This is a genomic window from Geodermatophilus sp. SYSU D00867, from assembly GCF_054050315.1.
In genome coordinates, this window is the sequence record NZ_JBJGZC010000023.1 from 1 (window position 1) to 57,671 (window position 57,671).

At 76.5% G+C, this 57,671-nt stretch carries 51 protein-coding genes (1 of these 51 running past the window's edge); 25 read left to right on the forward strand and 26 right to left on the reverse strand.

Going from position 1 to position 57,671, the window contains the following annotated elements:
* Positions 1–134 precede the first annotated feature (134 nt).
* The 5 genes from ACI8AK_RS19225 to ACI8AK_RS19245 all read right to left on the reverse strand — a co-directional run bounded on the left by ACI8AK_RS19225 (position 135) and on the right by ACI8AK_RS19245 (position 4,098).
* Complete coding sequence (locus ACI8AK_RS19225; RefSeq protein ID WP_387994234.1) at positions 135–422, reverse strand: hypothetical protein; 288 nt, start codon at positions 420–422, stop codon at positions 135–137.
* A 152-nt stretch (positions 423–574) separates the two neighbouring features.
* Positions 575–1,555, reverse strand: a complete 981-nt coding sequence (locus ACI8AK_RS19230; RefSeq protein WP_456957569.1) for a universal stress protein — start codon at positions 1,553–1,555, stop codon at positions 575–577.
* A gap of 351 nt (positions 1,556–1,906) precedes the next feature.
* Positions 1,907–2,725: a DUF6544 family protein gene (locus ACI8AK_RS19235; protein ID WP_456957571.1), complete on the reverse strand. Its 819-nt coding sequence runs from the start codon at positions 2,723–2,725 to the stop codon at positions 1,907–1,909.
* A gap of 222 nt (positions 2,726–2,947) precedes the next feature.
* Complete coding sequence (locus ACI8AK_RS19240; protein ID WP_387994226.1) at positions 2,948–3,424, reverse strand: hypothetical protein; 477 nt, start codon at positions 3,422–3,424, stop codon at positions 2,948–2,950.
* A 245-nt stretch (positions 3,425–3,669) separates the two neighbouring features.
* Positions 3,670–4,098, reverse strand: coding sequence for a hypothetical protein (locus tag ACI8AK_RS19245; protein WP_387994224.1), 429 nt, complete (start codon positions 4,096–4,098; stop codon positions 3,670–3,672).
* Between the two features lie 191 nt (positions 4,099–4,289).
* Between ACI8AK_RS19245 and ACI8AK_RS19250 the strand changes: the two genes are divergently transcribed.
* The 4 genes from ACI8AK_RS19250 to ACI8AK_RS19265 all read left to right on the forward strand — a co-directional run bounded on the left by ACI8AK_RS19250 (position 4,290) and on the right by ACI8AK_RS19265 (position 6,948).
* Complete coding sequence (locus ACI8AK_RS19250; protein WP_387994222.1) at positions 4,290–4,559, forward strand: DUF1876 domain-containing protein; 270 nt, start codon at positions 4,290–4,292, stop codon at positions 4,557–4,559.
* 128 nt (positions 4,560–4,687) lie between these two features.
* Entirely contained in the window at positions 4,688–4,882 is a 195-nt protein-coding gene (locus ACI8AK_RS19255; protein WP_387994219.1) for a hypothetical protein, read from the forward strand.
* Between the two features lie 120 nt (positions 4,883–5,002).
* A complete protein-coding gene (locus ACI8AK_RS19260; protein ID WP_456957573.1) occupies positions 5,003–5,926 on the forward strand; it encodes an alpha/beta hydrolase in 924 nt (307 codons plus the stop codon).
* A 47-nt stretch (positions 5,927–5,973) separates the two neighbouring features.
* Positions 5,974–6,948, forward strand: a complete 975-nt coding sequence (locus tag ACI8AK_RS19265) for a zinc-binding dehydrogenase (protein ID WP_456957575.1) — start codon at positions 5,974–5,976, stop codon at positions 6,946–6,948.
* Between the two features lie 2,543 nt (positions 6,949–9,491).
* Here ACI8AK_RS19265 and ACI8AK_RS19270 read toward each other — a convergent pair.
* Positions 9,492–9,731, reverse strand: a complete 240-nt coding sequence (locus ACI8AK_RS19270) for a hypothetical protein (protein WP_456903714.1) — start codon at positions 9,729–9,731, stop codon at positions 9,492–9,494.
* A 222-nt stretch (positions 9,732–9,953) separates the two neighbouring features.
* Here ACI8AK_RS19270 and ACI8AK_RS19275 point away from each other — a divergent pair, with 222 nt between their 5' ends.
* The 6 genes from ACI8AK_RS19275 to ACI8AK_RS19300 all read left to right on the forward strand — a co-directional run bounded on the left by ACI8AK_RS19275 (position 9,954) and on the right by ACI8AK_RS19300 (position 15,580).
* Complete coding sequence (locus ACI8AK_RS19275; RefSeq protein ID WP_456957577.1) at positions 9,954–10,898, forward strand: hypothetical protein; 945 nt, start codon at positions 9,954–9,956, stop codon at positions 10,896–10,898.
* 97 nt (positions 10,899–10,995) lie between these two features.
* Positions 10,996–11,247 carry a hypothetical protein gene (locus ACI8AK_RS19280; RefSeq protein ID WP_387994204.1) on the forward strand — a complete coding sequence of 84 codons (252 nt, stop codon included), beginning with the start codon at positions 10,996–10,998 and terminating at the stop codon, positions 11,245–11,247.
* Positions 11,244–12,074 carry a hypothetical protein gene (locus tag ACI8AK_RS19285; RefSeq protein WP_387994201.1) on the forward strand — a complete coding sequence of 277 codons (831 nt, stop codon included), beginning with the start codon at positions 11,244–11,246 and terminating at the stop codon, positions 12,072–12,074. The genes ACI8AK_RS19280 and ACI8AK_RS19285 overlap by 4 nt, the downstream gene beginning before the upstream one ends.
* A complete protein-coding gene (locus ACI8AK_RS19290; RefSeq protein ID WP_387994198.1) occupies positions 12,074–13,870 on the forward strand; it encodes a fumarate reductase/succinate dehydrogenase flavoprotein subunit in 1,797 nt (598 codons plus the stop codon). The genes ACI8AK_RS19285 and ACI8AK_RS19290 overlap by 1 nt, the downstream gene beginning before the upstream one ends.
* A gap of 150 nt (positions 13,871–14,020) precedes the next feature.
* Positions 14,021–14,851 carry a succinate dehydrogenase/fumarate reductase iron-sulfur subunit gene (locus ACI8AK_RS19295; RefSeq protein ID WP_387994196.1) on the forward strand — a complete coding sequence of 277 codons (831 nt, stop codon included), beginning with the start codon at positions 14,021–14,023 and terminating at the stop codon, positions 14,849–14,851.
* A gap of 108 nt (positions 14,852–14,959) precedes the next feature.
* A complete protein-coding gene (locus ACI8AK_RS19300; RefSeq protein ID WP_387994193.1) occupies positions 14,960–15,580 on the forward strand; it encodes a hypothetical protein in 621 nt (206 codons plus the stop codon).
* Between the two features lie 35 nt (positions 15,581–15,615).
* Here ACI8AK_RS19300 and ACI8AK_RS19305 read toward each other — a convergent pair whose 3' ends face one another.
* The 5 genes from ACI8AK_RS19305 to ACI8AK_RS19325 all read right to left on the reverse strand — a co-directional run bounded on the left by ACI8AK_RS19305 (position 15,616) and on the right by ACI8AK_RS19325 (position 20,284).
* Positions 15,616–17,085, reverse strand: coding sequence for a peptide ligase PGM1-related protein (locus ACI8AK_RS19305; protein WP_387994190.1), 1,470 nt, complete (start codon positions 17,083–17,085; stop codon positions 15,616–15,618).
* An 85-nt stretch (positions 17,086–17,170) separates the two neighbouring features.
* Positions 17,171–17,638, reverse strand: a complete 468-nt coding sequence (locus tag ACI8AK_RS19310) for a hypothetical protein (RefSeq protein WP_387994188.1) — start codon at positions 17,636–17,638, stop codon at positions 17,171–17,173.
* On the reverse strand, positions 17,635–18,894 hold the full coding sequence (locus ACI8AK_RS19315; protein WP_456957579.1) for an epoxide hydrolase family protein: 1,260 nt from the start codon (positions 18,892–18,894) through the stop codon (positions 17,635–17,637). Before ACI8AK_RS19315 ends, ACI8AK_RS19310 begins: the two co-directional genes overlap by 4 nt.
* Before the next feature lie 29 nt (positions 18,895–18,923).
* Positions 18,924–19,910, reverse strand: a complete 987-nt coding sequence (locus ACI8AK_RS19320) for a thioredoxin family protein (protein ID WP_387994183.1) — start codon at positions 19,908–19,910, stop codon at positions 18,924–18,926.
* 26 nt (positions 19,911–19,936) lie between these two features.
* Positions 19,937–20,284 carry a DUF6510 family protein gene (locus ACI8AK_RS19325; protein WP_456957581.1) on the reverse strand — a complete coding sequence of 116 codons (348 nt, stop codon included), beginning with the start codon at positions 20,282–20,284 and terminating at the stop codon, positions 19,937–19,939.
* A gap of 206 nt (positions 20,285–20,490) precedes the next feature.
* Between ACI8AK_RS19325 and ACI8AK_RS19330 the strand changes: the two genes are divergently transcribed.
* From ACI8AK_RS19330 to ACI8AK_RS19340, 3 genes are all read left to right on the forward strand, one after another.
* A complete protein-coding gene (locus ACI8AK_RS19330) occupies positions 20,491–23,265 on the forward strand; it encodes an AAA family ATPase (protein ID WP_456957582.1) in 2,775 nt (924 codons plus the stop codon).
* Between the two features lie 71 nt (positions 23,266–23,336).
* Positions 23,337–23,945: a molybdopterin-dependent oxidoreductase gene (locus ACI8AK_RS19335; protein WP_387989008.1), complete on the forward strand. Its 609-nt coding sequence runs from the start codon at positions 23,337–23,339 to the stop codon at positions 23,943–23,945.
* Complete coding sequence (locus tag ACI8AK_RS19340) at positions 23,915–24,652, forward strand: ferredoxin reductase (protein ID WP_387989006.1); 738 nt, start codon at positions 23,915–23,917, stop codon at positions 24,650–24,652. The genes ACI8AK_RS19335 and ACI8AK_RS19340 overlap by 31 nt, the downstream gene beginning before the upstream one ends.
* Positions 24,653–24,675: 23 nt before the next feature.
* On the opposite strand, the gene ACI8AK_RS19345 is transcribed toward ACI8AK_RS19340, so the two are convergent.
* The 4 genes from ACI8AK_RS19345 to ACI8AK_RS19360 form a co-directional block, all read right to left on the reverse strand.
* Positions 24,676–25,431, reverse strand: a complete 756-nt coding sequence (locus ACI8AK_RS19345) for an alpha/beta fold hydrolase (RefSeq protein WP_387989004.1) — start codon at positions 25,429–25,431, stop codon at positions 24,676–24,678.
* Between the two features lie 67 nt (positions 25,432–25,498).
* Positions 25,499–26,527 carry a lysophospholipid acyltransferase family protein gene (locus ACI8AK_RS19350; protein ID WP_456957584.1) on the reverse strand — a complete coding sequence of 343 codons (1,029 nt, stop codon included), beginning with the start codon at positions 26,525–26,527 and terminating at the stop codon, positions 25,499–25,501.
* 1 nt (position 26,528) lies between these two features.
* Positions 26,529–27,380 carry a patatin-like phospholipase family protein gene (locus ACI8AK_RS19355; protein WP_387989000.1) on the reverse strand — a complete coding sequence of 284 codons (852 nt, stop codon included), beginning with the start codon at positions 27,378–27,380 and terminating at the stop codon, positions 26,529–26,531.
* Positions 27,381–27,431: 51 nt separating this feature from the next.
* A complete protein-coding gene (locus ACI8AK_RS19360; protein WP_456957586.1) occupies positions 27,432–28,454 on the reverse strand; it encodes an LLM class F420-dependent oxidoreductase in 1,023 nt (340 codons plus the stop codon).
* Positions 28,455–28,572: 118 nt separating this feature from the next.
* Here ACI8AK_RS19360 and ACI8AK_RS19365 point away from each other — a divergent pair, with 118 nt between their 5' ends.
* From ACI8AK_RS19365 to ACI8AK_RS19395, 7 genes are read left to right on the forward strand one after another with little or no spacing between them, the layout of a single operon-like run.
* Positions 28,573–29,718: an acyl-CoA dehydrogenase family protein gene (locus ACI8AK_RS19365; protein ID WP_387988996.1), complete on the forward strand. Its 1,146-nt coding sequence runs from the start codon at positions 28,573–28,575 to the stop codon at positions 29,716–29,718.
* Entirely contained in the window at positions 29,715–30,509 is a 795-nt protein-coding gene (locus ACI8AK_RS19370; RefSeq protein WP_456957588.1) for a TIGR03084 family metal-binding protein, read from the forward strand. Before ACI8AK_RS19365 ends, ACI8AK_RS19370 begins: the two co-directional genes overlap by 4 nt.
* On the forward strand, positions 30,506–32,275 hold the full coding sequence (locus ACI8AK_RS19375) for an acyclic terpene utilization AtuA family protein (RefSeq protein WP_456957590.1): 1,770 nt from the start codon (positions 30,506–30,508) through the stop codon (positions 32,273–32,275). Before ACI8AK_RS19370 ends, ACI8AK_RS19375 begins: the two co-directional genes overlap by 4 nt.
* Positions 32,272–33,852 (forward strand): acyl-CoA carboxylase subunit beta, encoded by a 1,581-nt coding sequence (locus tag ACI8AK_RS19380; protein WP_456957592.1) that lies wholly within the window; start codon positions 32,272–32,274, stop codon positions 33,850–33,852. Before ACI8AK_RS19375 ends, ACI8AK_RS19380 begins: the two co-directional genes overlap by 4 nt.
* Positions 33,849–35,888 carry an ATP-binding protein gene (locus tag ACI8AK_RS19385; RefSeq protein WP_456957594.1) on the forward strand — a complete coding sequence of 680 codons (2,040 nt, stop codon included), beginning with the start codon at positions 33,849–33,851 and terminating at the stop codon, positions 35,886–35,888. Before ACI8AK_RS19380 ends, ACI8AK_RS19385 begins: the two co-directional genes overlap by 4 nt.
* Entirely contained in the window at positions 35,878–37,479 is a 1,602-nt protein-coding gene (locus ACI8AK_RS19390; RefSeq protein ID WP_456957596.1) for a class I adenylate-forming enzyme family protein, read from the forward strand. The genes ACI8AK_RS19385 and ACI8AK_RS19390 overlap by 11 nt, the downstream gene beginning before the upstream one ends.
* Positions 37,472–38,236, forward strand: a complete 765-nt coding sequence (locus tag ACI8AK_RS19395) for an enoyl-CoA hydratase-related protein (RefSeq protein ID WP_456957597.1) — start codon at positions 37,472–37,474, stop codon at positions 38,234–38,236. Before ACI8AK_RS19390 ends, ACI8AK_RS19395 begins: the two co-directional genes overlap by 8 nt.
* A 2-nt stretch (positions 38,237–38,238) precedes the next feature.
* On the opposite strand, the gene ACI8AK_RS19400 is transcribed toward ACI8AK_RS19395, so the two are convergent.
* Entirely contained in the window at positions 38,239–38,907 is a 669-nt protein-coding gene (locus ACI8AK_RS19400; protein ID WP_456957599.1) for a TetR/AcrR family transcriptional regulator, read from the reverse strand.
* A 121-nt stretch (positions 38,908–39,028) separates the two neighbouring features.
* On the opposite strand from ACI8AK_RS19400, the gene ACI8AK_RS19405 reads away from it, so the two are divergent.
* Positions 39,029–40,576 carry an acyl-CoA synthetase gene (locus ACI8AK_RS19405; RefSeq protein ID WP_456949878.1) on the forward strand — a complete coding sequence of 516 codons (1,548 nt, stop codon included), beginning with the start codon at positions 39,029–39,031 and terminating at the stop codon, positions 40,574–40,576.
* The gene (locus ACI8AK_RS19410; protein ID WP_456957601.1) at positions 40,573–41,730 is read left to right on the forward strand and encodes an acyl-CoA dehydrogenase family protein; all 1,158 of its coding nucleotides are present in this window, start codon (positions 40,573–40,575) and stop codon (positions 41,728–41,730) included. The genes ACI8AK_RS19405 and ACI8AK_RS19410 overlap by 4 nt, the downstream gene beginning before the upstream one ends.
* A 45-nt stretch (positions 41,731–41,775) precedes the next feature.
* Here ACI8AK_RS19410 and ACI8AK_RS19415 read toward each other — a convergent pair whose 3' ends face one another.
* From ACI8AK_RS19415 to ACI8AK_RS19440, 6 genes are all read right to left on the reverse strand, one after another.
* Positions 41,776–43,005, reverse strand: a complete 1,230-nt coding sequence (locus tag ACI8AK_RS19415) for an ABC transporter substrate-binding protein (RefSeq protein ID WP_456957603.1) — start codon at positions 43,003–43,005, stop codon at positions 41,776–41,778.
* Positions 43,006–43,013: 8 nt separating this feature from the next.
* Complete coding sequence (locus ACI8AK_RS19420) at positions 43,014–44,252, reverse strand: branched-chain amino acid ABC transporter permease (protein WP_387988974.1); 1,239 nt, start codon at positions 44,250–44,252, stop codon at positions 43,014–43,016.
* Positions 44,245–45,135 (reverse strand): branched-chain amino acid ABC transporter permease, encoded by an 891-nt coding sequence (locus ACI8AK_RS19425; RefSeq protein ID WP_456902236.1) that lies wholly within the window; start codon positions 45,133–45,135, stop codon positions 44,245–44,247. Before ACI8AK_RS19425 ends, ACI8AK_RS19420 begins: the two co-directional genes overlap by 8 nt.
* Positions 45,132–46,070 carry an ABC transporter ATP-binding protein gene (locus ACI8AK_RS19430; RefSeq protein ID WP_456957605.1) on the reverse strand — a complete coding sequence of 313 codons (939 nt, stop codon included), beginning with the start codon at positions 46,068–46,070 and terminating at the stop codon, positions 45,132–45,134. Before ACI8AK_RS19430 ends, ACI8AK_RS19425 begins: the two co-directional genes overlap by 4 nt.
* Complete coding sequence (locus tag ACI8AK_RS19435; RefSeq protein WP_456902234.1) at positions 46,058–46,849, reverse strand: ABC transporter ATP-binding protein; 792 nt, start codon at positions 46,847–46,849, stop codon at positions 46,058–46,060. Before ACI8AK_RS19435 ends, ACI8AK_RS19430 begins: the two co-directional genes overlap by 13 nt.
* Before the next feature lie 160 nt (positions 46,850–47,009).
* Positions 47,010–48,197, reverse strand: coding sequence for a YVTN family beta-propeller repeat protein (locus ACI8AK_RS19440; protein ID WP_456957607.1), 1,188 nt, complete (start codon positions 48,195–48,197; stop codon positions 47,010–47,012).
* 148 nt (positions 48,198–48,345) lie between these two features.
* Between ACI8AK_RS19440 and ACI8AK_RS19445 the strand changes: the two genes are divergently transcribed.
* Entirely contained in the window at positions 48,346–49,764 is a 1,419-nt protein-coding gene (locus ACI8AK_RS19445) for an MFS transporter (protein ID WP_456957609.1), read from the forward strand.
* On the opposite strand, the gene ACI8AK_RS19450 is transcribed toward ACI8AK_RS19445, so the two are convergent.
* A complete protein-coding gene (locus ACI8AK_RS19450) occupies positions 49,745–50,659 on the reverse strand; it encodes a sugar phosphate isomerase/epimerase family protein (protein WP_456957611.1) in 915 nt (304 codons plus the stop codon). The two genes, ACI8AK_RS19445 and ACI8AK_RS19450, sit on opposite strands and share 20 nt — an antisense overlap.
* A gap of 385 nt (positions 50,660–51,044) precedes the next feature.
* Between ACI8AK_RS19450 and ACI8AK_RS19455 the strand changes: the two genes are divergently transcribed.
* Complete coding sequence (locus ACI8AK_RS19455; RefSeq protein ID WP_456957613.1) at positions 51,045–53,321, forward strand: immune inhibitor A domain-containing protein; 2,277 nt, start codon at positions 51,045–51,047, stop codon at positions 53,319–53,321.
* A 60-nt stretch (positions 53,322–53,381) separates the two neighbouring features.
* Here ACI8AK_RS19455 and serA read toward each other — a convergent pair whose 3' ends face one another.
* Positions 53,382–54,590 (reverse strand): phosphoglycerate dehydrogenase, encoded by a 1,209-nt coding sequence (gene serA / locus ACI8AK_RS19460; protein ID WP_456949867.1) that lies wholly within the window; start codon positions 54,588–54,590, stop codon positions 53,382–53,384.
* A gap of 78 nt (positions 54,591–54,668) precedes the next feature.
* Positions 54,669–55,409 (reverse strand): HpcH/HpaI aldolase family protein, encoded by a 741-nt coding sequence (locus tag ACI8AK_RS19465; RefSeq protein ID WP_456957615.1) that lies wholly within the window; start codon positions 55,407–55,409, stop codon positions 54,669–54,671.
* Positions 55,410–55,674: 265 nt separating this feature from the next.
* Here ACI8AK_RS19465 and ACI8AK_RS19470 point away from each other — a divergent pair, with 265 nt between their 5' ends.
* Entirely contained in the window at positions 55,675–57,054 is a 1,380-nt protein-coding gene (locus ACI8AK_RS19470) for a diacylglycerol/lipid kinase family protein (protein ID WP_456949865.1), read from the forward strand.
* On the opposite strand, the gene ACI8AK_RS19475 is transcribed toward ACI8AK_RS19470, so the two are convergent.
* On the reverse strand, positions 57,030–57,671 hold the end of the coding sequence (locus tag ACI8AK_RS19475; protein ID WP_456957617.1) for a SulP family inorganic anion transporter. 1,221 nt of this gene lie beyond the right edge of the window; the window shows 642 of its 1,863 coding nt (coding positions 1,222–1,863); its start codon lies off the right edge, out of view — the gene reads right to left on this strand; it ends in the stop codon at positions 57,030–57,032. The genes ACI8AK_RS19470 and ACI8AK_RS19475 overlap by 25 nt on opposite strands.

Here is a 57,671-nt window from a genome sequence, read left to right on the forward strand (position 1 = left end):
CCCCCCCCCCCCCCCCCCCCCCCCCCCCCCCCCCCCACCACCCCCCGCCCCCCCCCCCCCCCCCCCCCCCCCCCCCCCCCCCCCCCCCCCCCCCCCCCCCCCCCGGAACGGTCGTGCCCTGCACGGCTGAGGAGTCAGGTCCCGAGCCGTCCGCCGCCGTTCCCGGCCGCGGCCGGGTCGACCGCGTCTGCCTCGACCGCGCCCGGCGTCGTCGGGAGGCCCGACACGCGGCCGACGACGAGCTCGTCGACCTCCAGCCGCGCCACCCGCACGGTGCGCAGGTCCGCGCGTCCCACGGCCACGCGGCCTACGGCCAGCCGTCCCACCGCGAGCCGTCCCACGGCGAGCGAGCCGACCGCCAGACCGCCCACTGCCGCCGAGCCGAGCGCCACCGCGCCGACCGCCAGCGCCCGGACCGCCACGGGGCCGACCGCGCGGCCGCCGGCCGTGCGCCTGCCGGCCGTGCGTCGGCCGGCCGTGCGTCGGCCGGCCACGTGCCCACGGCGGGCCCGTGCCACCTCTCGTCTCCGCATCGCTGCTCCCTCTCTCGGACCGGTTCCGGACGCGGCGACCGTCAGACCGAGGGCTCCGGCACCGCGCTCGTGACGGCGGGCTCCGCGGGGGCCGCCTGCTGCGCGACCCGCCCGGGGTGCACCACCATGACCGGGCAGGGCGCGTGCACCGCGCAGTGCAGGGCCACGGAGCCGAGGACCATCCCGCCCAGGCGGCTGCGGCTGCGGCTCCCGACGACGAGCAGCGCGGCGCCGTCCGCGTGCTGCACCAGCGCCTCCCCCGGGGACCCCTGCACCACCCGGAGGTCGGTCCCCGCCACCGACCCGAGCACGTCGGCGACGAACGCCGTCACGCGGGCGCGGGCGTGCTCCTCGGTCTCGGAGGCCGGCGGTGCGGTGATCGCGTACAGGTCGCTCCAGTAGGACGCCGGCTGGTAGGCGGCGACCACCTCGAGCCGCGCGCCGAGGCGCTCGGCCTCGCGGGCGGCGCGGGCGAGGACGGCACGGGACGTCGCCGAGTCGTCCACGCCGACGACGACCCGCGGCGGGGGCTCGACCGCTCCCGGGTGCACGACGACGACCGGGCACGGCGCGTGGGCCACGCAGTGCAGGGCCACCGAGCCCAGCAGCGCGCTGCGGACGCGGCCCCGGCCGCGGCTGCCGAGCACCAGGAGGTCCGCGCCCTCCGCCAGGGCGACCAGGTGCTCGGCCGGCGCACCCGCCGCCACCACGACGTCGGCCTGCACCTCGGCGGTGCCGGGGACGGCGGCCACGGCCGGGTCGCGGCGGACCTCCTCGACCAGCGCGCGGACCCGCTCCTCGGTGTCCGTGCGGATGGCGTCGAGCCGCTGGGTGTCGAGCAGGAACGGGTCGGTCCAGTGGAAGCCCACCGGGTAGGCGCTGGCCACCTCGAGGCGCGCTCCCGTGCGGGCGGCCGCGGCGAGGCCCCAGCCGAGCGCGGTGCGCGCCCCCGGCGACCCGTCCACACCGACGACCACGCGGCCGGGCCCCGTCGCGTCGCTGGTCCCCTGCTCCGTCGTCACCGTCCGCCTCCGTTCCCTGCCCGGTCACCCGCCGGGCCCGTTCCGACCCTGCGCCGTCCGCCCGCGTGGGTCCGCGGGCCGACGTCCCCGCGTCCGGGGACCTTCGTCCCCGGCCGCTGTACGTGCCGCCGCGGCCCCGCCCCACCTGGACCAGCCACGCCCAGACCTCCTCGGCGGGCGCGGCGACGGACACCCCCAGGGTGGTCTGCTCGGCCGGCCCGGGGACGAGCTCGTCGCCCGGGAGGGCGCGGGCCACCTCGCCGGGCGTCGCACCCCAGTCGCGGTGCCGGTGCAGGTGCTCGAGGCCGGCGGCCCCGGCGCCGGCCAGCAGGAGGGTGCGCAGCACGGGCCTCACCGCCCCGGCGGGACGTCGAGGTCGAGGCCGACCGGTGTCATCTCGCCGTAGACGTACTCCCCCTCGGGCAGGTGCCACACCGCGGAGCCGCCGGTCATGCGGGGACGGCCGCCGACGACCGTCCAGCCGCGCACCGGCGTGCTCCACGGCGTCCGCACCGGACCGCCGGGCAGGTCGGCCCAGCGGTCACCGGTCCGGAAGTCCAGCGGCCGGCCGGACCCGTCGAGGGCCACCACGGCGCTCACGGTGCGGCCGGCGTCGGTCACCGAGACGGCGAACCGGTCCTCGCCGCGGTCCTCCCACCGGGTCCGGGGGTGCAGCAGCACCGCCGGGGCCAGCAGGACGGCGTCGTTGAGCCAGGTGACCAGCTCCCCGCGGTCGAACTCCGGTCCCGAGCCGTCGGCCACGGTGACCAGGCCGAGGGCCTTGCCGAGCATCCGCCCGGTGCCGTGGCGGTAGGTGTCCCAGCCCCACATCGGCACGACGCCGCCGACCAGCAGCCGCATCCGGTAGAGCCGCGCGACCTCCTCGGCGGCGTTGTACTGCCAGGCGTCGCACGGCATCCACGGGCGGTCGGGGCCGAGGCGGAAGCGGCCGGTCCAGTGCGCCCGCAGCGACCAGGTGCGCGGCCGGCCGACCACGCCCATCGCCTCCAGGTACCGGACGGCGGCGGACGGCAGGCCGGCGAGGTCGTCCTCGGTGACCGACGCGGGGATCGCCGGTCCGGCCGGCAGGCCCGCGGCGGCGACGCGGCGGCTGAAGGCGACCGGCGGCCGGGCCGCCGTGTGCGGCCGGTCAGACGTGGACGTGCTCATGCGGGACCTCGCCCGGGCGGACGGGACGGGCGGCGGGCACGGCGCGCACCGGACGGGTGAGCAGCCACGCCCGAGGCTCCCGGGGTCCGGTCACGGACCGGAGGGCCTGACGGCCCGGCCGGAGCCCGGGAGGTCACGGCCGGCTCCAGCAGCACCACCCGGTCCGCGGCGCACGCGCGTGCACGGCCGGGTCCACGACCCGGTTGCGGACCTCCACGGCGATCAGCCGACCAGCCGCTCGAGCGCGGTGGCGGCCAGCAGCCGGGCCCACCACGGCCGCCGGACACCCACCGTGGGGTGGGTGCGCCGCCACAGGCGGCGGGCCGGGCGGACGGCCATCGCGCCGCCCTTCATGCTCACCCAGCCGCCGGGGCCCATCGTCACCTTCGCGACGGCCGGGCTCGGCCGCCCCGCGAGGCGGGACGCCACGGCCACCGCGCCGAGCACGACCTCGGCGGTGGTGACCACGCGGGTGACGTCGACCACGGGGTGCCAGCGCACCCGGCCGTCGCGCACCTCGAACGCGCCCAGCGGCCGCGCCCCGGCCATCTCGGCGGCGGGTCGTCGCCCGGTGCGGCCGTCGCCGGCGCTCGCGGTGTGGCTGGTCGACCGCGTCGCGGTGATCACCGTGGCGCCGTCGCGTTCCACGGGCGGGCCGAACGCCGTCCCGTCGCCGTCCCGGGTGGTGCTGTCGGTCATCGGTCCTCCCTGGTCGCCACGTCGGGGTCGACCGTCACACCTGCGGCACGGTCACCCCCGGGCCGGAGGTCCCGGCTGCGGCGTCCTTCGGTCCCTGCCGGGCTCCCCGGCCCGCGTGCGACCGCGCCGGCCGCACCCCGTCCCGGGCGGCGGCCACGGCGGCGACCGCGCGGCCGGCGTCGGCCGCCGTCGCCGCACGGGACACCGAGACCCGCATCGGCCGCCGGACGGGCCCGGGCGGCGGACTACCGCCGCGCCCCGCGCAGGCGGAGCAGCGCGAGCAGGGCGACCAGCGCCCCGACGACGCCACCGGCGATGCCGAGCCACAGCACGACGCGCACGACGACCTCCCAGCCCGGGCCGACGTCGAACGGGAAGACCTGCAGCCCGCGCACCGTGGCGGCCAGGCCGAACGCCGTCGTCACCAGCGTCCCCGCCGGCACCGATGCGCCCCCGGGACGCACCAGCTGCAGCAGGGCGACCGCGATCCCGGCGACGAGCGCGGCGTCGACGAAGGGCAGCACCCGCGTCGTCTCGCCGGTGAGGAAGGGGACGACCTCCCACCCCGGCCAGACGTGGACCACCAGCAGGAGGACGCCGTCGGCCACCACGGCGGCGACGGCGTTCGCCCGCCGCCCGGCCGTCGACGGCGGGCGGGTCCGGACCACGGTCACACCCCCGAGGCTGGGGACGTCGGGGCCGCCTCCCCAGGGCCGGAGGTCGGCACGGGGCGGGACGTACGGACGACGCCGCGCCGGGCGGCGGGACCCGGGGCCACAGGTCCCGGGCACTCCGGCCTTCCGGCCGCGTCGGCCGCCCGCCCGGAGGAGGACCCTCGGAGCCCCGCCACCGAGAGGAGGCCGACGTGGACGCGGTGAAGACCTGGACGGTGCGCATCGACATCGGCGAGCACGACGGCCGCACCCGCGCCGTCGCCCACCTGCAGCCCGGCGAGACCGCGGCACTGACCGGCATCGGGTTCGCCCGGCTGGACCCGGCCGACCGGGACGTCCCCGTGATCGGCGACGAGATCGCGGTCGCCCGCGCGCTGTCCGACCTGGCGCACCGGCTGCTGCGGACAGCGACGGACGACGTCGAGCAGTCCACCGGCGAGGCCGCGCACCTGGTGATGTGAGGGCGGTGAGTCCCGGCGTCGCCGGGAGTCCCACTGGTGACCGGCCGCTGCCGGAGACGCGCGGTCGGTCGACGACGAGGGCTCGACGCGGACCACCGGTCCGGTCCGGACACGCAGGGGAGGTCGTCGTGGACGTCCTGCACACCGGCCCCGAGGAGGACCTGCGGCTCCAGCTCCACCTGGCGCGGCTGGAGTTCGGCGCCGCACGGCGCGCGCGGCAGGTCAAGGACACGCCCGCGGCCCGGCAGCGCGTCGCGGACGCGGTCGGCCACCTCGACCGGCTGCTCGACCGGTGGAACGACCTCGCCCGGACCCCCGCCTGACCGGTGGGTCCCGGCGCGTCGGCGTCGCGGCCTGGTCGTCCCGGTCCGGCACCGGCATCGTGGGCGGGACCGCACCCGGCCCGGCCCGGCCGCGTGCGACCGCGTCCGGGAGGAGCACCCGTGCCCACGCCGTCCTTCCACCGCGACCTGCGGGCCGCACCGCTGGTCCCGCGCACCGTGGTCGGCCCGCGCAGCCTGCGCGCCGTCCGGCTGCTGACGAGGGCGCTCGCCACCACCCGGCGACGGTGGGGCGCGGTCGAGGCGCCGGTCGCGCCGGGGGTGTCGGTGCGCCTGTTCCGGCCGTCGTCGGGTCCGCCGCGCACCCCCGCGCTCCTGTGGATGCACAGCGGCGGGCTGGTCATCGGCGCCGCGCGCCAGGACGACCGCGCCTGCCGCCGCTTCGCCGACCGGCTGGGCATCGCCGTCGCGTCGGTCGAGTACCGGCTCGCTCCCGAGCACCCGTTCCCCACGGCGCTGCACGACTGCCTCGCGGCCCTCCGCTGGCTCGCCGGCCGCCCGTTCGTCGACCCCGAGCGGATCGCCGTCGGCGGGGCGAGCGCCGGCGGCGGACTGGCGGCCGCGCTCGCGCTGCTCGCGCGGGAACGGGACGAGGTCCGCCCGGTCCTGCAGCTGCTCTCCTACCCGATGCTCGACGACCGGACCGCGGCGCGCACGGACGTCGACCAGCGCTGCGTGCGCCTCTGGAACGCGAACAGCAACCGGTTCGGCTGGCGGTCGTACCTCGGCCCGGCCTGGCGGACGGACGACGTCCCCCCGCTCGCGGCGCCGGCGCGCCACCCGGACCTCTCCGGCCTGCCGCCGGCGTGGATCGGCGTCGGCACGTGCGACCTGTTCCACGACGAGGACGTCGCCTACGCGCAGCGGCTCCGGCAGTCCGGGACCGGGTGCACCCTGCACGTGGTCCCCGGGGCCTACCACCTGTTCGACGGCGTCGAGCCGTGGGCGCCCGTCTCACGCGAGTTCCTCCGGGCGCGGACCGCCGCGCTGGCCGAGGCGCTGGGCCGCGGCGATCCTGCAGGCTGAGGGGCGCCGCCCCGGCGCCGGGGCACCCGGCAGGACGGAGGACACCCATGTGGGCACAGACGCTGCGCGGTCCGTTCCGGTTCGAGGAGGTGGAGGTCCCGGCCCCGCACGCCGGCGCGCTGGCACCCGGGCACGTGCTGCTGGCCACCCGCGCCGGCGCCATCTGCGGCAGCGACCTGCCCAACTTCCGCGGCGGCGTGTGGCCGCACCCGGCCGCCGAGGACGGCTGGGGCGCCACCCGGGCGCCGGGCTTCCCGATGCACGAGATCGTCGGGGAGGTCGTCGCCAGCCGGCACCCCGACCACTCCCCCGGCGACCTCGTCGTCGGCTGGGCCTCGATGTTCGACGGCATCGCGGAGCTCGTCGTCACCGACGGCGAGGGCCTGGCCGGCTACGACACCGCCCTGCCGCCCACGACCGCGGTCATGCTGCAGCCGCTGGCCTGCGTGCTGTACGCCGCCGAACAGCTCGGCGACGTGTCCGGGCAGTCGGTGGCGGTGATCGGCCAGGGCCCGATCGGCCTGCTGTTCAGCCACGTGCTCAAGGCGCGCGGCGCGGCGCGCGTGACCGGCGTCGACCCGGTGGACCGCAGCGACGCCGCGTCCGCCTTCGGCGTCGACGAGACGGTGACGGCACGCGCCGAGCGGTGGGCGGGCACGCTGTCCGACGCCGACCGTCCCGCCGTCGTCGTCGAGGCCGTGGGCCACCAGGTGACGACGCTCAAGCCGGCGCTGGACGCCGTCGCGCCCGGCGGCCAGGTCTTCTACTTCGGCGTCCCGGACGACCCGGTCTACCCGTTCGACATGATGACCTTCCTGCGGAAGAACCTGACCCTCCGCTCGGGCGTCACCCTGGAGCGCCGCCGGGTGCTGACCGACGCCGGCGCGTACCTGGCCGCGCACCCGGCGCTGCGCGACGGCTACGTCACGCACGTCCACCCGGTCGCCGACGTGGAGGCGGCCTTCGGGGCCGCGATCGCCCCCCGGCCGGGGCAGCTCAAGATCGCGGTCGACATGGCCTGACGGGCGCCGTCCCGACCCCCGTCGGAGGTCGGAGACGTGTTGCGCCCGTCGTGAGCGCCCCACCATGCTGGCGCGGCACGGGTTCCGGACGACCAGGCACCGCACCACCTGGAGGCTCCATGCGTGCACGACGACGGCGTCCCGCCGGCGCCCGAGGCGGCGGCGCGCGGCCTGTCCTCGTCCGCCCTCGCCGGCCCCGGCGCCGCCCCGTCGTCAGCCACGACCGCGACGCGTCCCGGGTGGCGTCCCGCCGCCTCCCCCGCCGCACCGAGGACGCCGTCACCGTCGCTGGAGCGCTGCTGTTCTCGGCGATCGTGGCCGGCACCGCCGACGTCGTGACGAACTCGGTCACCACCTCGGACACCGCCGCGGACCCCGCCTCCTCCGCGACGGTGTGGCTGGTCCTCGGCATCGCCCTGCTGCTCCTGGGCGGGGTGCTCTCGGCGCTGGTCGCGCGGTGGGTCAGCGGCCGGCGCCCGGCCGCGCCCCGGCGGGCCGGGGTGCGGTCCCCGGAGCGGACGGTGTGGTGGGCCCGGCTCCCCGGCCGTGCCGCGCGCACCGCGACGGGAGCCGCGGTCCTGCTCGTCACGACGGGTGTCGCCTCGCTGGCGCAGGCCCTGCAGGGCACCCCCGCCACGGGCGGGATCGTGCGCGCCTTCAGCCAGATCTGGGAGAGCCCCTCCGCCCCGTCGAGCCCACCCCCGCCCGCCGCGGCCCCGTCGAGCGAGGCGGCGCCCGCGCCGGAGGAGGCGGATGCCGGACCCCCGCGGGCTCTGGACGTCCCGGCCGCCACCGGTGAGGCGCCGCCGCCCGCGGCGGGTGGCGCCGAGGCCCCGCCGCCGGTCTCGGCGGCTCCCACCACCGAGGTCGCGCCCCCGCCGCCGCCCGCTCCGCTGCCCGAGGCGGACGCGCCCGACACCGGAGTCGCGCCGGCGCCGGCTCCCGTCGACGAGACCGCACCCCCGGCCGCACCGGAGCCGGACGTCGAGGATGGGTCCGGGTCCGGGTCCGGGTCCGGGTCCGGGTCCGGGTCCGGGGGCGAGGACGACGCCGAGCTCCCGACCGGGTCCGACGAGCTCCCCGAGCCGGAGACCGAGCCGGCTCCCGGGTCCGTCCCGTCGCCGCCGGAGCCCGAGGCGGAGTCCGGGCCCTCGACCGACAGCGGGTCGTCGACCGACGGCGAGCCGGCGCCCGAGCCGGGGACGCCGTCCGGCCCCGAGACGCCGTCCGAGCCCGACCCCGCGACCGGACCCGAGCCCGGGACCCCGTCCGAGCCGGAGACGCCGACCCAGGGCGAGCCCGCCCCGGAGCCGGAGACGCCGACCCAGGACGAGGCGGCGCCCGACGTGGCGACCGAAACGGATCCGGGAGCGGACCAGGCGGGTGAGCCGGAGTCGCCGCCCGTCGAGGCCCCTGCGCCGGCTCCCGAGCCGGAGCCGCAGTCCGCACCGGGGACGCAGCCCGAGCCGGAGGCCACACCCGAGACCCCAGCCGCCCCGGAGCCGGAGCCTGAGCCGACGCCCGAGCCGCAGCCGGCTCCTGGTCCCGAGGCCGCACCCCAGCCGGATGCCGCGCCTGTGCCTGCGCCGGAACCCGCACCCGAGCCGGCGCCCCAGCCGGAGCCCGCGCCCCAGCCGGAGCCCGCGCCTGGACCGGCGCCCGCACCCTCACCGGAGCAGGCACCCGCGCCCCAACCCGCGCCCGCACCTCCACCCGGGGCGGAACCGGCACCCGAGTCCGAGACGGCGCCTGCGCCGGCCCCTGTCCCGGAGCCGGCACCTGTCCCGGAGCCGGCACCTGTCCCGGAGGCGGCACCGCAGCCGGAGGCGGCACCGCCAGCCGCGCCGGAAGCCCCGTCAGGGCCGGCGCCCCAGCCCGAGCCGCAGCCGGCGCCCGGTCCCGCGCCGGAGCCGCTACCCGAGGCCGACGAGTCGCCGGCACCGGCAGACGACCAGCCACCGGTGCCGCAGCCCGAGGTCCCGCCCCCGCCGGCGCCCCAGCCGGAACAGGCACCTGGCCCGGAAGCGCCTCCGGTTCCCGAGCCGGCGCCCGCACCCGAGCCGGCGCCCGCACCCGCACCGGTGCCACAGCCCGCGCCCGCGCCGGGACCCGAGGCGGCACCCCAGCCGGAACCAGTGCCGGCGCCCGAGCCGCCACCGGCACCTGAGACCCAGCCGGCGCCAGCGCCCGAGCCCGCACCGGAACCGGTACCGGCGCCCGAGCCGCCACCGGCTCCCGCACCCCAGCCCGAGCCTGAGCCGGAGCCGGAACCCGAGGCGGCACCCCAACCGGAGCCGGCACCGGCGCCTGAGCCGGCACCCGCACCCGAACCGGCGCCCGAGCCCGAACCGGCACCCGAGCCGGCACCCGAGCCGGCGCCCGCCGACGAACCTCCGCCGGCGCCCGAACCGGCGCCCACGGAAGAACCGGCCCCCGCGGAAGAACCGGCCCCCGCAGAAGAACCGGCCCCCGCGGAGGAGCCGGCGCCCGCACCCGAGCCCGCGGAGGAGGCGCCCCCGGCGCCGTGAGCGGCCCCGGCGCGGTCAGCCGCGCCGGGGTACCCCCGGGGTGCCGTCGTGCGGGCCGGCGGACCGCGCGGACCGGGCGTCCAGCCACGACTGGAAATCCGCCCGGCCGCCGGCGCCCGACCGCGCCGCGCCGACCACGGCCAGGACCACGACGACGGCCACGAGCAGCAGCAGGCCGACGACGATGGACTCCCAGCCGAACAGCGGCGGGACGGTCATGCTCCCCGGGTCCGGCGGGGTCGGGACGTCTGCCATGGGCCGAGCGTGCCCGACCGCGCGCCCCGGCGACGCCCGTCCGCGGTCTTCCACCCGGGAGGGCGACGTCACGCTGAGACACCCCCGGAGCCGGCGGCACCCGATCAGGCGCGCCGGGGTCGCCTCCCGGGTGATCCCACCTCGGACGTACGGACGACGCCGCGGCCGGCCGCTCTACCGTCCCGGGAACCGGAACGGACCCGGACGGAGGGAGGCAGCGGGATGACCGCCGAGCTGCAGGTCGACGAGGAGCTCCGCTCGACGGGTCTGGAGCGGCGCCGGCCCAACGTCTCCGGGGACCTGTCCACCGTCCTCAAGGCCGGCCCGATGTTCGGCCGCGCCGTGGCCGGCTACGACCGCTTCCAGGTCGACACCTACGTGCAGTGGGCCGAGGACCAGCTCGCCACCGCCGACCGCGAGCGCGAGCACCTCGTCACCCGCCTGCTGAGCACCCGCGCCGCGCTCGACGAGGCCCGGGCGCTGCTCGGCCACTCGTCCGGCGGTGGGGAGTTCCTCCAGGTGTCCCGGCGGATCGGGTCGGTGCTCGCCGCCGCGGCCGACGAGGCCGAGGGCATGCGCGCCGAGGCGGAGGCCGCCTGGGCCGCCGCCTCCGAGCAGGCGGAGCGGGTCGTCGCCCGCGCCCAGCGGACCCTCGCGGACGCCGAGGCCGAGGCCGACCGGACGGCGGCCGCGGCGGCCGCGTACGAGGCGGAGTGCGCCGCGCGGGCCGCCCAGCTCCTCGACGAGGCCGAGCGGTCGGCCGCCGCTACCCGGGCCGAGGCCGCGGCGCGGCTGGACGACGTCCGGGCGGCCGAGCGCCGCGCCGCCGCGGACGCCGACCGGGTGCGGCAGCGTGCCGAGGAGGACGCGGCCGCCGCCGCGGTCCGGGCGCGGGCCGGCATCGTGGCGATGCTGGCCACCGGGCGCGAGGAGCGGCGGCGCGCCGACGCCGAGGCGGCCGCCACCCGGGAGCGCCTCGACCGGGAGGCCGTCGCGCGCCGTGCCGCCCTCCTGGCCGAGCTGGCGGAGCTCGGGCGGCAGCGGTCCGCGCTCCGGGCGGAGCTCGACCTGCTCGCCCGCCCCGCGCCCGTGCCGCCGCCCGACCGGTGGGACGTCCTCCGGCAGTGGGCGGGCCTCCTGCGCGGGGTGCGCGACCGCGCGTCCTGACCCCGGACGGCGCAGCGCCCCCTTTCCCCGGCCCGGCGTCGGTGGTGCACTTCCCCCCTCGGCTTCCCGGCGACGCCAGCAGGGTCTGGAGGCGGCGATGTCCCTGGAGCAGGACGTGGCGGCGGCCCGCCGCGCGGTGGACGCGCTGGAGGAGGCGTGCGCACCGCTGACGGGGCACTTCGGTGACACCGTGGACGCCCGCCGGCTCAGGGTCGACGTCGCCCGGCTGCGCGACGACCTGGCCCTCCTGTGCGGCGCCCGGGTCGCCACGCCCCGGGAGCCGTTCGCGGTCGTCTACGGCGACGGCGACGACGAGGGCCTGGGCGGGTCCGGCCGCACCCGCCGGTGACCACCACCTCGCCGCGCGGGACGGGGGCGACCTCGGCCGGACGCGGCGACGGCGGGCCGGCCCCGCGCCGCGCGACGATCGCGGCGCGCACGCTGCGCACCGACCGCTGGTGGCTGCAGCCGGCGATCACGGTGGCGGCGCTGCTCGCGTTCGTCGTCTACGCGACCGTCCGGGCGTTCCAGAACGCCCACTACTTCTCCGAGCCCTACATCTCGCCGTTCTACTCGCCGTGCCTGTCGACCCGGTGCGAGGGCGACACCTTCCCGGAGCTGTTCACCGGCCCGACGTGGATCTCCCCGGCGATCTACATCCTGGTCTTCCCGCTGGGCATCCGGCTGACCTGCTACTACTACCGGAAGGCCTACTACCGGTCGTTCTGGCTGTCGCCGCCGGCCTGCGCGGTGGCCGAGCCGCACCGGCGCTACACGGGTGAGACGCGGTTCCCGCTGGTCGGGCAGAACGTGCACCGCTACTTCCTCTACGCGGCGCTGCTCATCAACGTCGTCCTCTTCTACGACGCCGTCCTCGCCTTCCGCGACGAGACCGGCGAGTGGGGCCACATGGGCCTGGGCACGCTCGTGCTGCTGGTCAACGCGACGCTGCTGGCCCTCTACTCGCTGTCCTGCCACTCGTGCCGGCACGTCGTCGGCGGGCGGCTGAACAACTTCTCCCGGCACCCGCTGCGCTACCGCGCCTGGACGCTGGTCTCCCGGCTCAACGCCCGCCACATGCAGTGGGCGTGGGCGTCGATGGCCAGCGTCGCGCTGGCCGACCTCTACGTCCTCCTGCTCGCCACCGACACGATCCGGGACGTGAGGTTCTTCTGATGGAGCTCGAGCGGCACGCCTACGACGTCGTGGTGGTGGGGGCCGGCGGCGCCGGACTGCGCGCGGCGATCGCGGCGCACGAGGCCGGGGCGCGCACCGCCGTCGTCTGCAAGTCCCTGCTCGGCAAGGCGCACACGGTCATGGCCGAGGGCGGCATCGCCGCGGCGATGGGCAACGCCTGGCCGGAGGACGGCTGGCGGGTGCACTTCCGGGACACCATGCGCGGCGGGAAGATGCTCAACCACTGGCGGATGGCCCAGATCCACGCGCAGGAGGCGCCCGACCGGGTGCGGGAGCTCGAGGACTGGGGCGCGCTGTTCGACCGCACCCCCGACGGGCTGATCAGCCAGCGCGACTTCGGCGGCCACCGCTACGCCCGGCTCGCGCACGTCGGCGACCGCACCGGCCTGGAGCTCATCCGCACCCTGCAGCAGCGCACCGTCGCCCTCGGCGTCGACGTGTTCATGGAGTGCACGGTCACCCGGCTGCTCACCGACGACGAGGGCGTCACCGGGGCGTTCGGCTACTGGCGCGAGTCGGGCCGGTTCGTGGCCTGGGAGGCGCCGTCGGTGGTCCTGGCCACCGGCGGCATCGGCAAGGCCTACAAGGTCACCTCGAACTCGTGGGAGTACACCGGCGACGGGCACTCGCTGGCGCTGCAGGCCGGTGCCGGGCTGGTGAACATGGAGTTCGTCCAGTTCCACCCGACCGGGATGGTCTGGCCGCCGTCGGTGCGCGGGATCCTGGTCACCGAGAGCGTCCGCGGCGACGGCGGGGTGCTGCGCAACTCGGCCGGCAACCGGTTCATGTTCGACTACATCCCGGACTACTTCCGCAAGGAGACGGCGGAGACCGAGGACGAGGCCGACCGCTGGTACGACGACAAGAAGAACAACCGGCGCCCGCCCGAGCTGCTGCCCCGCGACGAGGTCGCCCGCGCCATCAACAGCGAGGTCAAGGCCGGCCGCGGCTCCCCGCACGGCGGCGTCTTCCTCGACATCGCCACCCGCCGCCCGGCCGAGTACGTCCGCCGCCGGCTGCCGTCGATGTACCACCAGTTCAAGGAGCTGGCGGACGTCGACATCACCGCCGAGGCGATGGAGGTCGGCCCCACCTGCCACTACGTGATGGGCGGCGTCGAGGTGGACCCGGACACCGCCGCGGCGTCCGTGCCCGGGCTGTTCGCGGCGGGCGAGGTCGCCGGCGGCATGCACGGGTCCAACCGGCTGGGCGGCAACTCGCTGTCGGACCTGCTGGTGTTCGGCCGCCGCGCCGGCGCCGCCGCGGCCGAGCACGCGGCCAAGCGGGCCGGCGTGGTCGCGCTCGCCGAGGAGGCGCTGGCCGACGCCGCCCGGGCGGCGCTGGCGCCGTTCGAGCGGGAGGGGGGCGAGAACCCGTACACCGTGCAGCTGGACCTGCAGCAGACGATGCACGACCTGGTCGGGATCATCCGCACCGCGCCGGAGATGGAGCAGGCGCTGGCCCGCATCGCCGCGCTGCGGGAGCGGGTCGCGGCGCTGTCGGTCGAGGGGCACCGGCAGTACAACCCCGGCTGGCACCTGGCGCTGGACCTGCCGCACCTGCTGCTGGTCAGCGAGTGCATCGCCCGCGCCGCGCTCGCCCGCGAGGAGAGCCGCGGCGGGCACACCCGCGACGACTTCCCCGCGACCGACCCGGAGTGGGGGCGCACCAACCTGGTCTGCACCCGGACGGCGGACGGCGGGGTGACCGTGGCCCGGCAGCCGCTGCCGCAGATGCCGCCGGAGCTCGCCGAGGTCTTCGAGGAGGGGACGTGACCGAGCTCGCGAGGTCACGCGGGGACACGGCACCGCCGGGCACGTACCCGACGAGCGCCAGCGAGGAGGAGACGTGACCGAGCTCGCGAGGTCACGCGGGGACACGGCACCGCCGGGCACGTACCCGACGAGCGCCAGCGAGGAGGGGACGTGACCGAGCCTGCGGAGCCGAGCCTCGGCGCGGTGGACGAGGGTCGCGGGGGCGGCGCCGGGAGCGGCGGCGGAGGCGGCTACGACGCCACCTTCCGGATCTGGCGGGGCGACGCCTCCGGTGGGGAGCTGCAGACCTTCACCGTCCGGGTGAACGAGGGCGAGGTGGTCCTCGACGTCATCCACCGGCTGCAGGCCACGCAGGCCGGCGACCTCGCCGTCCGGTGGAACTGCAAGGCGGGCAAGTGCGGCTCGTGCAGCGCGGAGGTCAACGGCCGCCCGCGGCTGATGTGCCTGACCCGGATGAGCACCTTCGCCGAGGACGAGCCGGTGACCGTCACCCCGCTGCGCACGTTCCCGGTGATCCGCGACCTGGTCACCGACGTCTCCTTCAACTACGAGAAGGCCGCGCAGGTCCCGGCGTTCACCCCGCGCCCGCGCGACCCCGACGGCAACCACCGGATGCAGCAGGTCGACGTCGAGCGGCCGCAGGAGTTCCGCAAGTGCATCGAGTGCTGGCTGTGCCAGGACACCTGCCACGTCATCCGCGACCACGAGGAGAACAAGGCCGCCTTCGCCGGGCCGCGCTTCCTCATCCGGCTGGCCGAGCTGGACATGCACCCGCTCGACGTCGTCGACCGCCGGGACGCCGCCCGGGAGGAGTTCGGCCTCGGCTACTGCAACATCACCAAGTGCTGCTCCGAGGTGTGCCCCGAGGGCATCCACCTCACCGACAACGGCATCATCCCGCTCAAGGAGCGGGTGGTGGACCGCCGGTACGACCCGCTGACCTGGCTGGGGTCGAGGATCGGGCGGCGCCCGCGGCGCTGACCCCCGGGACGCGCACGTGCCCGTTGCCACGCGCGGCGACCGCGGGGACGCTCGCCCGTGCGGCGGTGCCGCACCGGGCGTCGCCGCGCGCACGAGAGGAGCGGTGACGTGTACGCACGGACGACCACCATCCACGGCACGACCCAGGCGATCGACGACGCGGTCGCCTACATGCGCGACGAGGTGATGCCGGCGGTCCAGGACATGGACGGCTGCGTCGGCCTGTCCTTCCTCGTCGACCGCGACACCGGCCGCTGCATCGTCGCGACCGCGTGGCAGACGGAGGAGGCGATGAGCGCCACGGCCGACCGGGTGCGGCCGATGCGCGACCGGCTCGCTGCGGTCCTCGGCGGCGCGGCGGAGGTGCGGACCTGGGAGATCGCCGCGCTCCACCGGCTGCACGAGGCCCCGGCCGGCGCCTGCGCGCGGGTCACCTGGCTGCGTTCGGACCCCGAGCGGGCCGACGAGCTCCTGGACACCTTCCGGATGGGCGTGCTGCCGCGCCTCGAGGAGCTGGACGGTTTCTGCAGCGCCAGCGTCCTGCTCGACCGCCGGGAGGGCGCGGCCGCCACCACCGTGACCTACGCGGACCGCGCGGCCCTGGAGCGCAACCGGGAGGCCGGTGCGGCCATCCGGGAGCGGGCGAGCCGGGAGAGCGGCGCCGAGATCACCGACGTCGCCGAGTTCGAGCTGGTCCTGGCCCACCTCCGGGTGCCCGAGACCGTCTGAGCGCTCGTCAGGGCGCGCTCGTCACGGCGCGCTCGTCACGGCCCGGCGGCCACCGGCCGCCGGGCCAGCCGGTCGACGCACGCGTGGGTGCGCTCGAGCAGCTCGTGCGCCGCGGCGGGGGTCGGCGCGATCGCGGTCAGCCCGAACCGGCCGTCGACCGCCAGCCCGGACAGCATGTGCAGGACGACGCCGGTGCGGGTGCGCCGGTCGAAGCGCAGCCCCTCCCGGTCCACCGCGTCGACGACCTCGCGCGGCGGCAGCCCGGTCCAGGCGGGGTCGACGAGGTTGTCGGTCGCGCAGTAGCAGTGGACGGTGCCGTCGTCGGCGGTCCACCGGCCGCGGTCGGGGTCGTAGCGGCCGGGCACGAGGTTGCGCAGCACCGTGTACGGGTGCGTCGTCCCGCCCTTGCGGAGGTTGATCTCCAGCCCCTGCAGCGTCCACCCGCCCGGGCCGGACGTGGCGACGAAGTCCACGCCGTACCGGCCGCGGGCGCCGCAGCGGGCCAGCGCCTCCCCCGCCGCCCGCCCGTGGCTCCCCAGCTCCGCGGCGTAGTGCGGCTCGGCCGGGAACCGGCAGCCGAGGTACACCTGGCCGCTGTCGCCGCCGAGCACCTGCTCGTGGGTGGACAGCACGGTCACGCGTCCGTCCGGGGTGATCTCGCCCTGCACGCTGGGGCTGGCGAACCGGTCCCCGGTCACCAGCTCCTCGACGACGCCGCCGAGGGTCAGCGCGGTGAGGTACCAGTCGGGCAGCCGGCGGACCGCGTCGCGCAGGTGGCCCGCGGAGCCGGGCAGGCCGTCCCGGCGCAGCACCACGTTGCCGTCGCCGGCGCCGCTGTCGTCGAGCTTGAGCACCACGCCGGCCGCGCCGGGTCGGCGCCGCAGCACGTCGTCGACGGCGCGGTCGACGTCCTCGACGGTGTGCACGTCCTCGCACCCGGCCGGCACCGGCACCCCGGCGCCGGCGAGCAGCCGCCGCCCGGCGCTCTTGAACCCCAGCGGCCACAGCTCGGGCGCGGTGCCGTCGACGGGCACGTCCAGCCGCCGGGCGATCTCCACCTCGTCGGCGGTGACGTTCCACGGCTCGAGGAACGCCGGCCGGCCGCCGATGTGCCGGCGCAGCTCCTCGACCAGGTCCGGCCGGTCGCGCAGCTTCGCGGCGACCGGGCGGTAGGAGGTGTCCGGGACGACGAGCACCCACAGCCGCCGGCGCACCGAGGCCCGGGCGGCGCGCGGCACCAGGGAGAGGTAGTGGTCGACCAGCGCCGGCGGCGGCGGGGCGCTGCTGACGAAGACCAGCTCGCAGCCGGGGACGCGGGGCAGCAGCAGGACGGTGACCAGGTACCGGTGCTCCAGGGCCGGCAGGCGGTCGGCGTAGTGCGACAGCAGCGACTCGCCGATGCTGAACGAGGGCAGGGTCACCAGCACGTGCGGGATCCGGGAGCCCGGCGCGTTCGCCGCGCAGGCCGGCGCCAGGTCCCGTTGCAGCTCCGCGAACTCCCGCACGGCGCCTCCCGGCGCACCCGGCCCCCGCGCGTCGACCATCCTCCCGCGGGACCGGCGGCCGGAGGAGCCCCTCGGGCGTGCGGCGTCAGGAGCGGCCGGTCAGCCAGAGCAGGAGGCCGATGACCAGTCCGACCGTCGAGTGGCCGACCACGCCCCGGGCGTGGCTGACCAGCGGGTAGGCGGTCATCGTCGGCAGCGCCGTCCCCTCGTCGACCAGCACGAACGCGGCGGCGCCGACGGCCGGCCCGGCGGCCAGCGGGGGCCAGCCGCGGCGGACCAGCGCCGCGGCGAGCACGCCGTAGGTCACGCCGAGGGTGCGGTGCACGGCGAGCCCGACCCGGCCGGCCGCCGCGTCGTCGAGGTCGCGCCCCGCCACGCCGCCGAGCTGCCTGCCCAGCTGCACGAGCGTGCCGCCCGGCGCGATCTCCTCCTCCCGCCGCCGGGACTCCGCGCTCTGCCGGCCGTGGAACCAGCCGGTGGCGGCGTCCATGGTGCGGCTGGCCGCGTACCCGGCCAGCGCCCCGGTCCACAGGGAGGGGCCGGTACCCGTCACCGCGTCACCGCGGTGTCCGTGCTCGACGGGCGCGGGCCGGGCACCGGGGGCCGGCGCAGCGGCCGGAACGCGGTCCGCAGCTCGTCGACGAGCAGGTGCGGCTCCTCCCACGCCGCGAAGTGCCCGCCGCGGGGCAGCCGGTTGTAGTGGATCAGCCGCGGGTAGGCGCGCTCGGCCCAGCTGCGCGGCGCCTCGTACTGCTCGCCCGGGAAGACGCTGACGGCGACCGGGACCTGCACGCCCTTGGCGTCGAAGAAGCCGCCGCGGTACTCCCAGTACAGCCGGGAGGCGGAGACGCCGGTGCCGGTCAGCCAGTAGAGCGTCACGTTGTCGAGGACCTCGTCGCGGGTGAGCTCGCCGGTGCTGCTCGCCGTCCGGTCGAGGGCGGCCACGACGGCCGCGGCGGGCTGGCCGTCGGCGTCGTTGTGGTCGAGCAGCCAGGCGGCCAGGCCGACGGGCGAGTCCACGATGCCGTAGAGGGTCTGCGGGCGGGCGGCCATGTAGCGGGCGTACTCGACCTGCCCGAACGTCCGGAGCAGCTGGCCGTAGGCGCGGCGCTCCTCGTCGGACAGGCCGGGCGGCGGCGGCTCGCCGGCCAGGGCCGCCGCGTTGACGTCGGCCGGCACGGTGGCCGGCATGTTGGTGTGGATCGCGAGCAGCCCGGGCGGTGCCTGCAGACCCATCTGGTCGACGACGAACGCGCCCCAGTCGCCGCCCTGCGCGACCCAGCGCTCGTAGCCCAGGCGCTGCATGAGCGTGGCCCAGGCGCGGGCCATGCGCTCGGGGCCCCAGCCGGTGCTCGTCGGCTTGCCGGAGAAGCCGTAGCCGGGCATCGAGGGGACGACGACGTCGAAGGCGTCGGCGGCGTCGCCGCCGTGCGCGGTCGGGTCCACGAGCGGGCCGACGATCTTCAGCTGCTCGACCACCGAGCCGGGCCACCCGTGGTTGACGACCAGCGGCAGGGCGTCCTCGTGCCGGGAGCGGACGTGCAGGAAGTGGATCTCCAGCCCGTCGATCTCGGTGACGAACTGGGGCAGGGCGTTGAGCCGCGCCTCGCAGGCGCGCCAGTCGTAGGCGGTGGCCCAGTGCTCCGCGAGGGCCCGCATGGTCGCGAGCGGGACGCCCTGGGAGGCGTCCGGGACCGTCTCCCGCTCCGGCCAGACCGTCGCCGCGACGCGCCGCCGCAGCTCGGCGAGCGCCTCGTCGGGCACCTCCACGCGGAACGGGCGGACGGTCCCTGCTGTCGCGGTCGTCATGGCCGGCTCCCTCCTGGAGGCGCGTCGGTCTAGCCGAAGGTGAGGACGTACGCGGCGACGCCCGGGGCGGTGAACTCGATCTCGAACAGCCGGTCGTCGACCGGGCCCGGCTGCCGGACCAGCTGGTGGAGCCGCCGGCCGGTGGCCACGCCGTGCCCCCGCGCGTCCACGTCGCCGCCGGCCGCCTCCCCCGGCGGGCGCCCGTCCAGGCGCACCCGGAAGGGCACGGAGACTCCCGGGGCGACCGGCCCCATCACCAGGTGCAGGTCGCGGGCGCGGAAGCGGCAGGCCAGCCGCCCGCCGGGCTCGTCGAGCACCGCGGCCTCGGCGCCCACGGTCCACCGCCCGGCCGCCGCCCAGGAGCCGGGCCGCAGCCGCGCAGGGACCTCGTACGCGTGCGACCGGTCGGGGGCCGTGCCCTGCGGGGACGCGAAGGCCGTCGACCGGCCGTGGCCGAGGTACTCCTCCGGTGAGCCCAGGGCGGCCCAGTCGGCGGGGGCCTCGACGCCCTCGCCGACGACCGTGACCGGGTCGCGGCCGAGGACGTCGGCGCCGGCCTCGGCCAGCAGCTGCTGCAGCACCGTCTCCGACCGCGTCTCGTCCCCCTCCCCGAACCAGTGGTGGCGGATGCGCCCGGTGACGTCGACGAAGTACAGCGCCGGCCAGTAGTGGTTGGCGAAGGCGTGCCAGATCGCGTACCCGCCGTCCAGCGCGACCGGGTGGGTGACGCGCAGGGCCTCGAGCGCCCGGCGCACGGCGCCGGCGTCCCGCTCGAAGGAGAACTCCGGCGTGTGCACGCCGAGGACGACCAGCCCGTCGTCCCGGTACCGGTCGGCCCACGCCCGCACGTACGGCAGGGTCCGCAGCCAGTTGATGCACGTGAAGGTGCAGAAGTCGACGAGGACGACGCGGCCGCGCAGCGCCTCGGTCGTCAGCGGCTCGGTGTTCAGCCACCCGGTCGCCCCGTCGAGCGCCGGCATCCGGCCCTCGGTGGGCAGCAGCGCGGGAGTCGCCATCTCCCCGGACCTCTCCTCGACGGGGCTCAGCTGCCGGTGCCGGTGCCGGTCCCGCCGGTCGGCTGCGGGGACCACCACAGGAGCCGGATGCCGCTCATCTCCAGGCGGGTGCCGGAGGCGTCCGAGCCGCAGCGCAGGACGACCTGCATGCAGGTGGGGCAGCGGAGCACGAGGGCGGGCGCGTCGGCGTAGACCAGGTGCGCGCCCAGCGGGGCGCGGCCGCCGCAGTAGGTGCAGGTGGAGACCGCCGCGGTCGCCTCGGCGGTGAGCACCTCGGCCAGGACGCCGGCCGCCGCGTTGCCGTCCAGCCGGCGCTCGTCGACCCCGGAGGGCGCTCCGCCGGTCCCGTCGGGCAGGTGCTCGGACAGGTCCATCGCCGTCCCCTCCCCCGGCCGCGGGCGCCGCCGTGGCGGCCACTGTCGCGCCGGGCGCCGGGCCGCGCATCGGTCATCCGACCGTCCCCGCCGGTCGCGCACCCCTGCCGCCGCCGCGCCCGCTGCGGGAGACTCGCACCTCCACGGGGCGAGCCACGACGCCGGCACGGAGCGACCGTCCGGGCGGCGAGTCGAGGGAGGCCCCCGTGGGCGACACCACGACCGGAGGCAGCGGGCTGGTCGGCCGGGAGACCGAGGACGGCGTCGTCCGGGCGTTCCTCGCGCGGGCCGCCGACCGGGGCGACGCGCTCGTCGTGACCGGCGACCCCGGCGTCGGGAGGACCGCGGTGCTCGACGCGGCGGCGGGGACGGCGGCCGCGACCGGGGCGCTGGTGCTGCGGGCCGCGGGGGTGGGGTCCGAGACCGAGGTCGGCCACGCCGGCCTGTCCCAGCTCCTCCTGCCGCTGCTCGACGGGCCCGAGGGCCCGCCCGGCGGCGCCCTCGCGGCCGTCCTCGGCGTCCGGCCCGGGGCGCCGCCCGGCCCGCTGGCCGTGGCGTCCGCGGTCCTGGCCCTGGTCGACCGCGCGGCGCGGGGGCGGCCGGTCCTCCTGGTCGTCGACGACCTGCCGGAGCTGGACCGGTCCAGCGCGCGGGTGCTCGGCCTCGTCGCCCGCCGGCTCCCCGGCCGCCGCTGCGGGTTCCTGGCCGCCGCGCGGACCGGCGGCGACCCGCTGCCGGACACCGGGCTGCCCCGCCTCGAGCTCGGCCCGCTGGACGAGGCCGCGTCGGCGGAGCTGCTGCGCACCCGCGCCCCCGCCCTGCCCGCGGGCGTGCGCCGGCGGGTCCTCGACGCGGCGCGGGGCAACCCGCTGGCGCTGCTCGAGCTGCCCGCCGTCCTGACCGGCGACGACGGCGGGCCGGTGCCCCTCCCGCCCGGGACGCGGCTGCACGCCGTCTTCGCCCGGCCGGTCGGCGCCCTGCCGGCCCCCACGCGCGCGCTGCTCCTGCTGGCCGCGCTCGAGGGCACCGGCGACCTGCGCGCGCTGCGCGCGGCCGCCCTGGCCGACGGCCGGTGGAGCGACGACGGCTGGCTGGACGACCTCGCCCCGGCCGAGCGCGCGCGGCTGGTCCGCGTCGACCTGGCCGCCGGGCGCGTGGCGCTGCGGCACCCGCTCACCGGCGCGGCCGCCGTGGAGCTGGCGAGCAGCGGTGACCGCCGGCGGGCGCACGCCGCGCTGGCGCGGGCGCTGGCCGGGGACCCGGAGCGCTGCGCCGGGCACCTGGCGCAGGCCACCCTCGGGCCGGACGGCGAGGCGGCCGGCCTGCTCGAGCGGGCGGCCGGCCGGGCCCGGCAGCGCGGGGACGGGGCCGGCGCGGTCGCCCTCCTGCTCCGGGCCGCGGACCTCACCCCGCCCGGGCCCGCCCGCGCCCGCCGGCTGGCCGCGGCCGCCGCCGCGACGGTGGACACGACCGGCGACCTGCCGGCCGTGCCCGGGATGCTCGCGCGGGCGCGGGCCGCCGACCCGCGCGCCGGCCGCTCCCCGGCGGTCGCCGCGGCCGCCGCCGCGCACCTGCTGCACGCCGGGGGCGACGTCGGCACCGCGCACCTCGTGCTCGCCCGCAGCGCCGCGACCGCGCTCGACGAGGGACCCGGCCCGGCCGCGGTCGCGGACGCCCTCCCGACTCTGCTGCTCGCCTGCCACCTCGCCGGCCGGGAGGACCTCTGGCGCCCGTTCGACGACGCCCTCGCCCGGCTGGGGACCGACGTCCCGCCCGTGCTGGCCGTGGCCGCCCGCACGCTCGCGGACCCCGCCCGGGCCACCCGCGCCGACCTCGGCCGGCTCGACGACCTGGTCACCGCGGTGCAGACCGACGCCGACCCGGTGTCGGTCGTCCGGGTCGCGGCCGCCGCCGCCCCCGCCGGCCGGCTCGCCGCCTGCCGCCCGGCCCTCCGGCGGATCGCCGCCGGAGGAGGCGGGAGCCGCGCCGCCGCCCTCGCCGCCCGGGTGCTGCTGGCGCAGGACGGGTTCGCCGCCGGCCGCTGGGACGAGGCCGGGCACACCGCCGCGGAGGCGGTCCGCGAGGCCGGGCGGCTCGGGTACCGGCTGCTCGCCCTGCCCGCCGTCCACGTCCTGGCGCTGCTCGCCGCCGCGCGCGGCGACGAGGAGGCCGTCCGGTCCCGCGCCGGTGACCTGGCCGCGGCCGCGGCCGCGCACGGGGCCGGGCTGGCCGTGCACCTGGCCGCCCACGCGCGGGGCCTGGCCGCCCTCGGCTGCGGCGACTACGACGACGCCGCCCGGCACCTCGCGGCGCTCGGCCCGGCGGGCCGGCTCGCACCGCACGCGCCGGTCGCGCTGTCCGCCGCGCTGGACGTGGTCGAGGCGGCGGTGCGGACCGGCCGGCGGGCCCAGGCCGCCGCCCACGTCGCCGCCCTGCGGCGCGCGCCCGTCTCCGCCGCCGCGCCGGGGCCCGCGCTGCTGCTGGCGGGGGCGGCCGCGCTGGTCGCGCCGGAGGAGGAGGCGCGGGGGTGCTTCGAGGCCGCGCTCGCCGTCCCCGGGGCGCAGGAGCACCCCTTCGAGCTCGCCCGGGTGCGGCTGGCGCACGGGGAGCACCTGCGGCGGGCGCGGGCGCCCGGCGCCGCCCGCGGGCAGCTGGCGGCGGCGCTGGAGGTCCTCGAGCGGCTCGGCGCGACCCCGTGGGCCGCGCGCGCGTCGGCGGAGCTGCGGGCCACCGGGCCGTCCGCGCGCCGCACGGACGGCGGGCGGGGCCCGGCCTCGCTGACCGCGCAGGAGTACGAGATCGCGATGCTCGCCGCCTCCGGGCTGTCGAACAAGCAGATCGGCACCCGCCTGTTCCTCTCCCCCCGCACCGTCGGGGCGCACCTCTACCGCGCGTTCCCCAAGCTCGGCGTCACCGCCCGCGCCGCGCTGCGCGACGCGCTGGCCGGGGTGCCGACCCCGCGACCGCCGTCCGAGCGGTGACGGCGGTCGATCGACCGATGCCGCCGGGCGGCCGCCCCGGCACAGTCGGGACGTCGTCGGGAGGAGCCGCCATGTCCCTGATCTCCCGCGGGTTCGGCCACCGCGCCTCGGCCGCGACCCCGGCCGACCGGCTGCCACCCGGGCAGTACGACGTCGGCGACGCCTTCCCCGTGCTCTCCGCCGGGCCGACCCCGCGCACGCCCCTGGCCGAGTGGGACCTCACCGTCCAGGGGGAGGTCGACGGCGTGCGCCGCTGGACCTGGGACGAGTTCCGGGCGCTGCCCCGCGAGTCCGTCTCGGTCGACATCCACTGCGTCACCAAGTGGTCGAAGTTCGGCACCCGCTGGGAGGGCGTCGCCGTCGACACGCTGCTGGCCGACCTCCCGCCGGCGGCCGCCTTCGTGCTGGCGTTCTGCGACGGCGGGTACACCACGAACCTGCCGCTCGCCGACGTCACCGGCGGCCGCGCCTGGGTGGTGGACACCTACGAGGGCGAGCCGCTGCCCCCGGAGCACGGCGGGCCGGCCCGGCTGCTGGTGCCCCACCTGTACTTCTGGAAGAGCGCCAAGTGGCTGCGCGGCTTCGCGCTGAGCCGGGTCGACGAGCCCGGCTTCTGGGAGACCTTCGGCTACCACGACCGCGGTGACCCGTGGCTGGAACAGCGGTACAGCGGCGACTGACCTGGCTGCCGGCGACGCTGACCGGCGGCGTCGCCGAGACGGCCCGGGTGCGGCGGCTGTCCTTCGAGGTGCCCGGCTGGACCGGGCACCTCCCGGGCCAGCACGTCGACCTCCGCCTCACCGCTGAGGACGGCTACACGGTGCAGCGCAGCTACTCGATCGCCTCCGCGCCCGAGGAGCCGGCCGTCTCCCTGCTCGTGGAGCGGCTGCCCGACGGCGAGGTGTCGCCCTACCTGACCGACGAGCTGCGCGCGGGCGACGTGCTGGAGCTGCGCGGCCCCATCGGCGGGTACTTCGTGTGGTCGGCGCGCGCGGACTCCGAGCGCGGCGAGCGCCGGCCGGTGCAGCTGGTGGCCGGGGGCGCGGGCGTGGCCCCGTTCCTGTCGATGCTGGAGCACCGCCGCCGCACCGGCGGGACGACGCCGGTCCGCCTCCTGTACTCCGCGCGCAGCGCCGAGGACCTCCTCGGCCGCGGCTCGCTCGGGCCGGAGACCACGGTCACCCTCACCCGCGCCGCGCCGCCCGGGTGGACGGGCCCGACCCGCCGGGTGGACCGCGCGCTGCTGGAGGAGCACGCCTTCGGCCCGGAGGCGCGGCCGCGCACCTTCGTCTGCGGCCCGACCTACTTCGTGGAGGACGTCGCCACGGCGCTGGTCGACCTCGGCCACGACCCGTCCGCGGTCCGGCTCGAGCGCTTCGGCGGCTGACCGGCGGGGGCCGGCGGCCGCGGTCAGACGCCGGCCGGCACCGGCGGGGTCACGCCGCGGGCGAGCGAGTCCAGCGCCCGCAGGATGACGTCGGCCACCACCTGCGGCTGCGAGATCATGACCGCGTGCGAGCCCTCGGTCTCGACGACGTCCGCGCCGGCCCGCCGGGCCATGGCGCGCAGCACGTCGGTGCCGGCGGCCCGGTCGCCGGTCGGCACCACGGCCCACGACGGCAGGGTGCGCCAGGCCGGGGTCCCGCTCGGCACGGTGAAGCCGAGCACCGACACCGGCCGCTGGGTCGCGGCCATCACGGCGGTCACCGCGGACGGGAGGTCCGCGGCGAAGGCGTCGTGGAAGCGGTCGGCGCGGATCACCCACTCCGTCCGCGGCCCCTCGGGGGTCGGGTAGGAGCGCTCCTCGAGCGCGCCCATCAGGACGCTGTCGACCGACCCGCCCTCGACGTCGGCGAGGAGCTCGCCCTCGTCGGGCGCGAACGCCGCGACGTAGACGAGGCCGACCACGTCGTCCGCGCGGGCGGCGGCGTTGGTGACCACCGCGCCCCCGTAGGAGTGGCCGACGGCGAGCACCGGGCCCGGGACCTGCTGCAGGGCGGCCGCGACGTACTCGGTGTCGGCGGGGATCCCGCGCAGGGGGTTGGCCACCGCCTGCGCGCGGACGCCGGCCGCGAACAGGCGCGCGATCACGCCGTTCCACCCGGAGCTGTCGGCGAACGCGCCGTGCACCAGCACGACGGTGGGGACGGGAGGGGCACCGGTCACGACGACCTCCTCGGGGGTGCGGGGTCCGCCTCCCACGCTCGTTGCCCCGCGGACGGCGGGGCATCGGTCATCTGACCGTCGCCGAGGTCGTGCTGATCCAGTCGTCGATGGTCTCCCACCAGCGGTAGAGCCAGTCGGTCAGCTCCGCCTCGCCGCGCGGCACCTCCGCGGCCGGGATGAACCACCACCGCAGGTGCAGCGTCTTGTCGATGGGCAGCCCCCGCCACACGTCCCGGACCGTGCTCAGGTGCTCCAGCCCGGTGTGCGCGACGAGGACGACGTCGGCGTGCGGGGCCGCCTGCAGCGCCGCGACGACGCCGCCGGGGCGCGGGGGCAGCAGGTTCCGCATCGCCTCCGCCCGCCGCACGGCCGCCAGCAGCCCGCGCTCGCGCAGCCGCTGGACGGCCCGCACCTTGCGCCGCGGCGTGTAGTTCGCGCCCTCGGGGAAGATCAGCAGCGCGTCCTCCTCGCCCAGGTCGCGGGCGAGGTCGCCGATGGCCTCCTCCGGGCTCCGCCCGGCCGTCGGGTCGGCGGAGACGAAGGAGTTGGGCAGCCGGTTGAGGTAGACGTCGACCAGCGGGTCCAGCTGCAGCACGTCCTTGAGCACGATCCGCGGCTGGCGCAGGTGGTCGCGGTTCATCAGCGTGTGCACCAGCAGGAACGAGTCGCCGGGGCCGGCGTGCCGGGAGAGGACCACCATGGCGTTGGTCGAGCCGGGCACGCCGTCGTCCAGCGGCGACCAGGACTCCCCGTCGGTGACCAGCCGCAGCGCGAACAGCCGCTGCGCGGTCCGCATGAGCACGTCGAGCAGCACCCGCAGCACCGTGTAGTGCGCCGCCCGGGAGCGCGGGGAGTCCAGCCGGCGGCCGAAGCCGGCGGCCACCCACAGCACCGCCGCGGCGGCCAGCCCGGCCACCTCGAGGCCGAGGTAGACCAGCCCGAAGCACAGCAGCCGCAGCGCGCGCAGCCGCCCGGGCAGGAAGAACGAGACGAGCACCGCCACGACGGCGAGCACCGGCAGCAGGAGGACGGCGAGCGCGAGCACGCCGACCAGGAGCGGGCCGGCGACCCGGCGGACGCGGCGCGGGGGCAGCACCTCAGACTCCCCCGCCCGGGCCGGCGGCGACCCGGTCCAGGTACTCCCCCGCCGCGGCGCGGGCCCGTTCGATGCGGGCCGGTACGCCGGAGAAGTCGCGGTAGCGCAGGTTGGCCGCCCCCGGCGGGTCCGGGTCCCCGGCGGGCAGCACGTGCACCGTGACCCCCTCCGGCAGCGTGGCGAGGTCGGTGGTGAACCGATGCCGGCGGGCGATCTCGAAGGCGACCGTGGCGACCTCCCACGGCCGGGCCGGCGGGGACAGCGGCCGGTCGATCCGCCCGACGTGCAGCACGTAGACGGTGCCGGCGCCCAGCGTCACCGCGCGGCCGACCGGGATGCTGTGCACCAGGCCGCCGTCGAGGTAGTGCTCGCCGTCGACCTCCACCGGCGGCAGCAGCCCGGGGACGGCGCAGGAGGCGAGCACCGCGTCGACCAGGTCGCCGTCGGTGAACCAGTGCTCGGCCGCCCGCTCGATGCTCGCCGCGACGCACTGGAACGGGACGGGGAGCTCCTCGAACGTCGACACCGGCAGGGCGTCCTCGAGCATCTCCCGCAGCGGCTCGCGCGGGTGCAGGTGCGTGCGGGTCCGGACCAGCGTGCCGACCCGGCCGAGCACCGACCCGGCGAACACCCGCCGGGAGGCCAGCTCCTCCCACACCGCGCGCAGCCGGTCCACCGCGGCCGGCGTCGGGTCGGCGGCGACGAGCGCGCCGTTGATCGCGCCCACCGAGGTGCCCACGACCAGGTCGGGCCGGACGCCGCGCTCGAGCAGCGCCCCCAGCATGCCGACCTCGGCCGCGCCGAGCACTCCCCCGCCGCCGAGGACGAACGCGGTGCCGCCGGTCGCTGCCACGCCCCGCATCGTGGCACCCGGGCGGCGGACCGCCACCCGGCCTCCCGGCACTCAGCCCACCAGCTCGGCCATCGTCCGCAGCGTCTCCGGCGGTCCGGAGACGAGCATCGTGGTGACCGGCGACGCCTCCCACGCCGCGAGGTCGTCGGCGATCTTGGCCCGCGGCCCGACGAGGGCCACCTTCTCCACCATCGCCAGCGGCACGGCCGCGACCGCCTCGGCCTTGGCGCCGGACAGGTAGAGCTCCTGGATGCGGGCGCACTCAGCCTCGAACCCCATCCGGGCGAAGACCTCGTAGTGGAAGTTCACCCCGCGGGCGCCCATGCCGCCGACGTAGAGCGCGAGCATCGGGCGCACCCGGTCGGCCGCGGCGTCGACGTCGTCGTCGACCTCCACCGGCACCGTGCACGCCACCTCGAAGTCGTCCGCGGTCCGGCGGGCGCCGGGGCGGGCGAAGCCCTCGGCCAGCGCCGCGCGGTAGTGGGCGTCGTCGTGCGGCGAGTAGAACAGCGGGATCCAGCCGTCGGCGACCTCCGCGGCCAGCGCGACGTTCTTCGGGCCCTCCGCGGCGAGCAGCATCGGGAGGTCCGCGCGCAGCGGGTGGACGGTCGGCCGCAGCGCCTTGCCCAGCCCCGTGCCGCCGGGGAACGGGATGCGGTACTGCTCGCCGTCGAGGCGGACCACCTCGCGGGCGAAGGCCTGCCGGAGCACCGCCACGTACTCGCGCGTCCGTGCCAGCGGTCGGGGATAGGGCTGGCCGTACCAGCCCTCGACCACCTGGGGTCCGGAGACGCCCAGGCCGAGGACGAAGCGGCCGCCGGAGAGGTGGTCCAGCGTGAGCGCGGCCATGGCGGTGGCGGTCGGGGTGCGCGCCGACACCTGGACGACGCCGGTGCCCAGCCGCAGCCGCGTCGTCCGGCTGCCCAGCCACGCCAGCGGGGTGAGCGCGTCGGACCCGTAGGCCTCCGCCGTCCACACCGAGTCGAAGCCGAGGTCCTCGGCGAGCGCGACCAGCTCCGCCTGACCCGGCGGCGGGCCGGCGCCCCAGTAGCCCAGCGACAGCCCCAGCCTCATCGCGCGTCCTCCCGTCGGCCCGACCGATCGTTGTGCAGGTCACACCATCCTGATAGACCTGACGCCGTCGTCAAGTCCGGTCGCGGCCCGCGCCGCGCCGCCTCCGCCGGGGGTCCCCATGCGCTTCACCAGCGAGCACGCCGCGTTCCGGAAGACGGTGCGCGACGTCGTCGAGCGGGAGATCGCCCCGCACGTCGACGAGTGGGAGCGGGCCGGCACCTTCCCGGCGCACGAGCTGTTCCCGAAGCTCGGCGAGCTCGGCCTGCTGGGCCTGGAGTACGACCCCGAGTACGGCGGGCAGGGCGCCGACCACCTGTTCAGCGTCATCCTCTGCGAGGAGCTGCACCGGTCCGGCTGCGCCGGCGTCCCGATGGCGATCGGCGTGCAGACGATGATGGCCACGCCGTCGCTGCACGAGTTCGGCAGCGACGAGCTCAAGCGCCGCTACCTGGAACCCGCGATCCGCGGCACCGCGGTCTGCTCGATCGCCGTCACCGAGCCCGGCGCCGGCTCCGACGTCGCCGGGCTGCGCACCCGCGCGGTGCGGGACGGCGACGAGTGGGTGGTCAACGGCAGCAAGCTCTACATCACCAACGGCACCCAGGCCGACTGGCTGTGCCTGCTGGCGCGCACCTCCGACGAGGGCGGCCACCGCGGGATGAGCCAGATCGTCGTCCCCACCGACACCCCCGGGTTCTCCGTCTCCCGGAAGCTGGACAAGCTCGGCAACCGCTCCTCCGACACCGCCGAGCTGTTCTTCGACGACGTGCGGGTGCCGGTGTCGAACACGATCGGCACGGTCGGCCGCGGCTTCCAGCAGCAGATGGCGCAGTTCGTCGTCGAGCGGATGTTCGCCGCCTACGGCGCGGTGGGCAGCTGCCGGCACGCGCTGGAGCGCACCCGCGAGCACCTCCGGCAGCGGCAGGCGTTCGGCCGGCCGCTCGCGGCCAACCAGTACGTCGTCTTCCGGCTGACCGAGCTGTCGGCGCAGGTCGACCTGCTGCAGTCGCACAACTACGCGTGCGCGCAGGCCTACGTGGACGGCGAGGACACCACCCGGGCGGCCACGGTGGCCAAGCTGACCGCCGGCCGGCTGCTGCGCGAGGTGGCCGACGCCTGCCTGCAGTTCCACGGCGGCATGGGCTACATGGAGGAGACCTGGACCTCCCGGTTCTTCCGGGACAGCCGGCTGGCCTCGATCGGCGGCGGCGCCGACGAGGTGATGCTGCAGGTGCTGGCCCGGATGGACGGGTTCGACGCGTGAGCGGCGCCCCGCTGCTGCAGGCGCTGGTCGACGACCTCGACGCCGAGTCCGCCGACCTCGACGCGCGCGTCGCCCCGCTCGACGACGCCGCCTGGCTGACCCCGACCCCCGCGGCCGGCTGGGACGTCCGCGACACCGTCAACCACCTGCGGTTCTTCGACCGGGACGCGCTGCTCGCCGTCACCGACCCCGCCGGGTTCGCCGCGCTGGTGGCCGGCCTCGGGGAGGGCGCCGGCGACTACGTGGAGCGGCTGACCCGCGAGGGCCGCGCCGATCCCCCGGCCGACGTGCTCGCCGCCTGGCGGTCGGGACGGGCGGCGCTCGCCGCGGCGCTGCGGGCCGCCGACCCCGGCGTCCGGGTGCCGTGGTTCGGGCCGCCGATGAGTCCGGCGTCGTTCGTCACGGCCCGGCTGATGGAGACCTGGGCGCACGGGCAGGACGTCGTGGACGCGCTCGGCCAGACCCGGGAGCCGACCGCGCGGCTGCGGTCGGTCGCCGAGATCGGCGTGCGCGCGCGGCCGTTCGCCTACGCCGTCCGCGGCCTGCCGGTGCCCGACCGCCCGGTGCGGGTGGAGCTGACCGGCCCCGGCGGGGAGTCCTGGACCTGGGGGCCCGGCGACGCCGCCGACGTCGTCCGCGGGACCGCGCTCGACTTCTGCCTGCTGGTCACCCAGCGCCGGCACCGCGACGACCTGGACCTCGAGGTGACCGGGCCGGCCGCGCGGGAGTGGGCGGGCATCGCGCAGGCCTTCGCCGGCCCGCCCGGCGCCGGGCGGGAGCCGCTGCGGTGACGGCGCCGCTGCGGGTGGCCAACGTGTCCGGGTTCTACGGCGACCGGCACGCGGCCATGCGCGAGATGCTCGACGGCGGTGAGGTCGACGTCCTCACCGGCGACTACCTGGCCGAGCTGACCATGCTCATCCTCGGCCGGCAGAAGGCCGAGGACCCGTCCGCCGGGTGGGCGCGCAGCTTCCTGTCCCAGCTGGAGGAGTGCCTGGGCACCGCGCTGGAGCGCGGCGTCCGGGTCGTGGCCAACGCCGGCGGGCTGAACCCGCGGGGCCTGGCCGCCGCGGTCACCGCGCTCGGGGAGCGGCTCGGGCTCCCGGTGCGGGTCGCCACCGTGAGCGGGGACGACCTGCTCCCCCGCCTCGGCGACCTCCGCGGCCGGCTGCGCGCCGGCGACCGCCCGCCCGGCGACCACGACGTGGACGACGCGCTCACCGCCAACGCCTACCTCGGCTGCCGCGGCATCGTGCGGGCGCTGCAGGCCGGCGCCGACGTCGTCGTCACCGGGCGGGTCACCGACGCGAGCCTCGTCGTCGGGCCCGCGGCCTGGCACCACGGCTGGGGTGCGGACGACTGGGACGCGCTGGCCGGCGCGACCGTGGCCGGGCACGTGCTCGAGTGCGGCGCGCAGGCCACCGGCGGCAACTACAGCTTCTTCGCCGAGCTGCTCGACGCCGACCCCGCGGCACTGGACCACGCCGGCTTCCCGCTGGCCGAGATCGCCGCCGACGGCACGTCGGTGATCACCAAGCACCCCGGCACCGGCGGCGCGGTGACGGTCGGGACGGTCACCGAGCAGCTGCTCTACGAGCTCACCGGCAGCCGCTACGGCGGGCCGGACGTCGTCACCCGCTTCGACACGCTGCGGCTGCGGCAGGCCGGCCCCGACCGGGTGGAGGTCTCCGGCGCGCGCGGGCTGCCACCTGCGGGGCTGCTCAAGGTGGCGGTCAACCGGCTCGGCGGCTTCCGCAACGCGATGACGCTGCCGCTGACCGGGCTGGAGGTCGAGCGCAAGGCGGAGCTGCTGCGCCGCCAGCTGGCCCCGGCGCTGGCCGGCGTCGAGGACGTCACCGTCACCCTGGCCCGCACCGACTCCCCCGACGCCGGCGTGCAGGAGGAGGCCGCGGCGCTGCTGCACGTCACGGTCAAGGACCGCGACCGACGCCGGGTGGGCAAGGCGTTCACCGTGCCGGTGATCGAGCTGGGCCTGGCCAGCATCCCCGGCTTCCACGCCACCTCCGCGCCGCCGAGCCCGACCCCGTACGGCGTCTACTCCGCCGCGTGGGTGCCGGCCGGTGAGGTGCCGCAGGTGGTCGGGCTGCCCGACGGGACCACCGAGACCCTGCCGTCGGCCGTCCCCGCCGCAGGGGCCGCCGACGTCCCGGAGCCGCCCGGGCCGCCCGCCTGGGCCGACGACGGCCCGACCCGCCGCGTGCCGCTGGGCCGGGTCGCCGGCGCCCGCAGCGGCGACAAGGGCGGCGCGGCCACCCTCGGGGTCTGGGCCCGCGACGACGACGGCTACGTCTGGCTGGCCGCCTTCCTGACCCCCGACCGGCTGCGCGCGCTGCTCCCCGAGGCCGCCGCGCTGCCGGTCACCCGCGAGCTGCTGCCCGGGTTGCGGGCGCTGCTGTTCCAGCTGCCGGGGCTGCTCGGCGACGGCGTCGCCGCCGGGACCCGGTTCGACCCGCAGGCCAAGGCCGTGGGCGAGTGGCTGCGCTCCCGCGTGGTCGACGTCCCCGAGCGCCTGCTGCCCCCGGAGGGAGACGGATGACGGTCCTGGACGACCGCGCCGCGGGCAACCGCGCCGCGATGCTCGAGCGGCTGGCCGAGCTGGAGGAGCAGCTCCGGCTGGCCACCGCCGGCGGCGGCGAGAAGGCGCTGGCCCGGCACCGGCAGCGCGGCAAGCTCACCGCGCGCGAGCGGATCGAGCTGCTGCTGGACCGCGACAGCCCGTTCCTGGAGCTGTCCCCCTACGCCGCGTGGGGCACCGACTTCCCGGTCGGGGCGAGCACGGTCACGGGCATCGGCGTCGTCGAGGGCGTCGAGGTGGTGGTGTCGGCCAACGACCCGACCGTGCGCGGCGGCACGTCCAACCCGTACACGCTGCGCAAGTCCGCCCGGGCGCACGACATCGCGCGGGTCAACCGGCTGCCGTTCGTCAGCCTCGTGGAGTCCGGCGGCGCCGACCTGCCCACCCAGTCGGAGATCTTCATCCCCGGCGGCCGCGGCTTCCGCGACCTCACCCAGCTCTCGGCCGCGGGCATCCCGACCGTCGCGCTGGTCTTCGGCAACAGCACCGCCGGCGGCGCCTACGTGCCCGGGATGAGCGACCACGTCGTGATGATCGAGGACCGCAGCAAGGTGTTCCTCGCCGGGCCGCCGCTGGTGAAGATGGCCACCGGCGAGGACGCCGACGAGGAGTCCCTCGGCGGCGCGGCGATGCACGCGCGGGTCTCCGGCAGCGCCGACCACCTCGCCGTCGACGAGGTCGACGCCATCCGGATCGGCCGGCGGATCGTGCGGAACCTCAACTGGCGCAAGCAGGGCCCCGGCCCCTCCCGGCCGGCCGACCCGCCGCTGCACGACCCCGAGGAGCTGCTCGACCTCGCCCCCGCCGACCTGCGGCAGCCGCTGGACCCGCGCGACGTCCTCGCCCGGGTCGTCGACGGCAGCCGGTTCGACGAGCACAAGCCGCTCTACGGCACCTCGCTGGTCACCGGGTGGGCGAGCATCCACGGCTACCCGGTCGGCGTGCTGGCCAACGCCCGCGGCGTGCTGTTCCGGCAGGACGCGGAGAAGGCCGCGCAGTTCATCCAGCTGGCCAACCAGACCGACACCCCGCTGCTGTTCCTGCAGAACACCACCGGCTACATGGTCGGCACCGAGTACGAGCAGGACGGGATCATCAAGGCCGGCTCGCAGATGATCAACGCCGTCTCCAACAGCACCGTCCCGCACCTCACCGTCAACATCGGCGCCTCCTACGGCGCCGGCAACTACGGCATGTGCGGCCGCGCCTACGAGCCCCGCTTCCTGTTCACCTGGCCCAACGCCAGGAGCGCGGTCATGGGCCCGGCACAGCTGGCCGGCGTGCTGGACATCGTCGGCCGGGCCAGCGCCCGGGCCCGCGGCCGCGACTACGACGAGGAGGCCGCGGCCGCGATGCGCGCGGCGGTGGAGCAGCAGATCGAGGCCGAGTCGCTGGCGCTGTTCCTCTCCGGCCGGCTCTACGACGACGGGATCATCGACCCCCGCGACACCCGCACCGTCCTCGGGCTCGCCCTGTCGGCGGTCCACAACGCGCCGGTGAGAGGACTGCACGACGGATGGGGGGTGTTCCGGCTGTGAGCCGCGCCCTCACGTGCGTGCTGGTCGCCAACCGCGGCGAGATCGCCCGGCGCGTGTTCGCCACCGCCCGCGCGATGGGCCTGCGCACGGTCGCCGTGCACTCCGACGCCGACGCCGGGGCGCCGTTCGTGGCCGAGGCCGACGTCGCGGTCCGGCTGCCCGGGAACACGCCCGCCGAGACCTACCTGCGCGCCGACCTCGTGGTGGCCGCCGCGCTGCGCGCCGGCGCCGACTGCGTGCACCCCGGCTACGGCTTCCTCTCCGAGAACGCGGACTTCGCCCGCGCCGTGCAGGGCGCCGGGCTGGTGTTCGTCGGGCCGGACCCGGACGCCGTGGAGGCGATGGGCAGCAAGCTCGCCGCCAAGGAGCTCATGGCCCGGGCCGGGGTGCCGGTGCTGCCGAGCGTGGACGCCACCGGCCTGTCCGGGGACACGCTGGAGAAGGCCGCCGGGGAGGTGGGCTGGCCGCTGCTGGTCAAGGCCTCCTTCGGCGGCGGCGGGCGCGGCATGCGCACCGTCCGCGGGCCGGAGGAGCTCGCCGAGGCCGTCGAGGGCGCCGGCCGCGAGGCGGCGTCGGCGTTCGGCGACGGCACGGTGTTCCTCGAGCGGCTGGTCGAGCGCCCGCGGCACGTCGAGGTGCAGGTGTTCGGCGACCGGCACGGGCACACCGTGGCGCTGTTCGAGCGGGAGTGCTCCATCCAGCGCCGGCACCAGAAGGTGGTCGAGGAGGCGCCCTCCCCCGCCGTCGGGCCGGAGCTGCGGCAGCGGCTGCAGGACGCCGCCGTGGCCGCCGCGCGGGCGATCGGCTACGTCGGCGCGGGCACCGTGGAGTTCCTGCTCGACGAGGGCGGCGAGTTCTGGTTCCTCGAGATGAACACCCGGCTGCAGGTCGAGCACCCGGTCACCGAGGCGGTCACCGGCCTGGACCTGGTCCGGCTGCAGTTCGACGTCGCCGCCGGGCGCCCGCTGCCCCCGGAGGCGGTCTCGCCGACGCTGTCCGGCGCCGCGATCGAGGTGCGCCTGTACGCCGAGGACCCGGCGCGCGACTGGCTGCCGCAGTCGGGCCGGCTGGCCGGGTTCGCGCTCGCCGCCGACGCCGAGTTCCGCACGCCGCCCGGGCCGGGGATCCGGCTGGACAGCGGCTTCCGCGCGGGCGACGACGTCGGCGTGCACTACGACCCGATGCTGGCCAAGGTCGTCGCCTGGGCGCCGGACCGCACGTCGGCGGCGCTCGCGCTGGCCGGCGCCCTCGCCCGGGCCCGGCTGCACGGCGTCGCCACCAACCGCGACCTGCTCGTGCGGGTGCTGCGGTCCGAGGCGTTCCTCGCCGGGGAGACCGACACCGGCTTCCTGGACCGGCACGGCCTCGACGTCCTCGCCGCGCCGCTGGTCGACGACGCCGGGCGCCGCGTGCACGCCGTCGTCGCCGCGCTCGCGGGAGCGGCGCTGCGGCGGGCGGCCGCGCCGGTGCTGGCCGGCCTGCCCTCGGGCTGGCGCAACAACCCGACGGTGCCGCAGACCACCGCCTTCGACGCCGGCACCGTGCGCTACCGGCTGCACCGCGGCGGCGTCACCGCCGACGTGGACGGCGAGCCGGTGGACCTCGCCGTCCTCGGCACGGCGGTGACCGGCCCCGGCCGGGTCCGGCTCGTCGTCGAGACCGGCGGGCTGCGCGGCACCCACGAGGTGCACGTGGACGGCGACCGCAGCTGGGTCGACGGCCCCGACGGCGCGACGGCGTTCACCGAGCTGCCGCGGTTCCCCGAGCCGTCCGCCGCGGTCGCGCCCGGCTCGCTGACCGCCGGCATGCCCGGCGCCGTCACGCGGGTGGCCGTGGCCGAGGGCGACGAGGTCCGCGCCGGGCAGCTGGTGCTGGTCCTCGAGGCCATGAAGATGGAGCACCCCGTGGTCGCACCGGCCGACGGGGTGGTCACCTCCCTGCACGCCGACGTGGGCGCGCAGGTGGAGACGGGCGCGGTCCTCGCGGTCGTCACCCCCACAGCCCCCGAGAGCGGAGGAGACCGCGGTGCGTCCTGACCTGTCCGGGATCGACCCCCTGGAGCTCAACCTCGCCACCCGGTTCTCGGTGGGCGACATGCTCACCCGTTCCGCGCAGCTGTTCGCCGGCCGCACCGCCATCGTCGACGGCGAGGAGGAGGTCACCTACGCCCGCCTCGACGCCGCCGCCGAGGCCTTCGGCCGCGGCCTGCTCGACGCCGGCGTGGGCCACCAGGAGCCGGTCGCCTTCCTGCTCGGCAACTCGTGGCGGTTCGCCGCGAGCTTCTTCGGCTGCGCGAAGGCCGGGCTGGTCGCGCTGCCGGTCAACCTGATGCTGGCGCCGGAGGACGTCGGATGGATCCTCGCCGACTCCGGCACCGCGACCGTCGTCGCCGACCCGGTGTTCCTGCCGCTGCTGGAGGCCGTGCTGCCCGGGCTGCCCGCCGTCACCCGGGTGGTCGTCACCGGCGACACGCCGCCTGCGCAGGTCGCCGGGCGGGAGGTGCTGCGCTGGGACGACGTCGCCGCCGACCCGACGCCGGTGCGGGTGCTCGTCGACGACCGCGACACCGTGCACTGCCTGTACACCTCGGGCACCACCGCGCGGCCCAAGGGCGTGCTGACCAGCCACCTGGCGGTGCACGTCGGCGTGCTGAGCAACGCGCTGCAGATCGGCCACCGGCGCGGCGACGAGTTCTCCGTGCTGCCGATCGTGCTGCCGCTGTTCCACACCACCGCGCTGGACACCCTGCTGCTGCCGGTCCTGCTCACCGGCGGCACCGCGGTGCTGCCCGGCGGCTTCGACCCCGAGGCCTTCCTCGAGGTGGTCGAGCGCCGCCGGGCCACCCACCTGATGCTGCTGCCGATGATGTACGCCGCGCTGCTGGCGTCGCCGGGCATCCGGACGCGGGACCTGTCCTCGGTGCAGCTGTGCATCTACGCGATGGCCCCCATGCCGCAGGAGCGGATCACCGCGATCGCCGCCGCGTTCCCCAACGCGAGAGTGCTGCTGGGCTCCGGCCAGACCGAGTGCGTGCCGGCGACGGTGTTCCAGTGGCCGTCGCACCAGGAGACCAAGGCGGCGTCGTGGGGGCCGTCCACGGTCACCGTCGACACCCGGGTCATGGACCCGGCGGGCCGGCTGCTGCCGCCCGGGGAGACCGGCGAGATCGTCTACCGCGGCCCGCACGTGATGAGCGGCTACTGGAACAACCCTGCGGCCAACACCGCCGCGTTCGCGCACGGCTGGTTCCACAGCGGCGACGTCGGCCACCTCGACGACGAGGGCGTCGTGTGGTTCACCGACCGGGTCAAGGACATGGTCAAGACCGGCGGCGAGAACGTCTCCTCCGTCGAGGTGGAGCGGGTGCTGCTCGCGTCCCCGGAGATCGTCGAGGCCGCGGTGATCGGCGTCCCCGACGACCGCTGGGGCGAGGCGGTCACCGGCGTCGTCGTCCCGGCCGACCCGGACGCCGACCCCGCCGCGCTGGCCGAACGACTGCTCGCCCACTGCCGGGCGCACCTGGCCGGCTTCCAGGTGCCCAAGCGGATCGAGGTCCGCACCGGGCTGCCGAAGACCGCCACCGGCAAGATCCAGAAGCACGAGCTGCGCGACGAGTTCCGTGGCTGACGCGCCCCTGGTCACCACCGCCCGCCGCGGACCGGCGGCGGTGGTGACCCTGGACTCCCCGCGCAACCGCAACGCGCTGTCCCGGGCCCTGCTCGAGCAGCTGCACGCCGCGCTGCAGGACGCGCTCGCCGACGACGCGGTGCGGGTGCTGGTGCTCACCGGCGCCGGGCCGGTGTTCTGCTCCGGCGCCGACCTCAAGGAGCAGCGGGCCGGCGGCGGTCCCGGGCCGGTCGGCCTGCCGGAGGTCCTCACCCTGCTCATGGATGGGCCGAAGCCCGTGGTGGCGCGGGTCAACGGCGCCGCCCGCGCCGGGGGGCTCGGGCTGATCGCGGCCTGCGACCTCGCCGTCGGCCCGGCCGGCGCGACGTTCGGCTTCAGCGAGGTCCGCATCGGGGTCGCGCCGGCGGTCATCGCCGTCCCCTGCCTGCGGCGGATGGACCCGCGGGCGGCGCGCGAGCTGTTCCTCACCGGCGAGCCCTTCGACGGCGTCCGGGCGCGGGAGGCCGGCCTGCTCGACCGCGCGGTGGCCGACGGCGAGCTCGACGCCACGGTCGACGGGTTCGTGGCGCAGCTGGCGCTCGGCGCGCCGGAGGCGCTCGCCGTCACCAAGCGGCTGCTGCGCGAGCTGCCCGGCGCCGACCTGCGGGAGGACCTCGCCCGGACGGCGGCGCTGTCGGCGGAGCGGTTCGGCTCGGCCGAGGCGCGGGAGGGCATCGCCGCGCTGCTGGAGAAGCGCCGCCCGTCCTGGGTGTCCTGAGCTCAGCCCGGTCGGCCGGTGCCGCGGTCGGGCCAGGCCGAGCGGGGCAGGCCGATGGCGCCGGCCCACAGCCGGGTGAGCACCTCGACGGCGGCGTCCTCGTCGAGGTCCTCCACCGGGTCCTGCCACAGGTGCGCGAACGACTCGACCATCGCGCCGAGCGCGCTGGCCGTGGCCCGCGGCGGCAGGGAGGCGTCGGCCAGCCCCAGCTCCTGCAGCCGCTCCAGGCCCTCCATGCCGCGCCGCACGAAGGCCTCCCGGACGTCGACCCGCAGCCGCCGGAACTCCTCGCGGGTGTCGGCCAGCGAGTCCAGGACGCGCAGGATCCGGGCGTGCCGGGTGACGGCGGTCAGGTACAGCCGGTTGACCGCCTCGATCCGCTCGTAGGGGGCGTCGGCCGGCAGCCGCGGGCCCACCGCGGTGGCGGTGAACAGGTCCTCCACCACGACCGCGACGATCGCGCGCAGCAGCGACTCCTTGGAGTCGAACCAGGTGTAGAAGGTCCCGTGCGAGACGCCGGCCCGCTCGGACACCGCGTCGATCCGGACGTCGGCGAACCCGCGCTCCTCGAACAGCTCCCGGCCGGCCTGCAGCAGCGCGGCCCGGGTGCGCCGTCCCCGGTCGGTCACGGGGAGCTGGTCCTGCTGCGGACTGGCCTGCGTGCCGGTCATCGCCCCACCTCCGCGTCCTCGGGCCCGGGCAGCCTGACACACGCCACGGGCAGTTGACGACCGCGTCAGGTCCTCGACAGACTCCGTGACCCAGGCCACAGCAGCGCGGGAGAGGGCAGACATGGACAGGGGCATCGGCAGCTGGCCGACGCGGCGGGCGTTCCTCTCCGGGGACCGCACCGCCCTGGTGTTCGGGGAGCGGCGGCTCACCTACACGGACTTCGACCGGCGCACCGACTCCCTCGCCCGCGCGCTGCGCGACCTCGGCGTCCGGCAGGGCGACCGGGTGGCCGGGCTGCTGCTCAACAGCCCCGCCTTCCTCGAGACGATGTTCGCCACCGCCAAGCTCGGCGCGGTCTTCGTGCCGATGAACCTGCGCCTGGCGCCGCCGGAGGTCAGCTACCTGCTCGCCGACTCCGGCGCCGACGTCTTCGTGTGGTCCGGGCCCCTGGCGCCGGTCGCCCGCGCCGCGCTGGGCGCCGAGGGGGTCCGCGTGCGCCACCGGGTGGTGGCCGACGGCGAGGCCGGCGACGGCGAGCTCGCCTTCGAGCCGCTGCTGGCCTCCGGCGAGCCCCGGGCGCTGGGCACCGACGTCTCCGGCGGCGACCTGTCCTGCCTGATGTACACCTCCGGCACGACCGGGCGCCCCAAGGGGGCGATGCTCACCCACGACAACCACTTCTGGAACGTCGTCAACGTCCTGTCGTTCGGCCGCGGGCTCAGGGAGAGCGACGTGACCGTGACGGTCGCGCCGATGTTCCACATCGGCGGGCTGGGCGTGCACACGCTGCCGCTGCTCTACCTGGGCGGCACCAACGTCGTCCTGCCGTCGTTCGACCCGTCGCAGACCCTCGAGGCGATGGCGCGGTCGCGGGCGACCGTGCAGTTCCTCGTCCCGGCCATGTGGGCCGCGCTGACCGCGGTCCCGGACTTCGACCGGCACGACCTGTCGGCGCTGGAGCTGGCCGTCACCGGCGGCGCGCCGTGCCCGCTGCCGGTCATCGAGTTCTTCCAGGGCAAGGGCCTGCCCTTCCAGGAGGGCTTCGGCATGACCGAGACCGCGCCGGCGGTGTCGATCCTCGACGCCGACCACGTCAAGGAGAAGGCCGGCTCGATCGGCCGGGCGCTCATGCACGTCGAGGCGCGGATCGTCGACGAGGACGACCGGGACGTCGCCACCGACGTCGTCGGCGAGCTGGTGGTCCGCGGGCCCAACGTGTTCGCCGGCTACTGGGGGCTGCCCGAGGCGACGGCGGAGGCGTTCCGCAACGGCTGGTTCCACACCGGCGACCTGGGCCGGATGGACGCCGAGGGCTTCGTCACCCTGGTCGACCGCAAGAAGGACATGATCATCTCGGGCGGCGAGAACGTGTACCCGATCGAGGTCGAGCAGGTGCTCTACCGGCACCCGGCGGTGCGCGAGGTCGCCGTCGTCGGGGTGCCCGACCCGCGCTGGGGCGAGACGCCGGTCGCCGTCGTCGCCCTCGCCGACGGCGCCGAGGCCGACGCGGAGGGGCTGCTGGGCTACGCCCGGGAGCGGCTGGCCCACTTCAAGTGCCCGACCCGGGTGGAGTTCGTGCCCGAGCTGCCGCGCAACGCCACCGGCAAGGTGCTCAAGACGACGCTGCGCAAGGAGTACGGCGGCGCCGAGGAGGCCGTGCAGCGGTGACGACGGCCGCGCTCGCCGACCCCTGGACCACCCCCGAGCGGGTCGCGCTGCGGCGGCTGGCCCGCGACTTCGTCGCCCGCGAGGTGGCGCCGCACGTCGAGGAGTGGGAGACCGCCGGCGAGCTGCCGCGGGAGCTGCACCGCCGGGCGGCCGCCGCCGGGCTGCTCGGCGTCGCCTTCCCGGAGGAGGTCGGCGGCGGGGGCGGGGACGCGATCGACTCGGCGATCGTCACCGAGGAGCTGCTGCTCGGCGGCGGGTCGACCGGGGTCGCGGCGAGCCTGTTCACCCACGGCATCGCGCTGCCGCACGTCGTCGCGGACGGCTCCCCCGCCCTGGTCGACCGCTACGTCCGCCCGACGCTCGCCGGGGAGCTCATCGGGTCCCTCGGCGTCACCGAGCCCGACGCCGGCTCCGACGTCGCGTCGCTGCGGACGCGGGCGGTGCGCGACGGCGACGAGTACGTCGTCGACGGCGCGAAGACCTACATCACCAGCGGCGTGCGGGCGGACTTCGTCACCACCGCCGTCCGCACCGGCGGTCCGGGCCACGCCGGCATCTCGCTGCTGGTCGTCGACAAGGGCACGCCGGGGTTCACCGTCGGCCGGCGGCTGGACAAGATGGGCTGGCGCTGCTCGGACACCGCGGAGCTGTCCTTCACCGGCGTCCGGGTGCCGGCGGCGAACCTGGTCGGGCCGGAGGGCAGCGGGTTCGTCCAGATCATGCGGCAGTTCCAGTCCGAGCGGCTGAGCCTGGCGGTGCAGGCCTACGCCACCGCGGCGCGCTGCCTGGACCTGGCGCTGGACTGGGTGCGGCAGCGGTCGACGTTCGGCCGGCCGCTGTCCTCCCGCCAGGTCATCCGGCACAAGCTCGCCGAGATGGCCCGGGAGGTCGACGTCGCCCGCACCTACACCCGCGCGGTGATGCAGCGCTGGCTGGCCGGCGAGGACGTCGTGACCGAGGTGTCGATGGCCAAGAACACCGCCGTGGCCGCCTGCGACTCCGTCGTCGACCAGGCGGTGCAGGTCTTCGGCGGGCTGGGCTACATGCGGGAGTCCGAGGTGGAGCGCCACTACCGCGACGCCCGGGTCCTCGGCATCGGCGGCGGCACCACCGAGATCATGAACGAGGTCATCGCCAGGCGGCTGGGCCTGTAGGCCGGGAGGCCCCTCCGCCCCGGCCGGGGCGGAGGGGGCCGCCGATCAGCCCCCGAGCTGGGCGGCCAGCTCGCCCTCGAACCCCTCCTGGTAGACCTCGGCGCCGCCGGGGACGTCGGCCGGCCGCAGGATGAGGCTCTGCGTGCTCGGCGAGACGCCGGTCTCGAACCCGTTGATGGGCACCAGCAGGCCGCCGGTGTCGACGTCCTCCAGCTCGCCGAACGCCGCGACGACGCCCTCGCGGGTCAGGTCGCCGCTCTCGCAGGCGGCGTCGAGCACCTGGTTCATCACGTCGCCCATCGCGTAGCCGAAGATCGCGCCGAGGCTCGGCGTGACGTTCGGGTAGGCCGCCTCGTACTGCTCGAGCAGCTCGGGCTGGGCGTCCCACGCGGTGACCGGCGAGGCCACGTAGAGGTGGTCCCTGAGCCACTGCGCCGAGGCCCCCTGCAGCAGGCCCGGCGCGAACACCGGGTTGCTGCCCAGGATCGGGACGTCGAGGCCCTGGGCCTGCGCCACCGCGGCCACCGAGGCGGTCTGCGTCGGCGCGACGGTGAGCACGATCGCGTCGACGCCGGCCGAGGCGAACTGGGTGACCTGCGCGGACATGTCCTGGTCGGTGGACTTGATCTGCGCCGGGATCACCTCCAGGCCGCGGGCCTCCGCGACGGCCTCGCTGCCGGCCAGGCCGTTCTCCCCGTACTCGCCCTCGAAGTAGATGTGCCCGACCGTGGCGCCGTCCTGCAGCAGCCCCTGGTCGAACAGGTACTGGTAGCCGTTGGCGATCTCGACGTCGTAGGTGGCGCCGAGGACGCCGGTGCCGGGGATCTCGGTGAGCGTGCGCGCCCAGGCCGACGGGAAGTTGACGATCTGGTCGCTCTCGTAGTCCCCGGCCAGCGCGGTGTTGATCGGCGACCCGATCGTCTGCTGCATCGCGAGGATGTTCGGCTCCATCGCGCTGTAGAGCTGCACGCCGGTCTGCGGCACGTAGCCGGTGTCCTGGACGTCGAGCTCGACGTCGTAGGTGTCGCAGACCTGGTTGTCCTGCCAGTACAGGGTGTTGCCGTTGGTGATGTCCTGGCCGAGCGCGGCGAAGACGCCGGTCAGGTCGGTGAGCACCCCGAGCCGGATGGTGGTGCCCTCCACCCCGACGTCGGTGGCGACGTCGCCGCCGCCCTCGCCTCCCCCGCCGCCGCCGCCGTCCGGCGCCCTGGTGCTGCAGCCGCTGACGACGACGACGGTGACGGCGGCCAGGACGGTGGCCCCCCGCAGACGCACTGCTGCTCTCATCTGGTGCTCCCTCGCGCTGGTGGGTCGGACGGATCGGGGTCGGTGCTGCGCGCACCCGAGCCCGCTGTGGCGCTCGGGGATCCGCGGCCGGGTCTGCGTCCCCGGCGGCGGAAGCGGTGGGCGATCCCGACCAGGCCGCCGGGCTCGAAGAGGACGACGAGGACGATCGCCAGGCCGAACAGGTAGCGGGCGGCGGTGCCGGCGGCGATGCCGCCCTCGCCGGGCGCGCTGACGAGCGGCAGCACGTCGGCGAACTGCTGGAACACCAGCGGCAGGGCGGTGACGAACGCCGCGCCCAGCGCCGCGCCGCCCACCGACCCGAGCCCGCCGAGCACGATCATCGCCAGGTACAGCACCGACACGGTCAGGCCGAAGGACTCCGGCGCGATGCTGCCGATCGACAGCGCGTACATCACCCCGGACAGCCCGGCGTACATGGAGCTGACCATGAACACCCGCGCCTTGTACGCCTGCACGTTGACGCCCATGACCGAGGCGGCGACCTCGCTGTCGCGCAGCGTCTCCAGCGCCCGGCCGGGCCGGCTGCGCAGCAGGTTGCGGGCGAAGACGTAGGCGGCCAGCGCCAGGACGATGCCGAGGTACCAGAGCCGCTCGGCCTCCCGGTAGGGCACGCCGAGGACGAACAGCGTCGGGTCGCTGTTGCCGAAGCTGAACCCGAACAGCGAGAACTCCGGCACCGAGCGGCCGTTGAACCCGCCGGTGACCGGCGTCCAGGTGTTGAGCACGTGGACGCCGATGAACACCAGCCCGAGCGAGGCGACGCCGAGGTAGATGCCGCGCAGCCGGGCCGCGATCGGGCTGAACAGCAGGCCGGCCAGGCCGGCGAGCAGCACGCCGAGCACCATCCCGACGATCGGCGGCAGCTCCAGGCCGCGCAGCGCCGCCCGGGTGCCCAGGCCGCCGGACTCGCCGGAGACGTAGGTGTAGGTGATCGCGCCGACCGCGAGGAAGAACGCGTGCGCCAGCGACAGTTGACCGCTGGTGCCGACCAGGAGGTTCAGCCCGATCGCGCCGACGATCGCGCCGGCGACGGCGAAGCCGGTCCGCAGCCAGAACTCCTCGACGTACAGCGGGAGCACCAGCAGCACGACGAGGGCCGCCACGAGCAGCACCGGCCGGAGCCAGCGCAGCAGCGGGGAGCGGCCGGGCCGGGAGGTGTCCGCCGCCGCCGTCCGGCCGCGCGCCCCGGTGGGGGCGGAGAGGGTGTCAGACACGTGTCAGCTCCTTGGTCCCGAACAGGCCGGAGGGGCGGACGAGCAGCACGACGATCATCACGACGTAGGGCGCGACCTCGCCGAAGCCGCGGCCGAGGAAGGACAGCTGCTCCTGGTAGCCGGCCGCGAGGGCCTCGGTGATCCCGATGAGCAGCCCGCCGACCAGCGCGCCGCCGGTGGAGTCCAGGCCGCCGAGGATCGCCGCGGGGAACGCGCGCAGCGCGACCGTGTAGGCCGCCGCGCTCACGCCCGGGGTCGGGGCGCCGACGAGGAACAGCGCCGCCACCGCGGCGAGCACCCCGGCGACGATCCAGGCCAGCGCCGACACCCGGCCCTGCCGGATGCCCATCAGCGCAGCGGCCTCGCCGTCCTCGGCCGAGGCGCGCATCGCCACGCCCCAGCTGGAGTACTTGAAGGCGACGAAGAACGCGACGATGAGGACGGCGGCCACGCCCATGGCGATCAGCCGGTTCTCGCTGATGCCGACGCTGCCGATGCGGACCGAGTCGCTGCCCCACGGGTGCGGGACGTTGAGGATGTCCGGGCCGATCTGCCGGATGAGCTCGGTCAGGATGACGATGTCGACGCCGATGGTGACGATCGCCAGGCTGATCACCGGGGCGCCGCGGAGCTGGTTGATGACCAGCCGCTCGACGAGGAACGCCGCCAGCGCCGTGAACCCGACGCCGACGAGCACCGCGGGCAGGAAGCCGATCGGGCCCGACAGCCGGGCGATCGTGTAGGCGCCGAGCAGCAGCAGCGACCCGTGGGTGAAGCTGACCACCTCGCTGGCCTTGAAGATGATCACGAAGCCGAGCGCGATGAGCGCGTAGATGGCGCCCAGCGAGATGCCGTTGAGCAGCAGGGACAGGAACTGGGTCACGGCCGGCTCCCCGGGGCGTCGGTGGCGGTGGCGCCCCGGGCGGCGGCGCCCTCGGCGGGATGCTGGGCGGCGGGGTGCTGGGCGGCGGTGTGCTGGGCGGCGGTGTGCTGGGCGGCGGCCTCGGCGGGGCCGACCTCGGTGCCCGAGCCGAGGTAGGCGCGGATGACCTCGGGGTCGGACTGGACCTGCGCCGGGGTGCCGTCGGCGATGCGGCGGCCGAAGTCGAGGACGGTCACCCGGTCGGCCAGCGACATGACCATCCCCATGTCGTGCTCGACGAGGATGACCGAGATCCCCAGCGCCGAGCGGATCTCCCGGATCGCGTCGGCCATCCGGTCGGTCTCCTGGGCGTTCATCCCGGCGACCGGCTCGTCGAGCAGCAGCAGCCGGGGCTCGATGCACAGCGCCCGGGCCACCTCGACCCGCTTCTGGTCGCCGTAGGACAGCACGCCGACGGGCGTGTGCAGCTTGGCGCCGAGGTCGAGGAACTCGGCGATCTCGCGGATGCGCTCGCCGTGGACCCGCCCCTCCCGGGTGGCCCGCGGCAGCCGCAGCCCGGAGGAGAGGAAGCCCGCCTTGGTGAGGTGGTGGCGGCCGAGCATGAGGTTCTCGGCCACCGTCTGCGTGCCCGACAGCGCGATGTTCTGGAACGCGCGGGCCACGCCGACGCCGGCGATCTGGAACGGCCGCATCGCGCTCAGGCGGGCCTGGCCGAACCGGACCTCCCCCGCGCTCGCGCGGTAGACGCCGGAGAGGACGTTGAACAGCGTCGACTTGCCGGCGCCGTTGGGCCCGATGACGGCGTGGATGGCGCCCGGGGCGACGGTGAACGAGACGTCGTTGAGCGCCTTGATCGCGCCGAAGGAGACGCTGACGCCGTCGACCTCGACCGGCGGGACGTCGTCCCGGGTGGTCGCCGCGGTCACGCCGTCCACCGCGACAGGGTGCGGCGGGGCGCCCGCTCGACGCGCTCCGCGGCGGGCTCGGCGCCGGTGTGGCCGAGGTAGAGCCGCTGCACCTCGTCGGTGGCGGCGAGCTCGCGGGCGTCGCCGGACAGGGACACCTCGCCGACGTCGAGGACGTAGGCGCGGTCGGCGACGCCGAGGGCCATCGTCGCGTTCTGCTCGACCAGCAGCACCGACGTCCCCTGGCGGTTGATCTCGGCGATCACCTCGCCGATCTGGCCGATGACGCGGGGCGCGAGGCCCAGGGACGGCTCGTCGAGCAGCAGCAGCCGCGGGCTGGCCATGAGCGCGCGGCCGATGGCGAGCATCTGCTGCTCCCCGCCGGACAGCAGCCCGGCGCGCTGCCCGGCGCGGTCGCGCAGCACCGGGAACAGGTCGTGCACGCGGGTGACGGCGCGGGCCTTGGCGGCGCGGTCGCGGTTGCCCATGCCGCCGGCGCGCAGGTTCTCCTCCACGGTGAGCCGGCCGAAGATCCGCCGCCCCTCCGGGACCTGGACCACGCCCCGGCGCACGATCTGGCCGGGGTCGCGGCGGGTGAGGTCGGTGTCCTCGAAGCGCACCGTGCCGGCGTCGACCCGGCCGCGGTGCAGCCGCAGGGTCCCGGAGACGGTACGCAGCAGCGTGGTCTTGCCCGCGCCGTTGCTCCCGAGCACGGCGACGACCGAGCCGTCGGGGACCTCCATCGACACGCCCCTGACGGCCTGGACGACGCCGCCGTAGCTCACCTGCAGCCGGTCGACGGTCAGCACGGCGCCACCGGCTCCCGGAGCACCCCGTGTGATGTGTGCCACATGCCGACGGACCATAGGGGGAACGTCGAGATCGCGGCCCCGGCCGGGACGGGACCGTGACCTGCCGGTGATACGGCACCGCGCGGTGCCGTCCGCCGGCGGCGTCGCCCGGGCGCGGTCAGGTGCCGGCGACGTCGAGCACGCGGACCGTGCCGTCGCCGGAGTTGGTGACGAGCAGCCGGCGCCCGTCCGGGGTCACGGTGACGCTCGTCGGGTCGGTCCCGGTGGGGATCCGCGCGGTGACGGCACCGGTGGCGGCGTCGACCACGGCCACGGTGCCGTCCTCCACGTTGGCGGTGTAGAGGTGGCGGCCGTCGGGGGCCCAGGTGACGTCCTGCGGCCCGGCGCCGACCCCGGGCACGGTGGCCACCACGGTGTCCGTCGCCGGGTCGATGAGCGTGACGTCGTCGCTGATGTAGCCGACCACCGCGATCCGCGTCCCGTCCGGCGAGGTCTCCAGGGCGTGCGGCCCGTCGCTGACGGGGACGGTCGCCAGCACCCGGTGGTCCTCGAGGGACAGGACGGTCACCACGTCGGAGAAGTGGTTGGTGACGTAGGCGGCCTCGCGGCCGGGCACGAAGGCGACCCAGTGCGGGGACGGCGCGACGTCCACCCGGTCCACCAGCGCCCCGGTGCCGGCGTCGAGGACGTCGAGGTGGTCCTCGTCGTAGTAGGGCACGTACAGCAGCCGGCCGCCGGGGTCGGTCGCCATGGCGTACGGCCCACGGCCCACCGGCACGGCGCCGGCCACCGTGTCGGTGGCGGTGTCGATGGAGACCACGGCGTCGGTGGTGAACTCCTCGTCGTAGGCGGAGACGAAGACCCGGCTCCCGTCCGGGGAGGTGGTGACCATCTGCGGCGGCGCCTGCGGCACCGGGATGGTCGCCGTCACCTCCGCGGTGTCGGGGTCGATGCGGAGGACGGCGCCGAGGACGGGGTCGGCGACGTAGGCGGAGCGGCCGTCGGGGGTGACCGCGAGGTGGTGCGGCGACGAGCCGACCGGGACCGCGGGGCCGATCCCGGGCTCAGCGGCGCTCGCCGCCGGCGCGGGCGCCCCGGACGACGCGGCGGGGCCCGACGGCGCAGCGGCGTCCCCGGCGTGCGCGCCGGGCGCGTGCTCGCCCACGCCGGCCGACGTCGCCGCCGCGCCCGCCTGCGGCTCGGGGGACCCGGAGCCCCCGGACCACAGGAGCGCCCCGACCACGACCGCGGCCAGAATCACCGCCCCGAGGCCCAGCGCGATCCCGCGCCGGCGCGTCCGCCGCCGGTAGTGCTTCCCGTGCGTGACCGCGTGGTGCAGGTCCATGGCTCATCGCCCCGTCGACCGTCCGGGTGTGCGTGTCGCAGGGGATGGATGGTCGGGGCCTGCACGGCCCCGGACAAGGGGGGACGGCGCCGGCAGCGCGACCGGCGTCACCCGTTGCACGTACCAACCACCTGGGACCCTGGAGGTCATGACCCCATCCCGCTCGCCGCGCGCCCTCGTGCCCGTGCTGCTCTTCGTGGGGACGGTCGTCGCCGTCATCAGCAGCCTGGGCGCGCCGCTGGTCCCCGCGATCGCCGCCGCGACGGACGCCCCGCTGCCCGACGCCCAGTGGTCGCTGACCGCCACGCTGCTGGTCGGCGCGGTGGCCACGCCGGTGGTGGGCCGGCTCGGCGACGGGCCGCACCGGCGCCGCGTCGTCCTCGCCGTGCTGGCCGTGGTGACCGCCGGTGGCGTGCTGGCGGCCCTCCCCCTGGGGCTGGGGTGGCTGGTCGCCGGGCGGGCGCTGCAGGGCCTCGGGCTCGGGCTGACGCCGCTGGCCATCGCCACCGCCCGCGAGGCGCTGACCGGTGAGCGCTCCCGGTCGACGATCGCCGCGCTGTCGCTCACCGTCGTCGCCGGCGTCGGCCTCGGCTACCCGCTGGCCGGGCTGGTGGCCGAGCTCGGCGGGGTGCACGCCGCCTTCTGGGCCGGCGCCGCGGTCAGCCTCGCCGCGCTCCTGGCCGCGGCCGCGGTCCTGCCGCCGGCCGCGGCCACCGCACGACGGCCGCTCGACGTCGTCGGCGCGCTCCTGCTGGGCGCCGGGCTGGCCGGGCTGCTCGTCGCGCTCGGCGAGGCGGAGACGGAGGGGTGGACCTCCCCGGCGCCGTGGCTGCTGGCCGGCGGCGCGGCCGCGGCGCTGGCCTGCTGGGTGCGCTGGGAGGCCCGGACGCCGGTGCCGCTGGTCGACCTGCGGCTGGCCCGCGGGCGGCTCGCGCTCACCGCCCACGTCGCGGCGCTGCTGGTCGGCCTGTCGAACTACCTGCTGCTCGCCTCGGTGCCCGTCCTGGCGCAGACGCCGGCCTCCCCCGGCCCGGGCTTCGGCGCCTCGCTGGTCGTGGCCGGGCTGGTGCTGCTGCCGTTCTCGGCGGCCAGCGTGCTCGGCGGCCGGCTCGCCCGGCTGCTGGCCGACCGTGGGCGGCAGCAGCTGGTGCTCCCGGTCGCCGCGGTCGTGCAGGCCGGCGCGTTCGTGCTGTTCGGGCTGACCCGCACCGAGCTGTGGCAGCTGTTCGCCCTCATGGCCGTCGCCGGGCTCGGGGTGGGCGCGTCCTTCGCGGCGTTCCCCGCGCTCGTGGTCGCCGCGGTGCCGCCGTCGGAGACCGGCAGCGCGATGAGCCTGAACCAGGTCCTGCGCTACGTCGGCTTCGCGCTCGGCAGCGCGGTGACCGCCACCCTGCTCGGCGCCGCGCCGGCCCCCGGGGGGTATGCGGCGATCGCGGTCCTCGGGCTGGCGGTGTGCGCGACGACCGCCGTCGTCTCCTGGCTGGCGCTGGGACGCGCGGAGGGGCGGCCCCGGGGATCCGGGACCGCCCCTCGTCAGGTGCCGGGCGTCAGCCGTTCGTGCAGGTGAGGTACGCGAAACCCTCCTCGGCGGCCACGAACGGGTCGAACGTCCCGTCGTTGCGCGGGTCGTGCTCGACGACGTAGTACTTCGTGCTGCCGCCGGCGGCCGCGAAGATCGACGGGAAGTCGATGGTGCCGCGGCCCACGATCTCGATCCGGTCGTTCAGCGCCGGGTTGAGGTCCTTGACGTGGAACAGCTGGATCCGGTTGCCGTACACGTCGATGACGTCCTCGATCGGGTCGAGGCCGGCGAAGGAGACCCAGTACAGGTCGAGCTGCGAGACGACGTTCCTGGCCTGGGTGTGCTGCATCAGGATGTCGAACGCGGTGCGGTCGCCGAAGACGGTCGTGAACTCGAAGTCGTGGTTGTGGATCATCAGCGTCTGCCCGGCCTTGCGCGCCTGCTCGCCGACGGCGTCCAGGTACTCGGCGTAGGCGACCCAGTCGGCCTCGGTCGTCAGCCGCTGCTGCTGCGGGATCCACGGGGCCCCCGCGCTGCTGCCGGACCCGAAGTACTTGATGCCCAGAACGCGGTTCTCCTCGAGGATCTGCTCGATGTTCACCTCGCTGAACTGCGAGCCCACGTCGACGTGGCGGGCCGACGCCTTCAGGCCGTACCGGTCCAGGAGCGCCCGGTACTGCTCGGCGGTCCAGCCGCCCAGGGTGTACGGCTCGACGTTGCGGTAGCCCATCTCGGCGAGGCGGCGCAGGACCTCCTCGTGGCGCTGCTGGGCCCCGGGGCCGGAGCCGATGTAGGCGGAGAAGGTGTACAGCTGGATCGAGATCTTGTTCAGCGGCACCCGGGCGCAGTCAGCGCTGGTGTGGCCGGCGGTGGAGGGGGCCGCGTTCGCGGGGCCGACGAGCCCCACGAACAGGAGTGCGGACAGGGCGGCCAACAGCACCGCTCGCGTCAGGTGTCGCAGGTTCCTCACTGGCTTCATCGGTCCTCTCGGGGGTTGACGGCGCACGTCGCACCCCGGAACGCCCGGACGGGCCGGCGATCCGCGGTGATCTGTGCCGTGCGCCACAACCTAGCGAGACTTGAGCTCTCCGCAAAGCGGAAGTCTGCGCATCACTGAGCGCAAGGAGCGTCGAGATGCGCTGGCGCCGTTACCGCAGGTCACGACGTCGTGGAGCGGACTACCTCGTCTCGTTGGTCACCGTTCGGTTACGGATTGTCGACTTATTTACCGCCGCTACCTAACGTCTCCCCGGGCTGCCAGAGAGTGACCGCCGGTGGTTCCCCACCGGTGGTCGGCGGTCCTCGTCCGACACGGGAGACGGTCCTTGAAGAAGAGAGCTCTTCCCCTGGTCGTGGGCGCCGCGCTGGTCGCGGTCGCCCTGCCCACGACCGCGAACGCGGCACCACCCCAGGAGGACCCCGGCGCGGCCCCCGCCCGGGCGCACGACCTGCCCAACCCCCTCGGCGACAAGCAGCGCGAGCTGCGCCAGGAGGCCCTCGAGCAGGTCGTCTCCGGCCAGGCCACGCCCCAGGGCGACAACAAGGTCGTCGAGGTCGCCCGCGGCCAGTACGTCGAGCTGGCCCAGGAGGACAGCGACGCGATCTGGACCGTGCTCGGCGAGTTCAGCGACCTGCCGCACAACCAGATCCCCCGCCCGGACCGGAGCGTGGACAACACCACGATCTGGGCCGAGGACTTCTCGCAGCCCTACTTCGACCAGCTGCTCTACAGCTCCGCGGACGGGGTCAACTCGGTCGCGAACTTCTACGAGGAGCTGTCCTCGGGCCGGTACACCGTCACCGGCGAGGTCGAGGACTGGGTCCAGGTGCCCGGCACCGGCGCCTCCTACGGCGACAACGACCTCGGTGACCGCGTCACCTGGGACTTCGTCAACGACACGGTCAACACCTGGTACGACAAGCAGTTGGCCACGGGCAAGACCGCCGAGGAGATCGACGAGTACCTCTCGCAGTTCGACGTCTGGGACCGCTACGACCACGACGGCGACGGCGAGTTCGACGAGGCCGACGGCTACATCGACCACTTCCAGGCCGTGCACTCCGGCATGGGCGAGGAGGTCGGCGGCGGCGTCCTCGGGGACGACGCCATCTGGTCCCACCGCTGGTACAACCAGACCAACCGCGTCGGCACCGCCGGACCGACCCTCGCTGACGGCACGCAGAACCCGCTCGGCGGCACGCGGGTCGGCGGGTCGAAGTACTGGATCGGCGACTACACGGTCGAGCCGGAGAACGGCGGCGTCGGGGTCTTCGCCCACGAGTTCGGCCACGACCTCGGCCTGCCGGACCTCTACGACACCTCCGGCAACAGCGGCGGCGCGGAGAACAGCACCGCCTTCTGGACGCTGATGTCGTCCGGCTCCTACGGCAACAGCGGCCGGCCGGCCGACGGCATCGGCACGAAGCCGATCCACATGGGCGCGTGGGAGAAGCTGCAGCTGGGCTGGCTGGACTACGAGGTCGTGCAGCCGGGCGCCCGGGCCAACACCCGCCTCGGCCCGTCGACCGCCGCCACCAAGCAGGCGCAGGCGCTGATCGTGCTGCTGCCGGACCGCCGGGTCACCACCACCGTCGGCACCCCGTTCGAGGGCCCGGAGTTCTGGTACTCGGGCTCGGGTGACGACCTGGACCACTCGATGCTGACGGCGCTGCCGGCCGGCGCGGAGACGCTCACCGCCAAGGTGAACTACCAGATCGAGCAGGACTGGGACTACGCCTACGCCGTCTACACCACCGACGGCGGCCGCACCTTCACCTCGCTGCCGACCACCCGGTCGACGACGACCGACCCCAACGGCCAGAACTACGGTCACGGCATCACCGGCAGCACCGGTGGGCAGTGGGTCGACCTGTCGGCGAGCCTGGCCGGCGTCCCGGCGGGTGCCCAGGTGGGCTTCCGCTACTGGACCGACGGCGCCGCCACCGAGCCCGGCTTCCTGGTCGACGCGGTGGCGATCGACGGCACCGCGGTGACGACCTGGACCCTCGACGGGTTCACCAGCACCACGGGCACGGCGACGGAGGAGTACTTCAACGCCTACATCGCCGAGAACCGCGCCTACACCGGCTACGACGCCGGCCTGCAGACCGGCCCGTACAACTTCGGCGACCCGAACCGTCCCGACTGGGCCGAGCGGCTCCCGTACCAGGACGGCCTGCTGATCAGCTACTGGAACACCCAGTACGCGGACAACAACGTCGGCGCCCACCCCGGCGGCGGGCTGGTCCTGCCGGTCGACGCCCACCCCGGCCTGCTCTACGAGCCGACCGACGACGAGGGCACGAACCGGACCGACGGCGAGTCCTGGCGGCCGCGGATCCAGTCCTACGACTCCACCTTCGGGCGGCAGGCGACGGACCGGATCACGCTGCACGACCCGGACACCGGCGTCGCCGCCACCTACGGCGGGCTGCCCGCCGTGCCGACCTTCGACGACCGGCAGGACTGGTACGTGGCGCCGGGTGAGCAGCCCGACGCCAACGGCTGGACCGGCGTGGACGTGCCGAGGACCGGCACCCGGATCACCGTGGTGAGCACCAGCGCCCACGACGGGTTCATGCAGGTCCGCGTCAACGGCTGACCTGCCACACGAGGACGGCCCCCCGGCATCAGCCGGGGGGCCGTTCCGCGTTCGAGGGCCTCAGCGCGGCCGGCGGCCCACGGTGGTCAGCCGGACGGTCTCCGGCAGGGTGCGCAGCGCGGCCAGCAGGTCCGCGGGCAGCTCGGCGCTCACGTCGGTGACCGCGTACCCGAGCTCGCCGCGGGTGGCCAGGACCTGGCCGTCGACGTTGAGCCCGTGCTCGCCGACCAGCGCGTCGACGCGGGCGAGGACGCCGGGCACGTTGCGGTGCAGCAGCGCGAACCGGGCCGCCGACGACCCGTGCAGGGCCACGGTCGGCAGGTTGACGCTCAGCGTCGTCGTCCCGGTGGTGGTGTAGTCGACGAGCTTGCCGGCGACGAACCGCCCGATGTCGTGCTGCGCCTCCTGGGTCGACCCGCCGACGTGCGGGGTGAGGATGACGTTGGGCAGGCCGCGCAGCACCGAGTCGAACGGGTCGCCCTGCTCGCGCGGCTCCTCGGGGAACACGTCCACCGCGGCCCCGGCGATGTGGCCGGACAGGACGTGCTCCCGCAGCGCCTCGTGGTCGACGACGAACCCGCGGGAGAGGTTGAGGAACAGGCTGCGCCGGCGCATCCGCGCGAACTGCTCGGCGCCGAACAGCCCGGCGTTGCCGGCCCGCCCGTCGACGTGCAGCGTCACCGTCTCCGCGCGCTCGAGCAGCTCCTCGAGGCTGTCGCAGCGCTCCGCGTTGCCCAGCGCCAGCTTGTCCTCGAGGTCGTAGAACAGCACCCGCATGCCCAGCGCCTCGGCGAGCACCGACAGCTGGCTGCCGATGTTGCCGTAGCCGACGATGCCCAGCGTGCGCCCGCGGATCTCGTGGCTGCCGGCCGCCGACTTGTCCCACGTACCGGCGTGCAGCGCGCGGTCCCGGTCGACCAGCCGCCGGGCCAGGATGACGATCTCCGCGATCGCCATCTCCACCACGCTGCGGGTGTTGGAGTACGGCGCGTTGAACACCGCGACGCCCGCGGCGGCGGCCGCGGCGAGGTCGATCTGGTTGGTGCCGATGCAGAAGGCGCCGACCGCCGCGAGGCCCGGCCGGGCGCGCACGACCTCGGCGGTCACCTGCGTCTTGGACCGGATCCCGAGCAGGTCGACGCCGTCCAGCGCGTCGACCAGGTCGGCCTCGTCCAGCGCTCCCCGGAGGGACTCGACCTGGTAGCCGGCCTCCCCGAGGAGGTCGGCCGCCACCGGGTCGATGTTCTCCAGCAGCAGGGCTCTGGGCACTCCGGGGACCTCCTCGACCGGGGACCGCCCGCCGGACCCCGTCGGGACGAGTATCCCGTCGTGGCCGGGGCGGCCCGGTCAGCGGGGGTCGGACCCCGGGCGGGCGGCCGCGAGGTGGCCCGCCGTCGCCTCGCCGAGCACGGCGGCGTCGACGGCGACCGTGACGATCGTGGCGCCCTCGGCGGCGAACCCCGCCGCCTCCTGCCCGCTGTAGGCGTGCACGCCCACGGGCACGCCGGCGGCGACCGCCCGCGCGACGATCGAGGACAGCACGCCGCGCAGCTCCCCGCGGTGCTCCTCCCCCGTCAGCCCGAGCGACAGGGACAGGTCGCCGGGGCCGACGTACACGCCGTCCAGCCCCTCGACGGCGAGCAGGACGTCGAGGTCCTCGAGCGCGGTGGCGGCCTCCACCATGAGCACGACCAGGGGCTCGTCGGCGCCGCCGGACAGCCGCCCGATCGACCGGGTCCCGGCCGGCGCGTACCGGGTGGCGGCCACCACCTCTCGGGCGTGCGCGGCGTCGCGGACGTTGGGCACGACCACGCCACGGGCGCCCAGGTCGAGCGGGCGGCCGACGTCGGCGAAGGCGGGGCTGCGGGTGCGGACCAGCGGCACCGCGCCGGCCGCGCCGATCGCCGCCGCGGTCCCGGGCAGGTCGGCCTCGGCGGTGGCGCCGTGCTGCAGGTCCACGACGACGTAGTCGGCGCCGGTGCGCGCCAGCAGCTCGCCGGTGACCGCCCCGGGCAGCAGGCTCCACAGCCCGTGCGCGGCCTCCCCCGCCGCCCACCGCCGCCGCAGGTCCGCCGCGCTCGCCGCCATGCCGTCCGTCCCCCGTCACCCCGTCGCCACCCGTCGTCCGCCGCCGCCGCCACCCGCCGTCCGTCGTGCGTCGTCGTCCCGGCGCGGGCACCCGCCAGGCCGGCGCGCCACGGGCCGGGGCCCTCCGTCGCGGCCTGGCGGGGCAGATCCAGTTTCGGTAAGCCCGGCCTCCACCGCGACCCGGCGCCGCGAACCGTCCCTCGGGGGTGAGCACGGACTCCCCGGCGCGTGGCACGATCCCCGTGCCGGCCGGAGGAGGTGCGCCGTGGAGACCTCGCGGACCCGGCGGTGGGAGGCCCGCGGCGCGCTCGCGCTGGCCGCCGCCGCCCTGCTCGTGCTGCTGGAGTCCGCCAACGGGCGTGGCCTGTGGCTGATGGCCCTCGTGGTGGCGACCGCGGTCGCCGTCGTGGCCGGGGTCTTCTGGTTCCTCCGCCACGGCCGGATGAAGCGCTGGTTCGCCCTCGCCCTGGTCGTGGTGGCCCCGCTCGCGCTCGTCGTCGTCTTCCTGGCCGAGGACCTGGTGCTGGCCGCCGTCGTGGCCGCGCTGCTCTGGGCCGCCGCGCTGGGTACCGCCCGGGCCGCGCTGCGGCCGGACCCGTCGGAGTGGACGCTGCCGGTCACCGAGGTGCCGCCGCCCCGCCGCCCGTTCCTCGTGATGAACCCGCGGTCCGGCGGCGGCAAGGTCGGCCGGTTCGCGCTGCGGGAGCGGGCGGAGGAACTCGGCGCGGAGGTGGCGCTGCTGGACCGGCCCGGGACCGACGTGCAGCAGCTCGCCCGCGACGCGCTCGCCCGCGGCGCGGACCTGCTGGGCGTGGCCGGCGGCGACGGCACGCAGGCGCTGGTGGCCGACGTCGCCGCCGAGCACGGCGTGCCGTTCCTGGTGATCAGTGCCGGCACCCGCAACCACTTCGCGCTCGACCTCGGCCTGGACCGGGAGGACCCGTCCCGCTGCCTCGACGCGCTGCGCGACGGCGTGGAGGCGCGGATCGACCTGGGTGCGGTCAACGGGCGGCCGTTCGTGAACAACGCGTCCTTCGGCGCCTACGCCGAGATCGTCGAGGACCCCGGGTACCGGGAGGACAAGGCCGGCACCACGATCGCGGCGCTGCCGGACCTCCTGAGCCGGCGGCGCGGGGCGCACCTGCGCGCCGAGGCGGGGTCGCTGGTGGTCGACGGGCCGCAGGCGGTGCTGGTCAGCAACGGCTCCTACGACGAGTCCGACCTCGCCGGGATCGGCCGGCGGTCCCGGCTGGACCGCGGCGTGCTCGGCGTCATCGCGATCCGGGTCGACAGCGCGCGGCAGGCCGTCGAGCTGCTGCGCGGCGCCCACCAGCGGGGCATCCGGACGACGGAGGCGCAGGAGGTGCTGGTGACCGCCGACGTGCCCGAGGTCCCCGTCGGCATCGACGGCGAGACGGTGCGGCTGGCCACGCCGGTGCGGTGCACCGTCCGCCCGGGGGTGCTGCGGGTCCGGCTGCCGCGGGACCGCCCCGGCGTCCGCGCGCCGCGGGCCCGGGTGCAGTGGTCGTCCCTGTGGTCCCTGGCCCTCGGCCGGCCGCCCCGGGTCGAGCCGGCCGCGCCCCCGGACCGGCCGGCTCCGGTCGGCGCGGACCGGGCCGCTCAGGCGCCCGGCACGGACGGCTGAGCGCCGCTGCCGCGGTCCGCGTCCGGCGGCGCGTCCCGCGGGCCGGGGACGCGCGACGGCGGGGCGGCGGGCCGGCCGGCGTCCGGCCAGTCGGCGCCGGTCTCCTGCTGGAAGGCCCGGACCGCGGCGCCGATGGTGGGGAAGAAGTCCCGCGCGCCGATCTCGCGGGCGAGGCCGTAACGCTCGATCTTGCGGCGGACCGGGTCCTTGAGCTCGGCGAACACCAGGCTCTGCCCACGGGCGGCGAGCGTCCGGTCCAGCTCGAACAGCACGTCGGCGGCGGTGGTGTCGACGTCGGTGACCGGCTCGGCCGCGACGACGACCCACCGGGGCGCGGGCTCGGCGCGGGCGAGGGCGGTCACCTCGTCCCGGAAGGTCTTGGCGTTGGCGAAGAACAGCGGGGCGTCGAACCGGTAGATGACCAGGCCCGGGAGCCGGCCGGCCTCCGGGTGGGAGTGCACGTCGTGGTAGCCGGGCAGGCCGTCGACCCGGCCCAGCTCGGTCTCGTAGGGGTGCCAGGCCCGCCGGAACACGTTGAGGATGGACAGGCCGACGGCGAGCGCGATGCCCGGCAGCACCCCGAGCAGCGCCACCCCGGCGAAGGCGACCAGCGACAG

What these genes read in the sequence shown, in the direction of transcription:
- ACI8AK_RS19235 (WP_456957571.1), bottom strand. Translation starts at nt 2,725, where the DNA reads ATGAGCACGTCCACGTCTGACCGGCCGCACACGGCGGCCCGGCCGCCG.
- ACI8AK_RS19240 (WP_387994226.1), bottom strand. Translation starts at nt 3,424, where the DNA reads ATGACCGACAGCACCACCCGGGACGGCGACGGGACGGCGTTCGGCCCG.
- ACI8AK_RS19265 (WP_456957575.1), top strand. Translation starts at nt 5,974, where the DNA reads ATGTGGGCACAGACGCTGCGCGGTCCGTTCCGGTTCGAGGAGGTGGAG.
- ACI8AK_RS19270 (WP_456903714.1), bottom strand. Translation starts at nt 9,731, where the DNA reads ATGGCAGACGTCCCGACCCCGCCGGACCCGGGGAGCATGACCGTCCCG.
- ACI8AK_RS19275 (WP_456957577.1), top strand. Translation starts at nt 9,954, where the DNA reads ATGACCGCCGAGCTGCAGGTCGACGAGGAGCTCCGCTCGACGGGTCTG.
- ACI8AK_RS19280 (WP_387994204.1), top strand. Translation starts at nt 10,996, where the DNA reads ATGTCCCTGGAGCAGGACGTGGCGGCGGCCCGCCGCGCGGTGGACGCG.
- ACI8AK_RS19290 (WP_387994198.1), top strand. Translation starts at nt 12,074, where the DNA reads ATGGAGCTCGAGCGGCACGCCTACGACGTCGTGGTGGTGGGGGCCGGC.
- ACI8AK_RS19315 (WP_456957579.1), bottom strand. Translation starts at nt 18,894, where the DNA reads ATGACGACCGCGACAGCAGGGACCGTCCGCCCGTTCCGCGTGGAGGTG.
- ACI8AK_RS19320 (WP_387994183.1), bottom strand. Translation starts at nt 19,910, where the DNA reads ATGGCGACTCCCGCGCTGCTGCCCACCGAGGGCCGGATGCCGGCGCTC.
- ACI8AK_RS19325 (WP_456957581.1), bottom strand. Translation starts at nt 20,284, where the DNA reads ATGGACCTGTCCGAGCACCTGCCCGACGGGACCGGCGGAGCGCCCTCC.
- ACI8AK_RS19335 (WP_387989008.1), top strand. Translation starts at nt 23,337, where the DNA reads ATGTCCCTGATCTCCCGCGGGTTCGGCCACCGCGCCTCGGCCGCGACC.
- ACI8AK_RS19360 (WP_456957586.1), bottom strand. Translation starts at nt 28,454, where the DNA reads ATGAGGCTGGGGCTGTCGCTGGGCTACTGGGGCGCCGGCCCGCCGCCG.
- ACI8AK_RS19365 (WP_387988996.1), top strand. Translation starts at nt 28,573, where the DNA reads ATGCGCTTCACCAGCGAGCACGCCGCGTTCCGGAAGACGGTGCGCGAC.
- ACI8AK_RS19380 (WP_456957592.1), top strand. Translation starts at nt 32,272, where the DNA reads ATGACGGTCCTGGACGACCGCGCCGCGGGCAACCGCGCCGCGATGCTC.
- ACI8AK_RS19400 (WP_456957599.1), bottom strand. Translation starts at nt 38,907, where the DNA reads ATGACCGGCACGCAGGCCAGTCCGCAGCAGGACCAGCTCCCCGTGACC.
- ACI8AK_RS19405 (WP_456949878.1), top strand. Translation starts at nt 39,029, where the DNA reads ATGGACAGGGGCATCGGCAGCTGGCCGACGCGGCGGGCGTTCCTCTCC.
- ACI8AK_RS19440 (WP_456957607.1), bottom strand. Translation starts at nt 48,197, where the DNA reads ATGGACCTGCACCACGCGGTCACGCACGGGAAGCACTACCGGCGGCGG.
- ACI8AK_RS19445 (WP_456957609.1), top strand. Translation starts at nt 48,346, where the DNA reads ATGACCCCATCCCGCTCGCCGCGCGCCCTCGTGCCCGTGCTGCTCTTC.
- ACI8AK_RS19465 (WP_456957615.1), bottom strand. Translation starts at nt 55,409, where the DNA reads ATGGCGGCGAGCGCGGCGGACCTGCGGCGGCGGTGGGCGGCGGGGGAG.